This window comes from Spirillospora sp. NPDC047279 (genome assembly GCF_040643285.1).
Classification (GTDB): Bacteria; Actinomycetota; Actinomycetes; order Streptosporangiales; family Streptosporangiaceae; genus Spirillospora.
Genome location: NZ_JBEYUA010000006.1, coordinates 330,860 through 388,530, shown reverse-complemented (window position 1 = coordinate 388,530; position 57,671 = coordinate 330,860). Strand labels below are relative to the sequence as shown.

Annotated in this window: 47 protein-coding genes (2 of these 47 running past the window's edge); 20 read left to right on the top strand and 27 right to left on the bottom strand. The window is 72.4% G+C overall.

Translation table 11 applies throughout. The features are described from left to right. On the bottom strand, positions 1 to 2,513 hold the 5' portion of the coding sequence (locus tag ABZ810_RS17990) for a bifunctional glycosyltransferase family 2 protein/CDP-glycerol:glycerophosphate glycerophosphotransferase (protein ID WP_358404140.1). Its footprint begins 988 nt before the window's first position; only the first 2,513 of its 3,501 coding nucleotides appear in the window; the start codon lies at positions 2,511 to 2,513; its stop codon lies off the left edge, out of view. A 59-nt stretch (positions 2,514 to 2,572) separates the two neighbouring features. Next, the gene (locus tag ABZ810_RS17985) at positions 2,573 to 3,712 is read right to left on the bottom strand and encodes a glycosyltransferase (RefSeq protein ID WP_358404138.1); all 1,140 of its coding nucleotides are present in this window, start codon (positions 3,710 to 3,712) and stop codon (positions 2,573 to 2,575) included. A gap of 266 nt (positions 3,713 to 3,978) precedes the next feature. Here ABZ810_RS17985 and ABZ810_RS17980 point away from each other — a divergent pair, with 266 nt between their 5' ends. From ABZ810_RS17980 to ABZ810_RS17950, 7 genes are read left to right on the top strand one after another with little or no spacing between them, the layout of a single operon-like run. Then, positions 3,979 to 5,037, top strand: coding sequence for a hypothetical protein (locus ABZ810_RS17980; protein WP_358404137.1), 1,059 nt, complete (start codon positions 3,979 to 3,981; stop codon positions 5,035 to 5,037). Next, positions 5,034 to 7,781: a stealth conserved region 3 domain-containing protein gene (locus ABZ810_RS17975; RefSeq protein WP_358404136.1), complete on the top strand. Its 2,748-nt coding sequence runs from the start codon at positions 5,034 to 5,036 to the stop codon at positions 7,779 to 7,781. The genes ABZ810_RS17980 and ABZ810_RS17975 overlap by 4 nt, the downstream gene beginning before the upstream one ends. A gap of 5 nt (positions 7,782 to 7,786) precedes the next feature. After that, positions 7,787 to 9,523: a CDP-glycerol glycerophosphotransferase family protein gene (locus tag ABZ810_RS17970; protein ID WP_358404134.1), complete on the top strand. Its 1,737-nt coding sequence runs from the start codon at positions 7,787 to 7,789 to the stop codon at positions 9,521 to 9,523. Next, positions 9,520 to 11,079 (top strand): glycosyltransferase family 39 protein, encoded by a 1,560-nt coding sequence (locus ABZ810_RS17965; protein WP_358404133.1) that lies wholly within the window; start codon positions 9,520 to 9,522, stop codon positions 11,077 to 11,079. The genes ABZ810_RS17970 and ABZ810_RS17965 overlap by 4 nt, the downstream gene beginning before the upstream one ends. Then, entirely contained in the window at positions 11,076 to 11,585 is a 510-nt protein-coding gene (locus ABZ810_RS17960) for an FAD-dependent oxidoreductase (RefSeq protein ID WP_358404132.1), read from the top strand. Before ABZ810_RS17965 ends, ABZ810_RS17960 begins: the two co-directional genes overlap by 4 nt. A gap of 39 nt (positions 11,586 to 11,624) precedes the next feature. Further along, positions 11,625 to 12,398, top strand: a complete 774-nt coding sequence (locus ABZ810_RS17955) for an SGNH/GDSL hydrolase family protein (RefSeq protein WP_358404130.1) — start codon at positions 11,625 to 11,627, stop codon at positions 12,396 to 12,398. Positions 12,399 to 12,420: 22 nt separating this feature from the next. Next, positions 12,421 to 13,218, top strand: a complete 798-nt coding sequence (locus ABZ810_RS17950) for a class I SAM-dependent methyltransferase (RefSeq protein WP_358404129.1) — start codon at positions 12,421 to 12,423, stop codon at positions 13,216 to 13,218. Positions 13,219 to 13,235: 17 nt separating this feature from the next. Here the strand turns inward: ABZ810_RS17950 and ABZ810_RS17945 are convergent, their stop codons facing one another. Next, positions 13,236 to 13,484 carry a hypothetical protein gene (locus ABZ810_RS17945; protein WP_358404128.1) on the bottom strand — a complete coding sequence of 83 codons (249 nt, stop codon included), beginning with the start codon at positions 13,482 to 13,484 and terminating at the stop codon, positions 13,236 to 13,238. After that, a complete protein-coding gene (locus tag ABZ810_RS17940; RefSeq protein WP_358404127.1) occupies positions 13,481 to 13,714 on the bottom strand; it encodes a DUF6504 family protein in 234 nt (77 codons plus the stop codon). The genes ABZ810_RS17945 and ABZ810_RS17940 overlap by 4 nt, the downstream gene beginning before the upstream one ends. Before the next feature lie 420 nt (positions 13,715 to 14,134). Here ABZ810_RS17940 and ABZ810_RS17935 point away from each other — a divergent pair, with 420 nt between their 5' ends. The 3 genes from ABZ810_RS17935 to ABZ810_RS17925 all read left to right on the top strand — a co-directional run bounded on the left by ABZ810_RS17935 (position 14,135) and on the right by ABZ810_RS17925 (position 16,430). Continuing rightward, positions 14,135 to 15,277 (top strand): helix-turn-helix domain-containing protein, encoded by a 1,143-nt coding sequence (locus ABZ810_RS17935; protein ID WP_358404125.1) that lies wholly within the window; start codon positions 14,135 to 14,137, stop codon positions 15,275 to 15,277. Between the two features lie 118 nt (positions 15,278 to 15,395). Then, positions 15,396 to 16,037 carry a class I SAM-dependent methyltransferase gene (locus tag ABZ810_RS17930; RefSeq protein ID WP_358404124.1) on the top strand — a complete coding sequence of 214 codons (642 nt, stop codon included), beginning with the start codon at positions 15,396 to 15,398 and terminating at the stop codon, positions 16,035 to 16,037. A 21-nt stretch (positions 16,038 to 16,058) separates the two neighbouring features. Next, complete coding sequence (locus ABZ810_RS17925; RefSeq protein WP_358404122.1) at positions 16,059 to 16,430, top strand: BlaI/MecI/CopY family transcriptional regulator; 372 nt, start codon at positions 16,059 to 16,061, stop codon at positions 16,428 to 16,430. A 26-nt stretch (positions 16,431 to 16,456) separates the two neighbouring features. On the opposite strand, the gene ABZ810_RS17920 is transcribed toward ABZ810_RS17925, so the two are convergent. The 3 genes from ABZ810_RS17920 to ABZ810_RS17910 all read right to left on the bottom strand — a co-directional run bounded on the left by ABZ810_RS17920 (position 16,457) and on the right by ABZ810_RS17910 (position 19,392). Further along, complete coding sequence (locus ABZ810_RS17920) at positions 16,457 to 17,275, bottom strand: siderophore-interacting protein (protein WP_358404120.1); 819 nt, start codon at positions 17,273 to 17,275, stop codon at positions 16,457 to 16,459. Between the two features lie 69 nt (positions 17,276 to 17,344). Next, entirely contained in the window at positions 17,345 to 17,926 is a 582-nt protein-coding gene (locus ABZ810_RS17915) for a hypothetical protein (RefSeq protein WP_358404119.1), read from the bottom strand. Positions 17,927 to 18,027: 101 nt separating this feature from the next. Next, positions 18,028 to 19,392, bottom strand: a complete 1,365-nt coding sequence (locus ABZ810_RS17910) for a hypothetical protein (RefSeq protein ID WP_358404407.1) — start codon at positions 19,390 to 19,392, stop codon at positions 18,028 to 18,030. On the opposite strand from ABZ810_RS17910, the gene ABZ810_RS17905 reads away from it, so the two are divergent. Next, positions 19,349 to 19,870 carry a hypothetical protein gene (locus ABZ810_RS17905; RefSeq protein ID WP_358404427.1) on the top strand — a complete coding sequence of 174 codons (522 nt, stop codon included), beginning with the start codon at positions 19,349 to 19,351 and terminating at the stop codon, positions 19,868 to 19,870. The genes ABZ810_RS17910 and ABZ810_RS17905 overlap by 44 nt on opposite strands. Before the next feature lie 162 nt (positions 19,871 to 20,032). Here ABZ810_RS17905 and ABZ810_RS17900 read toward each other — a convergent pair whose 3' ends face one another. The 4 genes from ABZ810_RS17900 to ABZ810_RS17885 form a co-directional block, all read right to left on the bottom strand. Further along, complete coding sequence (locus ABZ810_RS17900) at positions 20,033 to 20,773, bottom strand: DUF6193 family natural product biosynthesis protein (protein WP_358404118.1); 741 nt, start codon at positions 20,771 to 20,773, stop codon at positions 20,033 to 20,035. A 10-nt stretch (positions 20,774 to 20,783) separates the two neighbouring features. Further along, on the bottom strand, positions 20,784 to 21,446 hold the full coding sequence (locus tag ABZ810_RS17895) for a response regulator transcription factor (RefSeq protein ID WP_358404117.1): 663 nt from the start codon (positions 21,444 to 21,446) through the stop codon (positions 20,784 to 20,786). Beyond that, a complete protein-coding gene (locus tag ABZ810_RS17890) occupies positions 21,443 to 22,576 on the bottom strand; it encodes a histidine kinase (RefSeq protein ID WP_358404115.1) in 1,134 nt (377 codons plus the stop codon). The genes ABZ810_RS17895 and ABZ810_RS17890 overlap by 4 nt, the downstream gene beginning before the upstream one ends. A gap of 442 nt (positions 22,577 to 23,018) precedes the next feature. After that, positions 23,019 to 24,224: a hypothetical protein gene (locus ABZ810_RS17885; RefSeq protein WP_358404114.1), complete on the bottom strand. Its 1,206-nt coding sequence runs from the start codon at positions 24,222 to 24,224 to the stop codon at positions 23,019 to 23,021. 416 nt (positions 24,225 to 24,640) lie between these two features. Between ABZ810_RS17885 and ABZ810_RS17880 the strand changes: the two genes are divergently transcribed. Next, positions 24,641 to 25,474, top strand: coding sequence for a short-chain dehydrogenase/reductase (locus ABZ810_RS17880; RefSeq protein WP_358404112.1), 834 nt, complete (start codon positions 24,641 to 24,643; stop codon positions 25,472 to 25,474). Positions 25,475 to 25,732: 258 nt separating this feature from the next. On the opposite strand, the gene ABZ810_RS17875 is transcribed toward ABZ810_RS17880, so the two are convergent. The 4 genes from ABZ810_RS17875 to ABZ810_RS17860 all read right to left on the bottom strand — a co-directional run bounded on the left by ABZ810_RS17875 (position 25,733) and on the right by ABZ810_RS17860 (position 29,855). Continuing rightward, the gene (locus ABZ810_RS17875) at positions 25,733 to 26,317 is read right to left on the bottom strand and encodes a dihydrofolate reductase family protein (RefSeq protein WP_358404110.1); all 585 of its coding nucleotides are present in this window, start codon (positions 26,315 to 26,317) and stop codon (positions 25,733 to 25,735) included. 423 nt (positions 26,318 to 26,740) lie between these two features. Continuing rightward, positions 26,741 to 27,253, bottom strand: coding sequence for a hypothetical protein (locus tag ABZ810_RS17870; protein WP_358404109.1), 513 nt, complete (start codon positions 27,251 to 27,253; stop codon positions 26,741 to 26,743). A gap of 51 nt (positions 27,254 to 27,304) precedes the next feature. Beyond that, positions 27,305 to 27,721 (bottom strand): DUF6069 family protein, encoded by a 417-nt coding sequence (locus ABZ810_RS17865; RefSeq protein ID WP_358404107.1) that lies wholly within the window; start codon positions 27,719 to 27,721, stop codon positions 27,305 to 27,307. A 604-nt stretch (positions 27,722 to 28,325) separates the two neighbouring features. Continuing rightward, positions 28,326 to 29,855 (bottom strand): long-chain fatty acid--CoA ligase, encoded by a 1,530-nt coding sequence (locus ABZ810_RS17860; protein ID WP_358404106.1) that lies wholly within the window; start codon positions 29,853 to 29,855, stop codon positions 28,326 to 28,328. A 410-nt stretch (positions 29,856 to 30,265) separates the two neighbouring features. Here ABZ810_RS17860 and ABZ810_RS17855 point away from each other — a divergent pair, with 410 nt between their 5' ends. From ABZ810_RS17855 to ABZ810_RS17830, 6 genes are all read left to right on the top strand, one after another. Next, positions 30,266 to 31,054 (top strand): AfsR/SARP family transcriptional regulator, encoded by a 789-nt coding sequence (locus ABZ810_RS17855; RefSeq protein ID WP_358404105.1) that lies wholly within the window; start codon positions 30,266 to 30,268, stop codon positions 31,052 to 31,054. A gap of 63 nt (positions 31,055 to 31,117) precedes the next feature. Further along, on the top strand, positions 31,118 to 32,743 hold the full coding sequence (locus tag ABZ810_RS17850) for a PfaD family polyunsaturated fatty acid/polyketide biosynthesis protein (RefSeq protein WP_358404103.1): 1,626 nt from the start codon (positions 31,118 to 31,120) through the stop codon (positions 32,741 to 32,743). A 12-nt stretch (positions 32,744 to 32,755) separates the two neighbouring features. Beyond that, a complete protein-coding gene (locus ABZ810_RS17845) occupies positions 32,756 to 36,313 on the top strand; it encodes a beta-ketoacyl synthase N-terminal-like domain-containing protein (protein WP_358404101.1) in 3,558 nt (1,185 codons plus the stop codon). Between the two features lie 62 nt (positions 36,314 to 36,375). After that, entirely contained in the window at positions 36,376 to 38,709 is a 2,334-nt protein-coding gene (locus ABZ810_RS17840) for an SDR family NAD(P)-dependent oxidoreductase (RefSeq protein WP_358404099.1), read from the top strand. After that, the gene (locus tag ABZ810_RS17835) at positions 38,706 to 41,081 is read left to right on the top strand and encodes a hypothetical protein (RefSeq protein ID WP_358404098.1); all 2,376 of its coding nucleotides are present in this window, start codon (positions 38,706 to 38,708) and stop codon (positions 41,079 to 41,081) included. Before ABZ810_RS17840 ends, ABZ810_RS17835 begins: the two co-directional genes overlap by 4 nt. Continuing rightward, the gene (locus ABZ810_RS17830; protein ID WP_358404096.1) at positions 41,078 to 41,692 is read left to right on the top strand and encodes a GNAT family N-acetyltransferase; all 615 of its coding nucleotides are present in this window, start codon (positions 41,078 to 41,080) and stop codon (positions 41,690 to 41,692) included. The genes ABZ810_RS17835 and ABZ810_RS17830 overlap by 4 nt, the downstream gene beginning before the upstream one ends. 89 nt (positions 41,693 to 41,781) lie before the next feature. On the opposite strand, the gene ABZ810_RS17825 is transcribed toward ABZ810_RS17830, so the two are convergent. The 8 genes from ABZ810_RS17825 to ABZ810_RS17790 form a co-directional block, all read right to left on the bottom strand. Then, a complete protein-coding gene (locus ABZ810_RS17825; RefSeq protein ID WP_358404094.1) occupies positions 41,782 to 43,056 on the bottom strand; it encodes an ABC transporter substrate-binding protein in 1,275 nt (424 codons plus the stop codon). Then, positions 43,053 to 43,631: an ATP/GTP-binding protein gene (locus ABZ810_RS17820; RefSeq protein ID WP_358404093.1), complete on the bottom strand. Its 579-nt coding sequence runs from the start codon at positions 43,629 to 43,631 to the stop codon at positions 43,053 to 43,055. The genes ABZ810_RS17825 and ABZ810_RS17820 overlap by 4 nt, the downstream gene beginning before the upstream one ends. Continuing rightward, positions 43,612 to 43,980, bottom strand: a complete 369-nt coding sequence (locus ABZ810_RS17815) for a DUF742 domain-containing protein (RefSeq protein WP_358404091.1) — start codon at positions 43,978 to 43,980, stop codon at positions 43,612 to 43,614. Before ABZ810_RS17815 ends, ABZ810_RS17820 begins: the two co-directional genes overlap by 20 nt. Next, positions 43,980 to 44,390 carry a roadblock/LC7 domain-containing protein gene (locus ABZ810_RS17810; protein ID WP_358404089.1) on the bottom strand — a complete coding sequence of 137 codons (411 nt, stop codon included), beginning with the start codon at positions 44,388 to 44,390 and terminating at the stop codon, positions 43,980 to 43,982. The genes ABZ810_RS17815 and ABZ810_RS17810 overlap by 1 nt, the downstream gene beginning before the upstream one ends. Before the next feature lie 17 nt (positions 44,391 to 44,407). After that, a complete protein-coding gene (locus tag ABZ810_RS17805) occupies positions 44,408 to 46,789 on the bottom strand; it encodes a nitrate- and nitrite sensing domain-containing protein (protein ID WP_358404087.1) in 2,382 nt (793 codons plus the stop codon). A 220-nt stretch (positions 46,790 to 47,009) separates the two neighbouring features. Beyond that, positions 47,010 to 47,165 (bottom strand): hypothetical protein, encoded by a 156-nt coding sequence (locus tag ABZ810_RS17800; protein WP_358404085.1) that lies wholly within the window; start codon positions 47,163 to 47,165, stop codon positions 47,010 to 47,012. A 371-nt stretch (positions 47,166 to 47,536) separates the two neighbouring features. Continuing rightward, entirely contained in the window at positions 47,537 to 48,247 is a 711-nt protein-coding gene (locus ABZ810_RS17795; protein WP_358404084.1) for a VOC family protein, read from the bottom strand. 144 nt (positions 48,248 to 48,391) lie between these two features. After that, positions 48,392 to 50,566: a hypothetical protein gene (locus ABZ810_RS17790; RefSeq protein ID WP_358404083.1), complete on the bottom strand. Its 2,175-nt coding sequence runs from the start codon at positions 50,564 to 50,566 to the stop codon at positions 48,392 to 48,394. 878 nt (positions 50,567 to 51,444) lie between these two features. Here ABZ810_RS17790 and ABZ810_RS17785 point away from each other — a divergent pair. Continuing rightward, positions 51,445 to 53,607: an NB-ARC domain-containing protein gene (locus ABZ810_RS17785; protein WP_358404081.1), complete on the top strand. Its 2,163-nt coding sequence runs from the start codon at positions 51,445 to 51,447 to the stop codon at positions 53,605 to 53,607. 369 nt (positions 53,608 to 53,976) lie between these two features. Here the strand turns inward: ABZ810_RS17785 and ABZ810_RS17780 are convergent, their stop codons facing one another. From ABZ810_RS17780 to ABZ810_RS17765, 4 genes are all read right to left on the bottom strand, one after another. After that, complete coding sequence (locus ABZ810_RS17780) at positions 53,977 to 54,678, bottom strand: DUF998 domain-containing protein (RefSeq protein WP_358404079.1); 702 nt, start codon at positions 54,676 to 54,678, stop codon at positions 53,977 to 53,979. A 101-nt stretch (positions 54,679 to 54,779) separates the two neighbouring features. Beyond that, a complete protein-coding gene (locus ABZ810_RS17775; RefSeq protein WP_358404078.1) occupies positions 54,780 to 55,598 on the bottom strand; it encodes an SRPBCC domain-containing protein in 819 nt (272 codons plus the stop codon). Positions 55,599 to 55,652: 54 nt separating this feature from the next. Then, positions 55,653 to 55,781, bottom strand: a complete 129-nt coding sequence (locus ABZ810_RS17770) for a hypothetical protein (RefSeq protein ID WP_358404076.1) — start codon at positions 55,779 to 55,781, stop codon at positions 55,653 to 55,655. A gap of 303 nt (positions 55,782 to 56,084) precedes the next feature. Further along, a complete protein-coding gene (locus ABZ810_RS17765) occupies positions 56,085 to 57,068 on the bottom strand; it encodes a LysR family transcriptional regulator (protein ID WP_358404075.1) in 984 nt (327 codons plus the stop codon). A gap of 95 nt (positions 57,069 to 57,163) precedes the next feature. Here ABZ810_RS17765 and ABZ810_RS17760 point away from each other — a divergent pair, with 95 nt between their 5' ends. Then, positions 57,164 to 57,671, top strand: the 5' portion of a protein-coding gene (locus tag ABZ810_RS17760) for an MFS transporter (RefSeq protein ID WP_358404074.1). 680 nt of this gene lie beyond the right edge of the window; only the first 508 of its 1,188 coding nucleotides appear in the window; it begins with the start codon at positions 57,164 to 57,166; its stop codon lies beyond the right edge, outside the window.

The window sequence follows — 57,671 nt, the reverse complement described above, 5'->3', positions numbered from 1 at the left end:
TGGCCGGTGTCGCGGCGCCGGAACTCCTCGTACAGGGCCTTGGGGTTGCAGGAGTACTGCCAGCCGAAGTAGCTCTCGAAGACGATCAGGTCGCGCAGCGGGGCGCGCAGGAACGCGGGATAGTCGCGCTCGCGGAGCATGCGCTGGGCGTAGGCGCCGCGCTCGTCGTCGGGGCGGGCGATGCGGGCGCTGATGTGCAGGCCGTCGCCCTGGTTGGGCCACAGCCGGTAGTGGTGCCCGGAGACCTCGTGGGCGCCGGGCAGAACGGCCAGGCAGCGCCGGGTCGCGGTGAGCTCGGCCGGCCCCGCGACGGTCAGGTCCCACTTCCCGGCCGCGAGCGGCAACGTCCCGGCGAGCGTGGTGACCGCGGCCGGGTCGAACCCGGCGGTGAAACGGTCACCGTCCCACACGAGCGGGAACGCGTGCTGGACGCCGGTGCGGCGGCGGCGCAGCACCAGTTCGGCCGGGCGGGCGCCGGGGGCGCCGGCGTAGTGGCCGCCGACGGCGAGCCGGCCGTCGCCGGTCCACTCGACGGTGTCGGCGACGAGCTGGGACGGAGCGTGGCCGACGGTCAGGTTGCCGTAGCGGGTGCGCGTCAGCTGGTACGCGGCGCCCGCGACGGTCGCGGCCGACTCGGCGAACCCGGCGGGCACGGTCAGGCGCACCTTCTTGCCGTCCCGGACGAGCCACAGGTCCCAGTGGGACATCGCGGGCGGCGTGCCGAGCCGGTCCAGCGGCAGCCGCAGGGTGAACGGGACGTGGCCGCCGTCGGCGGAGCCGTACTCGACGGGCGCGGGGACGGCGGTGCCGCGTTCCCGGCTGGTGGCGGACGCGGTGGCGTCCCCCGGCGCGGTGCCCTCCAGCCGTCCGGTGATCTCGAGCGTGTCCCCGTCCCAGCGGTGGCCGGTGGCCAGCGCCTTCACCCTGCGGACGCGCAGGGCGACGCCGCCGTCGGCCGGCACGACCTGGGCGCGCGCCTGGTCCGGCAGGTCGTGGTAGATCGCCCAGGCCGCGGCGGGCCCGCACTTGGCGACCGTGCCGCGCAGCGTGCGCCGGTGGCGCCCGGAGCCGCTCCGGACGGCGACCCGCAGCCGCCAGTCGGCCGACCTCCAGCCGGGCACGCCCTTGAGGCGCGCGAGGTCGACGTCGGTCACGAACCCGCAACCGTCGTAGCAGGCGGCGGGCTGGCCGGTGTCGGGCGTGACGTCGGGCCGGGCCACCCGCTGGACCCGGAGCCGGATCCGGCGGCGCGTCCTGGTGTGCTGGAGCCACACCTCGACGCGGTCCTTCAACGTCATGTCCACGCCCGGCACGTAGGCCCGGCCCGCCAGGCGCAGCACGCCCGGCCGCCCGTCCGGCTCCCAGACGATCTCGTCCACCTGCGCCCGCACCCGCATCTGCGCGGTGACGTCGTAGACGTCCTCCGGGACGGCGCGGCGCCGGTCGCCGCGGAACGGCAGCCCCGCGTACCAGCGGCGGCGCAGCAGTCCGCGGGCCTCGATCCGGCCCGCGGGCAGCCCGGTCCGCTCGTACTCGCGGACGGCGACGAGGTCGTCGGCCCGGCCCTCCCCGGCCAGGTGGTACTTCAGGCGCTTGATCGCGGAGAGCTCGGTGAGCAGGACGGGGTCCACCTCGTTCAGGTAGTCGCCGACCAGCGTGCACAACGTGTGCCGGTAGGCGTCGTCGGCCTCCTCGATCACGTTGATGAAGAGCATCAGGTCGTTGTCGAGGCAGGTCAGGTCGTACCGGTTCTTGAGCCGGGGCGCGGACCCGGCCAGGAACCGGGAGACCGACCGCACCGAGGAGATCCGGTCGCGCAGATTGGCGATCTCGGTCCGGCGCTGCGTGATCGACAGGTCGCCGTTGTCGCGCTGCCGGTAGTGGTAGATGGTGTCGGCCAGCACGTCGACGTTCTCCGCCAGGACGTGCGCGGGGATCGTCACCGCGGCGTCCTCGTACGCGCCGGGCGGGAAGGTGAAGCCGTGCGCGTCGTAGAACGAGCGCCGGTAGACCTTGTTCCACGCGGTCCGGTCGTGCAGGAGCTCGGTGTCGCGGCCGATGTGGGTGCGCTTCCGGGTGGCGGCGAACGCGTCGCCGTAGAACCTGGCCTTGGTGCGGCGGTCGGAGTTGAAGATGTCGACGCCGCCGGTGACCAGGTCGGACCCGGTCTCCTCCAGCGTTCCGACCATGCGCTCGTACGCGTGCGCCGGGAGCCGGTCGTCGCTGTCGGCGAACGCCAGGTACTCGCCGGTGGCGTGCCGGACCCCGGTGTTGCGCGCCGGCCCGAGGCCCTGGTTGTCCTGCCGGACGAGCCGGAAGCGCGGGTCGCGGGCGGCGAACGACTTGGCGATGACCTCGCTGCCGTCGGGCGAGCCGTCGTCGACCATGATGACCTCCAGGTCGGTCATGGTCTGCCGTTCCAGCGAGTCCAGGCACTCCTCGAAGTAGTCCTCGACGTTGTAGAACGGCACCACGATGCTCAGCTTGGGTGTGCCGTCCGGCTTGGTCGTCATGGCTGCGCCGCCTTCTTCCGCGTCGTCGTTCGGAGATGTCGTGTCGGTGCGGGGAACGGTCATCGGTCCATGAGGGCGAAGAGCTCCTCCCAGCGGTCCGCGACGATGTCCGGGGCGAAGCGCTGGACCGAGTCGCGCGCGGCGCGGCCCATCTTGTGGCGCAGCTCGGGGTCGTCGATGAGCCGCCGCAGCCCGGCCGCGAACGCGGTGGTGTTGCCGGCGGGCACGACCAGCCCGTCCACGCCGTCGGTGATGAGCTCGCCGATCCCGGGCGCGCAGTCGAACGCCACGCACGGCACGCCGTGCGCCATGGCCTCGAGGATCGCCATCGGGAACCCCTCCTCGCGGGAGGTCAGCGCGAAGATCGATCCGGCCCGCAGCGCGCCGCCGACGTCGGTGGTCGGTCCGGGCCACTCCACCTGTCCGGTGAGGCCGAGCGTTTCGGTCTGCCGCTCCAGCCGCCGCCGTTCGCGGCCGCCGCACTTGTCGGAGCCGTGGACGCGCAGGGTCCAGTCCGGGCGGTGCGGGGCGACCTCGGCCCACGCGTCCAGCAGCAGGTCCTGGCCCTTGTCGTAGTCGAGCCGTCCCAGCCGGACCACGACCGGCTCCTCCAGGTCGGCGTACCGTTCGGGGACGACGTGCAGCGCGTTCGGGATGAAGTCGGCGTTGCCCAGGCCGTCGCGGGCGAACGCGTCGGCGTCGGCGAGCGTCAGCGCCAGGAACCGGTCGGCGCCGGCGAAGTGCCGCATGACGCGGTCGTACCGTCCGGCCACCCGGCACGCCGCGTACGACTCGTGGACCATGCCGACCACCCTCATGCCGGGCGGCGCGGCCCGCTGCACCCACTCCATCGCCCAGACCTCGGCGACGACCGCGATCGCCCCCGGCCGCGCCGCGCCCAGCAGCGCGCCGAGCTCGCCGGCGGCGCGCAGTCTGCCGGCGCGCAGCCGGCGCGCCCGCGGGCTCAGCCGGTCGCGCCCCCGCAGGTCCCACTGCCCGCGCGGGAACTCCGGGTGCAGCACCGTGGTCCGGTACGGAAAGTCGCGGCCGTGGTCGTGCGTGTGCTTCGGATGCATGACCCCGACCACGTGGACGCGGTGGCCGCGCCGCGTGAAGAGCCGGGCCATGAAGTGCACCCAGGTCTGCACGCCGCCCATGACCTCGAAGTTGTTGCAGACCAAGAAGAGATCCCGGCCCATCGCCAAACCGCCTCCCGAAACGCCGGTCGTTGTTGTGTTGATGGGCCTTCGCTGACCTGCGCTAACTCCGGCGGCGGAAACCAAGGACAGTCTTTGCGGAATCTCGAATCGACAAGCCGCCCATTCCGCGTACATTCGGCGATTCGCCGGGCGGCACGTTCCGCAAAGACCCGGCAAACGGCGGTGTCACGGCGGCGGCGCCCGCGCGGCGGCGCCGTACGCTCCGCACGATCGCCGACCTTGGGGGAGGGGCATTGGTGCGCCGCGTGGCACGGATCGCCGTCGGCGCGGGCCGCAGGACGGCACGGTCGTCCGGGCGCGCGGTGCGCGCGTGGCGTGCGCGCGGCACGCGGTTCCGTGCGCGGGGTACGCGGTTCGCGATGCGGACGCTGGTGCGCGCGGTCCCGGTGGCCGCCGCCGACGAGATCCGGGTGCTGGACGGCGTGACGCTGAACGTGCGGGTGCGGCTGCCCGGCCCGCCGGAGTCGTCGCCGCTCTCGGAGCCGGTGCGTCTCGTCCTGGTGTGCGGTGACCGTGAGCAGGTGGTCGACCTGCGGCGCGAGTCGGCGACGACCGCGGCCGGCGTGGTCGCGCTGCCCGGCCTGCCCCGCCCGCCGGCCGTCTCCGGGACGTGGACGCTCCACGTGCGCACCGGCCGGGACGGCCGGACGCGTCCGCTGTACGGGCTGCCGACCCCGCCTCCGCCGGGCGCGGCCGCCGCGACGCGCTGCCCGGAGACGGGCGCGGACCACACGCTCAAGGTCACGCCGCGCGGCCGGCTCGTGCTGGCCGTCACCGCCGCCCGGCCGTGCGCGTACGTCACCCGGGTCGCCAACGGCTGGCACGGCGTCACCGTGTCGGGCCGCCTGAACTTCACGCCCGCGCCCATGCCGGCGGAGGCGGTCGTGGAATGGGCCCGCCCTGACGGGCGGGTCAGGACTCCGGTGGTGATCGACGACGCCGGATGTTTCGCCGCCACCGTCCCGATCGGCGGTACGCCCGCGCCGGAGTCCGCACCGGAGTCCGCACCGGAGTCCGCACCGGAGTCCGCACCGGAGTCCGCGCCGGGGGAGGGGAACGCCCCGGCGGCGGCGTCCGGGACCGGCGCGGTGCGCGGGCGGCTCGCGCTGCTCCTGACGGGCTCCGAGCCCGCCGGGGAGCCGGTGCCGATCCTCCGCCCGCCCGCCCGCCGGACCACCCGTTCCCGCAGGCCGCCGCGGTGGCCGATGGCCGGTGACGACGGCCGCCTGTACGAGGTGACCGCCGACTACACCGGCCGCGGCCACCTGAGGCTCTCCCGCTCTCCGTTCGAGGACGCGACGTGAAGATCACCTATTTCCTGGACGGCGCGGGCGGCGAAGCCGAGGCCGTGGACAGGGCGGCCGTCGAAGACGCCGCCCACCTGGCCGGCGCGCACGACGTCACGTTCCTGGCGCTGCACGGCCCGGTGCCGTCCTGGGCCCCGGACACGCCCTTCCTGATCGACCGGTCGGGGGACGTCCCGCGCCCGCGGCGCCGCACCTCCCTGGACGGGACCACGCTGGAGCGGCTCGCCGCGGACGGCACGCTGGCGGACGTCGAGACCGAGGCCGCGCTCGCCGCGTTCGACGGCGACGTCCTCGTCACGTCCGGCACCGGGGTGCTCGGCCCGGCGGCCCGGCACCGGCCCGCCCGCGCCCTGCTCGTGCACCGGACCGACCTGGCCCCCGAACGGTGGGAGGCGCGGCACGACCCGATCCTGGCGGCGGCGCCGCGGCTGGACGGCCTGATCACCGGGACCCGGCACGCCGCCGAGTGGTTCACCGCGTCGCTGGAGGAGGCCGCGCCGCCGGTCGCGGCCGTCCCGTGGACGCCGCCGCCCGGGCCCCGGCCGCGCGCCTCGCTCGCCGCCCGGACGGTCGTCCTGGCCGGGCGGCTCACGAACGACTGCGGGGCCGGCGACGCGATCCGCGCGTTCGCCACCATCGCCGGGCGGTTCCCCGGCTGGAGGTTGCGGATCGCCGGCGACGGGCCCGCCGCGAAGTCCCTCGACCGGCTCATCGACGCCCTCGACCTGCACCACCAGGTCCAGATCACCGGGGACGCGCTCTCGGCGTCCTCGACGGCCGAGGAGCTGGCCGCGGCGAGCATCCGGCTCGTGCTCGGACCCGACGCCGGGGCGGGGCGCGCGTACACCGAGGCGTTCGCCGCCGGGGTGCCGGTGATCGCCCGCGCGTGCCCCGGCGCCGAGGAGTTCGTCACCGACGGCGTCAACGGCCACCTGCTGATCGACGAGGGCGCCGCCGCGCTGGCCGCGCGCCTCGCCTCGCTCATGGACGACGAGCAGGCCCGGCTGAAGCTCGGCACCGCCGCGCTCGACCGCGTTCCGGTGCGCGACGCCGGATTCTTCGGCGAACTGCTGGCCGGCCGGGCCGGTGCCGCCGCACGCCGAGCCGACCGCGCCGCCGCCCACGCGGCCCGGACGGTCAAGGGCTTCGTCCCGGTGGCCACCGCGCAGCGCAAGGCGGCGGCCGTGCGCCGGACGGTCCAGGCCCGCGACGTCCAGGTCCGCGACGACCTGGGGCCGCACGACGCCGCCCGCCTCAACCTGGAGACCGTCGCCGGCGTCCTGCGGGAGGCCGGGATCCCGTTCTGGGTGCTGCGCGACCACGGGCAGCGGCACCGCGTCGCCGTCCGCGCCGCGCACCGGACGGACACGATCGAGGCCCTCGCGCGTTCCCTCGCGGACGAGCCGGTCCACGCGCACGCGATCAAGCCCGCCAAGGGCGGTCCCGCGTCGGGCCTCGTGCGAGACACCGCGGCATGGCCCGCGCCCGGCGGGCTGCGGATCTTCCGGTATCTCGCGACCTCGACGCGCACCCTGGAGTACGGGCCCGACCAGGGTTGCGACCTGGAGTTCTGGGGCGAGGCGGGCAACGGGGCGCTCACTCCGCTCCGGGCCACACTGATCGGGGACACCGTCCCCGCCGGCGCCCTCGACGAGGACGAGCTCACGGTCGGCGGGCACCGGTACCCGACGCTGCGCGCGTTCACCCGGACCCCGCCGGACGAGATCACCTTCCCGATCGACGCCGTCTTCACGTGGGTCGACGGCGACGACCCGGACTGGCGCGCGCGCCGCGACGAGACGCTCACCGCCGCCGGGCTGACGCCGTCGCGCGCCGACGGCGGCGACAGCCGGTACAGCAGCCGGGACGAGCTCCGCTACTCGCTGCGGTCGCTGGCGGCGCACGCCCCCTGGATCCGGCACGTCTGGATCGTCACCGACCGGCAGGCGCCCGCGTGGCTGGAGCCCGGACCCGGCGTGACCGTCGTCGACCACCGCGACCTGTTCTCCGACCCGGACGCCGAGCTGCCCACGTTCAACTCGCACGCCATCGAGACGCGGCTCCACCACATCGACGGCCTCGCCGAGCACTTCCTCTACCTGAACGACGACTTCTTCATCGGCCGGCCGCTCCCGGCGACCAGGTTCTTCGACGCCGGCGGCCTCACCCGGTGCTTCCCGTCCTCGACGACGATCCCGCCGGGGCCGCGCACCGACCGCGACCCGACCTGGATCGCCGCGGCCAAGAACAACCGGGCCCTGATCGAGGAGGAGTTCGGGCGGACCCCGGTGCGCGCGTTCAAGCACGCCCCCTACGCCCTGCGCCGCAGCGTGCTGGACGAGATCGAAGGGCGGTGGCCGGAGGCGCTGGCCGCCACCGCGCGCAGCCGGATCCGGTCGGTGCGGGACGTCTCGCTCGTCTCGTCGCTCTACCACCACTACGCGCTGTGCACGGCGCGGGCCGTGACCGGCGACCTGTCGGTGGACACCGTCCCGCTCAGCCACGGCACCGGCATGCCGACGCTCACCAGGCTGCTCGCCCTCCGCGACCGGGACTGCTTCTGCCTGAACGACATGGCGTCGGGTGACCTCGGCGAGGCCGAGAAGTGGCGGGCCGCGACCGGCTTCATGGAGAGCTACTTCCCGGTGCGCGGCCCGCACGAGGTGGTCAAATCTTCGGAAATCAACGCCAGTGGCGGTGGTGTCCCCGTGCGCCCGACCGGCGGGTCCGCCCCACGCTAGGAGACGTGGCCGAGCTCACGAATCCCGCAGCGCACCCCGACCCGTCGCCCGATGCCGTGCCCGACCCGATGCCCGACCCGATGCCCGACCCAGTGCCCGATCCGATGCCCGACCCGGCGCCCTGCTCCGTGCCCGACGTGTCGGTCGTGGTCGTGGGGGAGGGCGAGGACGCGAGCGCGGTCCGGCGGACGCTGGACTCGATCGCCGGCCAGACCCTCGGGGCCGTCGAGGCCGTCCCTCCGCCCGCGTCGCCCGGTCGTCCGGCGGGCACGTACGTGATGTTCGTCGAGGCGGGCCGGGTCCTGGAGCCGTTCGCGTGCCTCACGCTGTTCGCCGCGGCGGAACGGGAGAAGGCGCAGCTGGTGTCGGCCTGCGCGGCGGCACCCTCCAGGAAGTGCCGCTCCGGCCTGCACGAACGCACCGCCGTCCATCGCGGGGCGGCCGAACGGCCCGCCGCCGAGGCCGCGGCGGCGTGCACGCCCGCCGTGCGCCTCTACCGGCGCGAGTTCCTGACCTCCATCGACGCGTGGCCCGTGGACGCGGCGTCCGCGGCGCGCGCATACGAGGCGGCCGGCATCCTCGTCGAGCTGCCCCACCGGGTGCTGCGCCCGGCCCCGGCCTCGCGGCGTCGGCGCCCGCTGCGGCGGTTGCGGAAGGCCGCGGGCGGTCCCCGGCTGAAGCGCGCGGTCTACCGGCGGGTGCTCACCCGCCTGCCCGTCCGCAAGGGCTCCATCGTCTTCGAGAGCAGGGGCGGCCGGTACGCGGGCAGCCCGCGCGCGCTCTACGAGCACCTGCGCGCCACCGGCCACCGGGGCCGGATGACCTGGGTGCACGCGGGCGGCGGGGAGGAGTTCCCCGGCGGCGTCCGTCTCGTCCGCCGCTCCTCGTGGGCGTACTACCGGGCGCTGGCCAGGGCCGAGTTCTGGATCGACGACGACCGGTTCCCCGCGCACCTCGCCAAACGTCCGCAGACCACCTACGTCCACCTGCTGGCGGCGCCGCCGCTGGAGTTCACCGGCCTCGACGAGCCCGGCACCAAGCTGGGGTCGCGGGCGGCCCGGCGGCGGCTGCGGCGCAGCGTGGACCGCTACGACCACATCGTGGTCGGCTCCGACTACGACGCGGCCGTCGTCCGGCGGGCGCTGCGCCCGCGGGCCGAGCTGCTGCCGCTGGGACGGCCCCGCAACGACGGCCTGGTCCGCGGCGGTGACCCGGCGCGGCTGGAGCGGCTCCGTGCCGAGCTCGGTCTCGGACGTCCGGGCACGACCGTCCTGTACGCGCCCGCCGCCGAGCCCGCCCCGGGCCTCGACCTGGACCTGCTGGCGCGGCGCCTCGGTCCGGACTTCACCCTCCTGGCGCGCTGCCCGTCGGGCGGGGCGGCGGTCGACGCGTCGGCGGTGCGCGACGAGACCTCGCTGCTCCTGCTGGCCGACGTCCTGGTGACGGATCACGCGCCCGCGATGTTCGACTTCGCGCTGCTGGACCGCCCGATGGTCTTCCACCTGCCCGGCGTGGCCGAACGGCTGCGGCGCAGCGGCAGCTACTTCGACCTGGTGGACGAGGCGCCGGGGCCGCGGACGCTGGACGCCGACGCCCTCGTGGAGGCGATCCGCGGGCACGTCACGTCCAGGGAGGTCTACCGCGAGGCCCGCCAGGAGTTCGCGCGGCGGCACGGGCAGTACGAGAAGGGCGAGGCGGCCGCGGCGATCGCGGAACGGTTCTTCGGGCGGGCGGGCCGGTGAGCACCGCGGCCCTCCCGGCCGCCCGCCCCGGCGGCCGGCACGCCGCGCCCGCCCGGCGCCCCCGCCGGGACCTGGCCGTCGTCGGCGTCGTCCCCGCCCTGACGGCGCTGCTCCTCGGGGCCTGGGCGACCGGGCGGCCCTCGTACTGGACCGACGAGCTCGTCACCGTCGACGTCGCGCGGCGTTCGGTCGCGCAGATCTGGCAGCTGCTGGGGAACGTCGACGCCGTGCACGGGCTCTACTACCTGCTCATGCACCCGCTGGTCGGCCTCGCAGGCACGGCGCCCGGCGTGGTGCGGCTCCCGTCGGTCCTGGCCACGGCGGTGGCGGCCGGGGCGCTCGGCTGCCTCGGCAGGTACCTGGCGGGGAACGCCGCCGGGCTCCTGGCCGGGACCGCCTACGCGCTCACGCCGGTGGCGAGCCAGTACGCGCTGGAGGCCCGCTCGTACGCGCTGGTCGCCGCCACCGCCGTGCTCGCCACGTTCGCCCTCGCCGCCGCGCTCCGCACCGGGCGGGCGGTCTGGTTCGCCGCGTACGGCGTGCTCCTCGCGCTGACGGGGGCGCTGCACCTGTTCGCGGTGCTGCTCGTGACGGCGCACGCGGTGACCGTCCTGCTGTCGGTGCTGCTGCGCCACCTCTCGCTGCGGCAGGCGCTGGCCTGGCTCGCCGCGGTGACCGCCGCCCTCCTCGCGCTCGCCCCGCTCGCGCTCGTCGCGGCGGGCGAACGCGGCGCGGTGGAGTGGATCCGCCCGCCGGACGCCGGGCATCTGTGGGCGTCGGTCGTCGGGGTCACCGGAAGCGTCGCCGCGACCCTGCTCACCGCCGTCCTGTGCGCCGCCGGAGTGGTGGCGCACCGCCTGCGCTCCCTGGTCCTGGTGGCGGTGCCGTGGGCCGTCGTCCCGCCGCTCGCGCTGCTGGCGCTGTCGCGGGCCGAGCCGCTGTTCGTCGCCCGCTACGTGCTGTTCTGCGTTCCGGCCGTCGCCCTCCTGGTCGCCGCCGGGCTCACCGCGCGTCCCCGCGCGCTCACCGCCATGGCGGGCGCCGCGCTGCTGCTGGCGACCCTCGCCGCGCAGCCGGCGCTCCGCCGCCCCGACAGCAAGTGGCACGACTTCACGCCGGTCGTCGCCGCGCTGTGCGAGCGGGCCGAGCCGGGTGACCGCTACCTGGTGGCGCCGGCGAACGCGCGCCTGCTCGCCGCCGCGTACCCCCGGGTGTTCACCGGGCTCGTGGACGTCGCGCAGCAGGTCCCGGGCGCGCGGGGCGGCACCCTCGCCGGCACCGAGACGGGCCGCCGCGAGCTGGCGCGCAGGCTGCGGTCCGCCGACCGTGTCTGGCTCATCCGGCGCCTGAACGGCAACGCCAGGGTGCGCGACGCGACGCGGCGCCGGATCGCGCTGCTCGCCGAGGCGGGACTGACCCGCGAGGCGGGCCGCTGGAAGGGCGAGCGCACCAGGCTCACGCTCTACGTCCGCGGACCGAGCCTTTCCGGCGTCCTGCCGGCGTCGTCGCGTCCCGATGTCACAAAAGCCGGGGGTGGCGCGTCCTTGCCGGTATGACGCAGACAAGGATCGTGATCATCGGGGCCGGGTACGCGGGACTGAGCGCCGCCAAGCGGCTGGCGGGGCACGCCGCGGTCACCGTGGTCAACCCGCGGGACGAGTTCGTCGAGCGCATCCGGCTGCACCAGCTGGTCGCCGGCGGGGACGACGCGACCCTGCCGCTCACGTCGCTGCTGGTGCCCGGCACCGCGTTCGTCCAGGCCACCGCCGAGACGATCGACGCCGCGGGCAGGCGGGTGGCGCTGAGCACGGGCGAGGAGATCGGGTACGACCACCTGATCTACGCGGCCGGCAGCCGGAGCGCGGAGGACGCCGTCCCGGGAGCGCGCGAGCACGCGGTGACCGTCGGCGACCTCGACGGCGCGCGGGCGGCGCGGCGGCGGTCAAGGAGCAGGTCTGCCGGGCGACGGTCGGCTACGGCCTCAACCCGCGCCGGCGCTGGGTCCGGCTCGGCTGGTCGCTCTGACGGAGACCCGTTGTCGGGACGAGGGGAGTGGTCGTAACATCTACATTAGTCAAATATGTGACTAATGGAGGGCGCGGTGAGCTATCTCCGGTATGTCGCCATCGGCGACAGCCAGACCGAGGGCCTGAACGACGGCGACGAGACCTCCGGCTACCGCGGCTGGGCCGACCGGCTGGCCGACATGCTCGCCGAGGTCGAGCCCTCCGTCACGTACGCCAACCTGGCCGTCCGCGGCAAGCTCGCCGCCCACGTGCGCGCCGAGCAGCTGGCCCCGGCGGTCGCGCTCAAGCCCGACCTCGTCACCGTCATGGCGGGCATGAACGACATGATCCGGCCGGGCTTCGACCTGGAGGCCGTGGCGGGCGACCTCGACGCGATGTACGCGGCGCTGCGCGAGACCGGGGCCGAGGTCGTCACGTTCACCTTCCCCGACGTCTCCCTCGTCTCGCCGCTCTTCCGCCGCTTCCGGCCCCGCGTCCTGGCCCTGAACGCCCGCGTCCAGGACTCCGCCGGACGGCACGGGGCGCTGGTCATCGACACCTTCCCGCACCCGGCGGTCTGCGACCCCCGGCTGTGGAGTCCCGACCGCGTGCACGGCGCGCCGCTGGGGCACGCGCGCATGGCGGCCGCGGTGGCGTACACCCTGGGCCTGCCCGGCAGCGACATGTCGTGGACGGATCCCGTCCTGCCGGTGCTCCCGCCCGTGACGGCACTGCGCCGCGCCCGGCAGGAGGCCGCGTGGGCCGGGGCGTTCCTCGGGCCGTGGGCCGTCCGCCGCCTGCGCGGCCGCTCGTCCGGCGACGGCCGCGCGGCCAAACGCCCGGACCTGCTCCCCGTCCGCCCGTCCTGACCGGCTACCCTCCTTGCTCGCCATGGATTTCGATGCCTTCGAACGTGCGAACTGGGAGGGGCGGGCCGAGGCGTACGAGCGCGGCTTCGCCCGCCTGACCGCCCACACCGTCGAACCGCTGCTCAACAGCGCGGGCGTGGGACCCCGGACCCGGCTTTTGGACATCGGGTGCGGCCCGGGGCCGGTCACGGCCGCCGCCCTGGCGCTGGGCGCCCAGGTGACCGCGGTCGACGCCGACCTGGACATGGTCGAGCTCGTCGCCCGCAGGCACCCGCACGCCCAGGTGCGGGTCGCCGCCCTCCCCGAGCTCCCGTTCCCCGACGAGGCGTTCGACGCGGTGATCGGCAACTTCGTCGTCAACCACACCGGCGACCCGGCCGCGGCGGCCGCCGAGCTGTACCGCGTCCTGCGTCCGGGCGGGACGATCGCGCTCACCTGCTGGGACTACCCCGCGCACAAGGCGAGCGGAGTCTTCGGCGAGGCGCTGCGCGCGGCGGGCGTCACCCCGCCCGCCGACGTCCCGGCCGAGATCCCCTTCAGCGCCCACGCCGGGCGCCGAGCGTTCGGCCGCCTCCTGGCCGACGCCGGCTTCGAGGGCGCCGCGGCCGACTCGCTGGCCTGGGCGCACCGGGTCGACCCCGACGTGTGGTGGGAGGACGTCCTCGCCGGCACGGCGATGACCGGCGCGTCGATCTCCCGCCAGGACCCCGGCGTCCAGGCCGAGATCAAGGCCGAGTACGACCGGCTGGTGGCCGGGTACGCCGACGGCGCCGAGGTCGCGCTGCCCGCCCGCGCCCTCCTGGCCCACGCCACCCGCTGACGTTCACCCGCTGACGTTCACCCGCGCGCGGGATGCCCGCCGCCGACGTGCGGCGGCAGATAGCAGATGCTCACCCGCTCGCGCTGCTCGGCGCAGGCCCGGCACTCGAACGTGCGATGCCCGCGATGCCACCCCAGGGCGGGCGGGCAGTCGCACGGCGACCAGCCCACCAGCACGCGCCCGGCGCCCAGCTCGTGACCGTACGGGCACAGGAACGGGACGTGACGCGCGATCGTCCCCGCCTCCATGCCGCCGGGACCGGTCACAACCACAGGTGGCGCAGCCGCCAGCCGGACGGGTCCTCGGCGATCTCCGCGATCCCGTGCCGGTCCCCGTCGACGGCGATGCCGACCCGGTAGAGCCGGACCTCGCCGGGAACCTGCCAGACCTCGCGCACCGACCGGACGTGGAGCGTCCTGCCCCGCCAGGTCAGCACCTTCGGTGCTCCGGACTGACTGTGACCCGTCACCGCGACCGGTTCGTTGTAAAGCTGCACCCCGCAACCCTAGTCGAACATATGATCGAACCCCAACCCCGCCCCCCCACATCGCTGGTCGCGCCTTGTGGCGTCCGCGACATGGAGCTGCTGGAAGAAACGGACGCGGTCAGATGCCGGGGGTTTTGAGGGTGGTGTCTCCTTTTCGGGCTGCCGCGGGGTGGCCGTGCCAGGGGTGGTCCAAGTGTTCTGTCACGTGCACCACTCGCCTCGTGTGGCCGTCGAAATCAACAGACGTCAGCGTGTTTTCGGGTGTGGGCGGATCGTGTCCGGCCCTGCCGCGGGCCTATACCTTGCCAGAGGACACGGGGAGTGTTGGAGATCATCCTGGGCGGGGTTGTGCGGACGCACAAGGGCGGCCGCGGTTCCGGGGGCCGTACGGGCGTGTCCGGGGGGTTCGGCGCGTGGCACCATTGGGCGATGTTCCAGTTCGCGCAGCGCATGCTCGCGCGGTTGCCCGAGCTGTCGCGGGTCGCGGTCGACCGGTGCGCCGCGGAGGTGCCGTTCTACCGCGCGCTGCCGCGTGAACGGCTCGACGGCGAGGTGAGCGGGGCGTTCACCGCCTCGATCCGGCTGATGGCGATCACGCTCCGGGAGGACCGCGCGCCCAACGCCGCCGAGGTCACCGAGATCATCGACTGGTCGGCGCGGCGCGCCGCCGACGGCCTGCCGCTGGACGCGGCGCTCTCTGCCTACCTCGCCGGGTCGGCGGCCTGCTGGGAGGTCCTCGCCGCCGACGCCGACCCCGCCGAGCTGCGGTGTTACGGGACGCACGCCCTGCGCTACCTGGCCGCCGTCCTGCCCGCCGTGGCGCTGGCGCACCTGCACGAGCAGCAGCAGATCGAGGGGCAGCGCCGCGACATGCGGCACAACCTGGTCTCCGCCCTCCTGGCGGGACGGCCCGCCGCCGAGCCGGCCAAGCAGTCCGGCGTGACGCTGGCGCCCGCGTACCACGTCCTGCTGCTCACCCTGGAGCCCGGCCCGTCCGGCCCGCGCGAGACCATCCGCCGCGTCCAGGCCGCCCTCGACGCGCACCGGCAGACCGACGTCCTGGCCGCGCTCACGGTGGACGGCGGGATCATCCTGCTGCCGGCCGAGCCGGGTCCGGACGACCTGTTCGATCTGGTGGCCGGCGTCGCCGACGCCACCGCGCGGCCCGTCACCGCCGCCGTCGCGACCGCGTCCGAGCACGCGGCCGTGCCCGCGGCTCTCGACGAGGCCAGGCAGGTCGCCGACCTCGTCGGCCGCCTGGACCGGCCGCCGGGCCTCTACCGCCTCGACGACGTGCTGCTCGAATACCAGCTGGCCCGGCCGGGACGGGCGCTGAGCGGTCTCGCGGGCAAGCTCGGCCCGCTGGACGCCCGCCCCGACCTGCTGGACACCGTCCACGCGTTCGTCCGGCACGGCCACAACCGCAGCCGCGCCTCCGCCGAGCTGCGCATCCACCGCAACACCCTCGACTACCGGCTCGCCCGGATCGCCAAGCTGACCGGCCTCGACCTCACCCGGCCCGAAGGGCTCCGCCTGCTGGACGCCGCCGTGACCGCCCGCGCCCTCACCTGAGCCCGCCGGCCGCGTTCACCCTCGGCGCGCCGACCGGCCGTCCTTGCCAGGCCGGTGACCGGTAATTACGATCAGCGCGTGTCGATTACTACGTTCACGTAGTAGAGGAGGCGCGCGGATGGGCGACCTGTCGGGCCTGCAGAACCCGAAGTTCGCGCGCGCGTACGAGCGGGCGAGCGCGGCGGCCGAGGCGCGCGGCACGGGGCGGTACCGTGACCGGCTGCTGGCCGGGCTCCGCGGCCGGGTCATCGAGATCGGCGCGGGGAACGGGCTGAACTTCCCCCGGTTCCCGGCGCACGTCACCGAGGTCGTCGGCGTGGAACCGGAGGACCGGCTCCGCCGCCTCGCCGAACGGGCGGCGGCGAAGGCCGCGGTGCCCGTCCGGGTCGTCGCGGCCGATGCCGACGACCTGCCGTTCGAAGCGGGGGAGTTCGACGCCGCCGTGGTCTCCCTGGTGCTCTGCTCGATGCCGGACCCCGTGGTGACGCTCGGCGAGCTGCGGCGCGTCCTCAAGCCCGGCGGGGAGGTGCGCTTCTTCGAGCACGTGCGGTCGCGCAGCCGCCCGGCCGGGCTCGTCCAGGACCTGATCACGCCGCTGTGGTCGCGGATCGCCGGCGGATGCCGGCCCAACCGCGACACCGCCGCGTCACTCGAACGGGCCGGGCTGATCATCGAGGAGATCGACCGGTTCTCCTACCGGCCGGCCCGGAGCATGCCTTCACAGCCGCACATTCTCGGACGAGCCCGGTCTCCGCGCTGACGCCTCGCTATCGTCGGACGGGTGAACGCGGGGATGTCTCTGGGGAGCCTCGAGGCCCGGATCATGGGCCTGCTCTGGGCCGCGGGCGGGCCGCGCACGGTTCGGGAGACGCACGCCGAGCTGAACGTCGACCGCGACCCGCCGCTGGCGTACACCACGGTGCTCACCGTGATGAGCCGGCTGGCGGAGAAGGGCGCCCTCGTCCGGGCGGAGCAGGCGAAACGCGGGCGAGGGCACCTCTACGAGCCGGCCGCCGCCGACGAGGCCGCGCTGGCCGTCCACTGCGTCCTGCGCGCGTACGGGCACGCCGCGGTCGGCCACTTCGTCGCCCAGGCGAAGTCCGACCCCGCCCTCCACGAACGGCTCCGGGCCCTCCTCGACGAGAACGGCTGACCCCGCACGTTCGGGCGTCGGGACGGTCAGTGCTTGGCGGCCTTCCAGTAGCCGCAGAACATGACGTCGTCCTTGGGCACGCCGGAGGTGACCCAGTGGCGGCGCAGCCCGGTGGGCAGGGCCGACTCGCCGACGACCCAGCCGTAGAAGCGCCCGTCGGGGCGCGGGAGCCCGGTCGCCGTTCGCAGCGCCAGCGCGCCGGGCGCGTCGCCGTCGCGGACCAGCCACTCGACCGTGACGCCCTCCGGCGCGGTGAGCTCCTGGCGGTCGGCCTCGTCCGGCACCTCGACGAGGGCGTGACCGCGCGCGTCCTCCGGCAGGGAACGCAGGATCCCCGCGACCGCGGGCAGGCCGCTCTCGTCGGTGACCAGCCGGAACTCGCGGATCGAGGAGTCGGGGTTGAACCCGATGCCCTCGTCCAGGAGCGCGACCGGGTCGCCGGGCGAGCAGGCCTGCGCCCACGTGGCCGCTGGCCCGGCGCTCCCGTCCTCGGGCGAGCCGTGCAGGACGAAGTCGACGTCCAGCTCCCGCTCCGCGGGCCGCAGCGCGCGGACGGAGTAGTTGCGGAGCACCGGCCGCTCGGTCTTGGCGACCGTGAGGAACTTCAGGTACGACATCGTGGTGAGCCTGGCCGGCACGCGGCTCAGCGAGTCGTCGCCGCCGACCGGCAGGAACAGCCGGAACCACTGGTCGAAGCCCATCGGGGTGAAGCGCCCCAGGTCCTCGCCGCCGAGGGTGACGCGCGCGAAGTGCGGCGAGATCCGTTCGCTCCGGACGACCCGGAGGGTGACGAGCTCGGCGCCGGCCGGCTTGACCGCGGTCTTCGACATGTTCTGGCGCGCCATGAGATTCCTCTCGAACGGGAGCGCCAGCCTAGCGAACTTAGGTATGCCTTGCCTAACTTCTAGGATCGCTCACTTCAGCACGTACGGGCGCAGGCCGACGCGCAGCCGTTCGGGGTCGGGCTCCTGCGCGATGATGCCGCCGGAGTCGGCCTTGTAGCGCGCCGGGCACGACGCGGCGCCAGGCATGTCGAACGAGCCGACCGGACGGGCGGTCTTCGCCTGGTACACGCGGACGGCGTACGAGGTCTTCAGCAGCGTCACCTTCACGGCCCCGGCCCCGAGGTCGGACGTGTCGCTCAGCGAATAGGTGAGGCTGGAGGGGAGATGGGAGTACAGGCATTGCCGTTCGTTCGTCCCGTACGCCGTGTTCTGGTACACGCAGGCGACCAGCTGCGCCTTGGGCGGCGCGTCGTCGGCCCCCGGACGCCACGCTCGGGGGAGTTCCACCCGCTGAACGGCGGAATCGGCCGGCACCACGTCCACCGGGTGCGGCCCCTGCCCCTCGTAGGGCGCCGAGGTCTCCTCGTACAGCGTGCCCGCCCGCGCCGTCCCGTTCCGCTGGGCCGGGCAGAACCCGGACTTGGGCTCGGGCAGGTCCGGCGGGTCGTCGAGCATGGCCGCCAGCTGGACACCTCCCAGAATGGCGGCCACGCCGATCCCCAATCCGACAAAGGACCACCGGTCAGACCTGCGCATGCCCGCCATTGTCGGTGTGGCGGGCGGCCGCCCGCCACACCGGGCTCACCGCGAGCTCACTCGCCGGGGTCGCGGCGGGAGGCGGAGCGCCGGAGGATCAGGCCGGCCACCAGCAGCGCGACGGCGCCGAGGGTGAGCGTGGTGACCGCGGCGCCCGTGGACGGCAGGCCGTTCCCGTCGGCCGTCGTCGAGCTCGGCCCGGACCCCGCGCCGCCGCCGCCCGGCGTGCCGCCACCGTTGTCACTACCGCCGCCGCCGCCATCGCCGCCGCCATCGCCATCGCCGCCGTCGGTCGGGCTGGGCGTGGGCGTGGGCGTGTCGGTCGGGCTCGGGGGCGGGCTGGGGGTGTCGTCCTCGACGACGGTCTCCACGCACGAGCTGTCGTCCGCGTGGTTGGTCTCCTCGCTGGTCGTCGTCTCGGAGGCGCAGTTCCTGAGGACGGTCCCGTCCGCGACGTCGTCGTGGACGTGCACGGTGATGCTCAGCCGCCTGATGTCGCGGGGCCGCATCGTGCCGAGGTCGCACACCACCTCGGTCCCGTTGTCGGTGCACTCGTCGGGCAGCTGGACGATGTCCACGTTCGGGTTGTCGGGGTCCCGGATGACGACGTTCTCGGCGATGTCCCCGCCGGTGTCGGTGACGATGATCGTGTAGGTGATGGTGCCGTCCGGGTTCACCGTCGCCGGGCCCAGCTTCAGGACCGTGACGTTGGTGTCGGCGCCGTCGGGGCCGGGCTCGACGTCGGTGGTCGCGCACGACTCGTTGTTGCCGGTGTTGTTCTCCCGGCTGCCGGTGTAGACGGTCGCGCAGTTGATGATGTCGCCCGTCACGCCCTCGTTGGCCCGGACCACGATCGTGAGGGTCACGCTGTCGCCCGGCCCCAGCGTGCCGAGCGGGCACGTGATCGTCAGGCCACTGGCGGGGCACTCGTCGGGCAGCGAGACGATCGTGTCCAGGTTCCCGTTGGTCGGGTCCTCCACGGTGACGTCCACCGCGTCGGACGGTCCGTCGTTGGTGACCACGACCGTGTAGGTGATCGTTCCGTTCGGCCCGACCGCGGCCGGGGCCGACTTCTCGATGCGCACGTCGGTCAGCGTCCGCGTCTGGCTGATCAGCTGGGTGGACGCGTCGGCCACCCCGGGTGTCGTGGAGGACGCCGTCACGCGGTTGGTGACGTTGGTGCCGTCGGACACGTCCGGGTTCACCGTGACCGGGATCTCGTAGGTCAGCGTCTCGCCCGGGCCCAGCGCCGTCCCGGTCCCGCCGCAGGTCACGACCTGCCCGCTCGCCGAACACCCGGCGGGCAGCGCGCCCGCCGTGACGTTGGGGTCCAGGGTGTCGGTCACGGTGACGTCCTCGGCGGCCTCGTCCCCGCCGTTGGTCACCGTCACCGTGTACACCGACTCCGCACCGATGATCATCGGGTCGGGCGACACCGACTTGCTCACCTGCAACTGCGCCGCCCGTGCCGCGACCCTGCGTCCCGTCCGCGCCTTGGCCGCACCCTCCGCTTCAGCCGACGTCGAGCGCGAAGGCGAAGGTGACGATGAACGCGAAGGCGAAGGTGACGATGAAGGCGAAGGTGACGACGAAGATGAACGCGAGGGTGAGGCTGAGGGTGAACGCGAGGGCCGGGCCGCCCGCGTGGGCGTCGCCGAGACCGGCGGCGTCGCCGTCGCCGAGACCGATGGCGCTGCCGTCGCTGACGGAGGTGGCGCCGCCGCAGACCTGGCGGAGACGGCCGGTGCCGCGGTGGACTCCGCCGGCACGGAGCGCGCCCCCTCGTCGTCGGTGGCGGTGAACGTCCAGCCCGTCCCCGCGATCACGACCGCCGCCGCGGCGGCCAGCGCTCCCGCCGTTGTGTGCACCCTGCCCATCGACCCGCCCCCGAACGCATGACACCCTTTCGGCCGTCATGCTGGTGGCGGGCGTGGAGGCGTGCCGCGACGAACACGCCCCTCAGGCGATCCCGGGGCGACCTATTTACACTGCGGGTACCCGGGCATGAGGAGAGCGGCGAACGGCACGGCGCCGACCGCGACGTCCCCTGCGGAACGGGGGTCAGCTTCCGTGACTGGCCTGGTCGTCCAGGTCGAAGTGGACCGGGATGCGGTCGACCGCGATGGAGACCGCTTCGGCGGGGGTGGTGACGCGGGACAGGACCGAGCCGCCCCACCATTCCTTGACGGTGTAGTCGCCGCCGCCGCGGGGCGACTCCAGCGAGACGAAGCTCGGAGTGGAGAACGGCAGGTTCGGGTCGGCGGCGAACCCCAGCGACCAGTGGCTGGCGTACGGGTAGAGCCTGCGCAGCCGCGGCTCGGCGTAGGCGGCCTCGATGAGCGCCTGGTACTCGGGCCAGCGGGTGTCGCGGGCGTCCTTCAGCATCCACCGCCACTCCGCGGCGATGACGTCGGCGGGGTCGTCGTCGGGCACCTCGTCCCGCCCGGTCAGGATCTCGAACGGGACGGCCCGTTCGATCTCGCCGAGGCCGCTTCCCTCGGCCCAGCCGTGGATCACCGCGGGTATCTCGCACAGGTCGTCGGTGCGCCCCTGGACCAGCGGCCCGTTGTTCGCCGAGCCCCAGACCGACCATCGGCGCTCGTGCCGCCAGGCGGTGACGATCAGGGGTTCGCGGTGCGGCGCCGTGCTGGGCGCGGTGGCGTGCCGCAGCGGATCGGAGGGCGTCGCGATCAGGCCGAGGTCCAGCCCCTGGTCGGCCGCCGCGGCCTGGAGCGCGGCGGCGAGGCTGCCCAGGGCGACCACGTCCGGGTAAAGGACCGCGGGGTCCGGTTCTTGCCTCATGCGGCTCCGATCAGTGGTTGCGGGGGGACACCAGGCCGGATTCGTACGCGAGGACGACGAGCTGCGCGCGGTCGCGGGCCTGGAGCTTGGCCATCGCCCGGTTGATGTGGGTCTTCGCGGTCACCGGGCTGATCACCATGCGCTCGGCGATCTGGTCGTTGGACAGGCCCTGCGCGGCCAGGACGACGGCCTCGCGTTCGCGGTTGGTCAGCTCCTTCAGCTCGGTGCCGGCCCCCGTGTAGACCGGTTGCGCGACGTACCGGCTGATCAGCATCCGGGTGATCGACGGCGCCAGCAGCGCGTCGCCGCGCGCGGCGACCCGCACGGAGTGGAGCAGGTCGTCCGGCTCGATGTCCTTGACCAGGAATCCGGCGGCGCCGGCGCGCAGCGCGTTGAAGACGTACTCGTCGAAGCCGTAGTTGGTCAGGATGACGACGTGCACCCCTGCCAGCGCCGGGTCCGCGGCGACGCGCCGGGTCGTCTCGATCCCGTCCATGACCGGCATCTGGATGTCGACGAGCGCGATGTCGGGCAGGTGCTCGCGGATGAGCGCCAGGCCCTCCTGGCCGTCGCCGGCCTCCGCCACCACCTCGATGTCGTCCTCGGCGTCGAGCAGCGCCCGGAAGCCGCCCCGCAGCAGCGGCTGGTCGTCGCACAGCAGGACCCGGATCACGACGGCCCGCCCACGGGGAACTCGGCCTCGACGCGGAAGCCGCCCTCGCTGCGCGGTTCGGCGCGCAGCCGGCCGCCGAGCGCGGTGACCCGCTCGCGCATGCCGAGCAGCCCGATCCCCGGCACCGGCGCGGTGCCCGGCGTGGCCTTGCCGTCGTCGTCGACCCGTACCGCCAGGGTGTCAGGGCGGTAGTCGATCCGGATCGTCGCCGTCGCGGCGGCGGCGTGGCGGGCGGTGTTGGTCAGCGACTCCTGAACGACCCGGTACGCGGTCTGGTCGACCGCCGTCGGCAGGGCGTGCCGGTGCCCCTCGATCGTCAGCGTCGTCTTCAGGCCGATCCCGCGGACACGTTCGACGAGGTCCTGAACGTGGTCGAGCCCGTACGACGGCGTGCGGGCGTCGTCGCGCAGCGTCTCCAGGGTCGACCGCAGCTCCCGGGTCGCCTCACGCCCGGCCTCCTGGATCGCCAGCAGGGCCTCGGGCACCTCTTCGCCGCGCTTGCGGGCCAGGTGGACGGCGACCCCCGCCTGCACCTTGATGATCGAGATCTGGTGGGTGAGCGAATCGTGCAGTTCGCGAGCGATGTGCAGGCGCTCCTCGATCGCGCGCAGCCGGGCGGTCTCCTCGCGCGTACGCTCGGCCTCGTCCGCCCGCCGCTCGGCCTGCCGCAGCGCCTCGCCCGCCGCACCGGCGGCGATCAGCCAGGCCAGCTCGAGGGCGCCGCGGGCCTGCGCGAACGCGTCGCTCGCGGACCCGTCCGCCGGGGAGATCATGGCCGCGACCGGGAGGGCGGCCAGCAGGGCCACGCTCGCCACCACCGTGACGAGGCGATGCCCGGCGCGCACGGCGGCGTACACCGCGAACAGGTACGCCACGGCCGGGACGCCGAACCCGATCGCCTGGTAACCCAGCGCGCACATGCCGGTGACGGCCAGCACGGGCACCGGCGCCCGGTGCGCCGCGACCAGCGCCAGGCCGCTCGTCAGCATGAGCGCGTAGCCGAGAACGTCCAGGTCGGACGGCGTGGGGTGGTCGCCCGACAGCGCGGTGACCACCAGCATCGCGGCCACGCAGACCGCGATCACCCACCCGCTGATCCTGGCGCGTACGCCGGACAGCCCAGTGCTCATAGGCGCACCGTAGCGGGATCTGGTCTCGTGCGACTCCTGCTCGCGAACGAGCGTTCTTCTACCGCGCGCGCAGTAGATCCGCCGCGTGTGCGGCTTTCGACGCATGGTCCGGGCACGCCCCCGGGCGAGCCGGACGGAATCGCCCCCGGCCGGACGGATGCACTTGGCTCACGAGAGTGCCGGGAAGACGACTGAAGAGATTCGGCCCGCGACTCCAGGGGTCACCTGGAGTCAGGCGAACCGCTCCTCGACGTGACGCACGCCGTCGTGCTCCACAACCCGCCGAGGGAGTTCCGCGAGGACCCCGGTGACCCGGTCGTGGGCACGGTCGTGGGCACGGGCGCCGCCGCCGCGCGCCGACATCGCGGGCGCGCTGGACCTCTCCTGTAGCCCTGCCCGCCCCGGGCCGGCAGGGCTACAGGGAGGCGTCGCCGCCGGGCGTTCAGCAGGCCGGCGCGATCGGGTCGTCCGAGCCGGTGTAGGTGTAGGCGTCGGAGATGTAGTGGCCGGAGCCGATGCGGTTCCAGACGTCGGTGGTGCCGTAGGTGCCGGTCACCGACTGCCCGCGCACGGAGCACTCGATGATCACGTTGGCGCGGTTGGCGGCCAGCCCCTTGATGGCCGCGGACGTGCTCGCCGCCGCCCGCACGTTCAGCGTCCCGCCGCCGGTGCCGACGACGCCCTTGGCGCCCGTCCCGGTCCACAGGTAGGTGACGTTCACCCACGCGTTGTTCGTCAGCTTGAGCCCGTCCCAGAACGTGCCGTCCGCCAGGTCGATGCCCGCCGGGTTGGCGACGGTGCGGCCGAACTCGTCCTTCCCGCCGTTGTAACCGTCCTGGTAGGCGGCCTGCGCCTCCGGCTTGCCCCGGGGCAGGTCGGTCCACATCTGCCGGGCCGCGTTCCAGTAGTCGTCGCGGGTGTTCCACGGGCCGACGTCCCAGACCGGCGCGTACTCGCACAGGCTGCCGTCGGTCTTGCACACGCGCACCGAGTACGTCCCGGTGTTGATGGGAGACAGGCCCCGCCGCGACGGCAGCGCCACGAAATGATCCCGGTCGGTGATGACGTGCCCGTTGGCGGTCGTCCCGCCGACCAGCCCCTCACGCGTGGCGTACACCCGGTACGTCAGCGGCGCCGCGGCGATCCTGGACGAGGGCCCGCCGACCCGGTCGGCGGTGAGCCGCACCGACCGGACGCTCGGCGCCGCCTTCCCGGTGAGCGTGATCCGCGCCTGCACGCGGGTGACGGCCTGCGGCAGCACCGACCCGGCGGGCAGCCACTCGCTCCAGGCCGTACCGCCCAGATGGCCGCGGACCTCGACGGCGACGCCGCCGGTCCGCCCGGCGACCTCGGCGCGCACACGGTTGACGGGTTCGGAGAAGTCCTTGGGAGCGGCCACCAGCTGGCCGGAGGCCTCCGCCCCCTCCAGCGAGGCGGGCCCGGCCTGCGCGGAGCGCAGCCGGAGCGCGGTGCCGTCGTTGACGACATTGACGTCGTCGGCGTCGACGCTGAGATCGACGGTCCAGCCGGTGTCGGCGGCGGTGGTGTCCGCGTGGGCGGAGGATGCCGCGAACGCGGCGAGTGCGGTGGCGGTGGCGGGAACGGCAAGCAGCCGTCCGACGGTACGCGTACGGATCAGCGGGAGCATGGGAGGAGCGTGATCCCGACGCCCCACCCGTGCAACTGGAAGATTCCACGAAGACCCTCGTCACTTTTCGCCCACAACCGAACCGCCGCCAGATCCGGCCGCCCGCAAGCCGACTACGGACGCGACCCTTCGCAGGTTCGCGATCGCCGCGGCGGCCGCGCGGCGACGGCGTGAGCTGCTGCGACCGCGCTGGGAGCCGAGAGGGCCGACGTTCTGGGGCGGTCGCGGACCTACGGAGGTGACGGCAGGGGACAGGGTTCGGGAAGGGCGGCACGGTGGACGGCGAGACTCCTCGATCAGACGGGCGGGACGAGGCCCGGTCATTCCGCGGCGGGGGACTGCGGGATGGATCGGCGCGGATACTCGGTTCAATCACCGATTGAATCAATGATTGAAACGTCTCTAGAATGCCGCGCATGAGGACACGGCAGAGCCCCCTGAACGATCGTGTCGCAGTGCTGACCGGTGCGGCCGGAGGCATCGGTGCGGAGACCGCGCTCCGCCTCGTGGACAAGGGCGTCCGGGTGGCGCTCCTGGACCGTGACGCCGACCGCCTGCGCCCCCTTGCGGCGAAGCTCGGCGAACGCGCGGCGGCGTTCCCGGTGGACGTCACCGACGCGGACGCCTTGGAGCGGGTCACCAACGACGTCGCCGAACGTTTCGGCCGGATCGACATCGTCATCGCGAACGCGGGCATCAGCGGCCCGCTGGCCACCGTGGCCGCGATCAAACCGGCCGACTTCGAGCAGGTGGTCGCGGTCAACCTGCTCGGCGTCTGGCACACCGTCCGGGCCACCCTGCCGCACGTCACCGCACGCCGCGGCTACGTCATGCTGACCTCGTCCATCGCGGCGGCCCTTCCGTGTCCCACCGTCGCTGCGTACGCCGCCAGCAAGGCCGGAGTGGAGGCGTTCGGACGCGCGTTGCGGATCGAACTGGCCCACACCGGCACCGCCGTAGGCATCGCCTACTTCGGAGCGGTCGACACCGGCCTGGTCCGGGGTTTGATGACCCGTCCATCTCTGGCCGACGGCCTCCAGAAGATGCCCAAGGTGATCGGCGCACCGATCTCGGTCTCCCGCGCCGGGGCCGCGATGGTGAACGGAGTGGAACGGCGGTCGAGGTCCGTCTACGCCCCCTGGTGGGTGCCCGGCCTGCTGGCCGTGCGCTCGCAGTTCGCCGCCGCGGACCCGTTCGCGAGCCGCTTCCCTCCACTCGCCCGCCTGATCGAAGACGTCGACCACGCCTGACCCGACCTCGAGAGCGGACAACGCCGACCGGCTCGACACAGATCCGCGCGCCGACCCCATGTTCGGCTCACCGTGCGCCAAGTTCAGCGGGCCGTCTCGTCGGAGAGAAGCCGCTCAGCCGGACCGCGACGACGACGGGCAGGGCATTGCTCTGTCCATCCGCTCAGGGTGGTGCCGCCACACGGTGGACGGGGTGAGGCGCTCGTTTCGCGGCTTGCGCGTCAGTCGCGCTCGTGAGGGTGGGGCGCGCGGACGGGCTCAGCCATGCAGCGTGGGCCGGTAGATGAGCTCCTGGGTGTGGCCGTCGAGCGTCCGGTGTTCGATCAGTTCGAGATCGAAGTCGGCCGCGCCTTTGAAGATCGGCTCCGCGCCGGTCCGGCCGGTGAGGACAGGGAAGATCGTCACCTGGACGCGGTCGACCAGGCCGGCGGCCATCAGGGCCCGGTTCAGCGACAGGCTGCCGTGCGAGCGCAACGGCACCGGCGACTCCTGCTTGAGCCGGGCGACGATGTCGACCGGGTCACCGCTCGCGACGGTCGCGTCCGGCCAGTCGAGCGGGCCTTGCAGCGTGGTCGACACCACCGTTGCCGGCAGGTTCCTCATCCGGGTGACCCAGGGATCGCGAACCTCGGACTCCTCGGTGCTGGAGGCCAGCATCTGCGCGAACGCCCGGTACGTGTTGGCCCCGTAGACCATCCGCTGCTCCTCGCCGTACAGGGCGAAGCGGCGATCGAGCAGCTCGGGGCCTTGCTTGCCCCAGTAGCCGCCCCAGTCGCCGGGGCTGTTGTAGGAGCCGTAGCCGTCGAGGCTGGAGAAGATGTCGAACGTGTAGGTAGCGGTCATGGTGCTCTCCTAGAAAGTTGTTGGTCTGGCGTCCGGATGCAGGTTGGGAAGCCGCGGCGTTGGTCGTCGTTCGGTTCGGGCGGACCATCGCGCGGTCGGCTCGAATGCGCACCGCCGACGCTCTCGGCTGCCGGGCGGTAGTGACCCGCGCTGATCCCGCGACCTCGGCAAAGGTATTCGCGCAGGATGGAGCAGGTCACGGGACCGGCCGGGTAGGGCGGTGGTTCGGCGTCGGTTGGGCTTGTCGCGACTGCGACTGCGACTGCGACTGCGAGTGGACGTTGGGTGGGCTGTTGCGGCTGGGAAAGTTCGTTCGGTGTTGTTGGTCGGAGGGGTGATCGCTTTGTCGGAGGTGGCGAGGGCGTCGGGGGTGCGGGCGAGGCGTGGGGAGCAGGTCCGCGTGGGCGGTGTGGCCGTCGGGCGTCAAGACCTGGGTGTTGGTGCGGCGAGCTCGGCCAGGTGGTGCAGCGAGTTGATGAGGTGCTCGGGGCCGAACGGCGGGAACTGGAGGTACTCCCGGATGGACTGCGGCACCGCCGACCAGTCGTAGGTGAGCGTGACCTCGGACTTGGACGGACCGAGCGGCGTCAGGTCGTACCGCCAGATCCAGCCGCCGAACTCCAGCCGACCGTCGGGCTCCTCCGTCCCCGTCAGCCAGCCGATGGCGTGCGGCGGAGCGAACACCTGGACCTTGTTGGCCACCTTGTAGTCACCGGCCGGATGGTCGGGATGATGCATGTCCATCCGGAAGATCTGCCCCGCCCTGGTCAGCGGCGCGCGGTCCGCGGCTTCCTGAACCCAGCCGGTGCCGTCGATCGCGGAGTGGGCCGTCGGGTCCGCCAGCACCGCGAACACTCGCGCGGCGGGCAGGGCGAAGGTCAGGGTGGCGCTCACGTTCTCCTGGTCCACGGTCTGCACGGTCTTGGTCGCGTTCAAGGTGAGCTCCCTGGAGAGGTCAGGCGGGCAGAGGATCAGGCGGGCAGAGGTTCAGGCGGAGAGCCTGCGGGCGATGGTCGGGATCACGATCGCGGCGGCGACCAGGTGCGTCAGCATCAGCAGCGTCTTCGTGGGCGCGGAGGCGTCCGCCAGCAGGTCCGGTACCAGCGACGCCGCGGTGAGCACGACCGTGGTACGGACGAACGCCGTGCGCGGACGGCGGACGGTGCGGGCCAGGATCAGGGCGAGTGCCAGACCCACCAGGGAGAAGATGGCGGTCAACACGGCGAACCCGGACGGCGGGATCGGCTTGCCGCCGACAAGGAGGCTGATCCCGGCGAAGTCACCCGCCGTGGCGGTGGCAGCGGTCGCCGCGGAGGCGACGGCCACAGCGACCAGGCCGCCGGCGATCAGCGGCTTCGCGGGAGCGGGAGCGGTGGTGACGGAGGTTGTTGCGGCGACGGACATCGTGGGCCTCCAGTGAGCGGAGACCGGCCCGTTGCCGGCCTCTCACCTTGGCTACGAACCGGCGCGGCGCCACTCGACACCGGCCGCGAAAAATTCTGAAGACTTGCACACGCCCGACCGCCTTGAAGCGATCACTGACGCCACGAGCTCTGCTGAACGAGTCTGACCTGCGCGTTCACGCCGGGTCGCGCCGCCACGCGTGTTAACGCCGGGTCGGCCTGCCTCGCGCGTTCGCTGGAGGCCGGGCTGCCACGCGCGTTGATTTCAGCACGCGCAGCTCCGCGCGGGATTGCACCCGATGCGACTCACCAGGTGTCTCCGGGAGCCAGGCCCGAAGCCGTCGGCCCACCACGGTCCACGGCGTTGTCGACTGAGCACTGTCTCCTCGTGCACGTACGCGGAAACCAGGTTTTCGGCATGCCCAACTACATAGGCGAGGTCGATGGGAGTGGTGAGTGGGGGAGACGGCCTGCTTCCCGCACACATACGGGAAGCAGGCTGGGGTGGTTTGGCCTGGGCGGGGCTGACTGCCGGGTGGGGGGCTTCTTTGGGACGTGGGGGTCGGAGCTGGGGGTGTCCCTCGATGCGTTCGAAGGGGGGTGGGTTAACGGAGTTCGCGTTTGAGGATCTTGCCGGTGGCGGTCATGGGGAGGGCTTCGCGGAACTCGATGAGGCGGGGGTACTTGTAGGCGGCGAAGGTGTCCTTGCCCCAGGCGAGCAGGTCGTCTTCGGTGAGCGTGGCGTCGGGGGTGCGGATGACGTAGGCCTTGACCTCTTCGCCGTGCGAGTCGTGGGGGACGCCGACGACGGCGGCCAGGGAGATCTGGGGGTGGGTCATGAGGGTGTCCTCGATCTCGCGCGGGTAGACGTTGAAGCCTCCCCGGATGATGAGGTCCTTGGCGCGGTCGACGATGAAGTAGTCGCCGTCGCCGTCGCGGGTCGCCAGGTCTCCGGTGCGGAGCCAGCCGTCGCGGACGGCCTCGGCGGTGGCCTCGGGGCGTTTGTAGTAGCCCTTCATGACGTTGTGGCCGCGGATGGCGATCTCGCCGGGGCCTTCGCCGTCGACGGTGTTCCACTTGTCGTCGATGAGCCTCATCTCGACGCCCCAGATCGGCCGGCCGATCGAGCCGGGCTTGCCGGGGCGGCCGGGCTGGTTGAAGCTGGCGACCGGGGCGGTCTCGGAGAGCCCGTAGCCCTCGTGGATCGGGAGGCCGAACGTGGCCTCGAAGTCCTTGAGGAGCTCGACCGGCGCGGCCGAGCCGCCGGCGACCGCCGACCGCAGGGAGCGGGGCACCTCGTCGCCGTCGGCGTGGATCTTGGTCAGCATCGCCCAGTACATCGTCGGGACGCCGGCGAACATCGTGACGTTCTCGCGGCGCATGAGCTCGAGCGCGGGGGCGGGCTCGAAGCGCGGCAGGAGGACGAGGGTCGCCCTGCGGCGGAAGCCCGCGTTGAGCATCGTGGTCTGCCCGAAGGAGTGGAAGAGCGGCAGCGTGACCAGATAGACGTCCTGCTCCGCGCGCGGGAACATCTCGTCGGAGACCATGGCGTTGAGCAGCATGTTCTGGTGGGTCAGCTCCGCGCCCTTGGGGCGGCCGGTCGTTCCGCTGGTGTAGAGGATGACGGCGGTGTCGTCGCCCGAGGTGCCGACGGTCGAGAACTCCGGGGACATGCCCTCCAGCGCCGCCCACAGGGTCTCGCCGTACTCCGACTCCATCGCCCGCGGTGTCGCGGGGAGCACGATGAAGTGCTCGGTGGAGGCCTCGTCGAAGCCCGCCCTGCCCCGCTCGCCCAGCGGCAGCTGGGGGGTGCCCTCGAAGCAGAACAGCGCCTTGGCGTCGCTGTCGTCGAGGTGGTAGGTGATCTCGCCGGCCTGGAAGAGGACGTTGAGCGGCACGACCGTCGCGCCGGCCTTGAGGATGCCGTAGTAGACGAACGGGAAGTAGGGCACGTTGGGGCACGCCAGGGCCACCTTGTCGCCCTTGCCGATGCCGCGCGAGACCAGGAGGTTGGCGATCTGGCAGGCCACCGCGTCGACCGTCGAGTACGGGTAGCGGGTCTCGCCGAGGACGAGCGCCGCCTGGTCGGGTGCTTCGCGGGCGCTGTCCTCCAGCACGGTCGCCAGGTTGAGCATGGGGCCTCCTCGTGAGAATTATTGCCGCGGACAATGCTAGGGAAAGCCTCATCCCCGAAGGCCTGTCCTTTTGGCCACATCATCAGTTCTTCCGGTGGCCATAATTGCGGCGCCCGAGCCAGAAGAGGCGTGCCGGATAGAAGCATGAAAGGTAAAATGCCGCTTTCGTTTAATGTGCGAAGTCCCGTGTCGGTTAGCGGAGATGCGGGGAATGGTCGGACATCGGGGGTGTGGCTTCGGTGTCCGGTCTGACCTGTGCTTTCGCTGGGCTCTGGCTATTCACTCTGATGGTGCGCGATAGGGGCGACATTGGTGTCCACCTTCAGGATCTGGATCGTAAGTGCATATATGATCTTGCCGTCCCGATGTGATGTCCCGATCGAACCCCACCTTCTGCTTTGGGAGATTTCTTGCTCCACATACGCCTGCTCGGACCTGTCGAGATCATTGGTGGGCAGGGCCGGAGCGACAAACTGAGCGCGATCCTGCGCAGGCTGTTCGCCGTGCTGGTGTTGCGGGCGGGTGACGGGGTCAGGACCGAGGAGCTGGTCGAGGAGCTCTGGACGCAGGAGCCGCCGGCCCGGGTCGAGAACGCGCTGCACGCGCACGTGGCCCGGCTGCGCAAGTACCTGGACGCCTGGGAGCCGGAGGGGCCGGGGCGCGACAGGCTCACGGCCACCCCCGGCGGATATGCCCTCGCGGTCGTTCCGGACGAGGTCGACGTCCTGCGGTTCAAGGAGCTGCGCCGGCAGGCGTACGACCCGTCGCGCGATCCGGCGGAGGCGATCGCGCTGCTGGAGCGCGGGCTGCGCCTGTGGCGGGGGCCGGCGTTGCTCGACGCGGCCGAAGGGCCGATCTGCGCAGCCTCGGCCTCGGTGCTGATGGACCTCCGGCTGCTCGCCGTCACCCACCTGTACGAGCTCAGGCTGGGACGCGGCGAGCACGCGACGCTCATCCCGGATCTGCAGGAGCTGGCCACGGCCCATCCGCTGGAGGAGGCGCTCCAGGATCTCCTCATGCTGGCCCTGTACCGCAGCGGCAGGCAGGCCCAGGCGCTGGCGGTCTACGACCGGCTCCGGCACCGGCTGGCCGAACGGCTCGGCATCGTGCCGGGGCCGGGCATCCAGAGCAGGGTTCAGGCGATCCTCGCGCAGTCCACCGAGTTTCACGACCCTGATCAGCGTTTCGTCAGACGATGATCAGACTCATTTCAGCGACCTGATGACAACCTCACTCGTGACTTCCACAAGTGAGGAGTGAGGTTGGGCACGGACGTACTCGCGCGACCACTGGCCGGGACGGCGGTCTGGGTGCCGGACGGCAGGCCTGCGGCGTTCCGCGGGGACCAGATCACCGCGCACGCCGCCCGGATCCGGGAGCCGCTCCACCTGGTGGCCTCGAGCACCGGCCACGGGGTCGGGGTCGGGATCGGCGGGACCGTCACCGGCGGCTCCGCGGACGGCCACCGGCTGCTCGGGCTGCTGCCCGCGCTGTATCCCGAATGGCTGGGCGACCGGTCCTTCAACGAGGCGCACGGTGCCCGGTTCCCCTACGTCGCGGGCGAGATGGCGGGCGGCATCGCCACGACGGCCATGGTCATCGCGATGGCGCGCGCGGACATGCTCGGCTTCTTCGGTGCCGGTGGACTGCCCGTGGAACGGGTGGAGCGGGCCGTCGCCGAGCTGAAGGCGGCCCTGCCCGGCCGGGCCAACTGGGGAGTGAACCTCATCCACTCCCCGTCGGAGCCGGCCACCGAGGACGCCGTCGCCGCGCTCCTGCTGGAGGCAGGGGTGCCCGCCGTGTCCGCCTCGGCGTTCATGGAGCTCACGCCCGCGGTCGTACGGCTGGCCGCGCACGGGCTGACCCGGGACGCCGGCGGCAGGGTGCGGCGCAGGACCCGGATCTTCGCCAAGGTGTCCAGGCCCGAGGTGGCCGAGCAGTTCATGCGGCCCGCTCCGGCGCATCTGGTCCGTGCCCTCGTCGAACGTGGTCACCTCACGCACGCGGAGGCCGAGCTCGCCGCGTCGGTGCCGGTGGCCGAGGACATCACGGTCGAGGCCGACAGCGGCGGGCACACCGACAACCGCGCGCTCACCGTCGTGATGCCGATCATGCTCGCGCTCCGCGCCAGGCTGACCGGGGAGCACCGGTACGACCGGCCGATCCGGATCGGCGCGGCGGGCGGGCTCGGGACGCCGGGGGCGGTCGCCGCCGCCTTCGCGCTGGGCGCCGCGTACGTGGTCACCGGCTCGGTCAACCAGGCGAGCGTCGAGTCCGGCATGTCCGAGGACGGCAAGGCCATGCTGAGCGGTGCGGGCATGGCCGACGTGGTGATGGCCCCGGCGGCCGACATGTTCGAGCTCGGGGTGAAGCTGCAGGTGCTGCGCCGGGGCACCATGTTCGCCTTCAGGGCGGCTCAGCTGCACCAGGTCTACACCGCCCACGGCTCCTGGGACGAGGTGCCCGAACAGACCCGGGCCAAGATCGAACGCACCCAGCTGAAGGCGTCGTACGCCGACGTCTGGGCCGGGACCAGGGCGTTCTGGCTGGAGCGTGACCCCGAGCAGGTCGCCCGGGCCGAACGGGACCCGCGGCACCAGATGGCGCTGGTGTTCCGCTGGTACCTCGGGATGTCCAGCCGCTGGGCGGTGGAGAACGACGGCACCCGCCGCACGGACTACCAGATCTGGTGCGGCCCGGCGATGGGGGCGTTCAACGACTGGGCCGGCGGCAGCTTCCTGGCGGAACCCGCCGGACGGTCGGTCGTGCAGATCGCCCGCAACCTGCTCGAGGGCGCCGCGGTGATCACGCGTGCCCAGCAGCTGCGCAGCCATGGCGTCGAGGTCCCCGACGCCGCGTTCGCGTTCGACCCCCGCCCCCTGGACTGAGGAGACGGCGTCATGAGCACGAAACCCGAACCGCGGCCGGTCGCCGTCGTCAGCCTCGGCGCGATCCTGCCCGGGGCCACCGACGTGGACGCGTGCTGGCGGATGATCCTCGCCGGTACCGACCAGATCCGCGAGGTGCCCGCCGACCGCTGGCTGGTGGACGACTACTACGACCCCGATCCGCGGGCTCCCGACCGGACGTACGCCAAGCGCGGCGGATTCCTGCCGCGGGTCGACTTCGACGCGCTGCGGTACGGGATCCCGCCGAGCACGATGCAGGCCACCGACTCGGCGCAGCTGCTCGCCCTGGTGGTCGCCGACCAGGTGCTGCGGGACGCGGGCGGGACCGGCGCGCTGGACCGGGACCGGACCAGCGTGATCATCGGGTCGACCGGCTACCTGCCGCTGGCCGCGCACATGGCGGCACGGACCGCGCGCCCGCACTGGCTGGCGGGGCTTCGCGCGGCGGGCGTGCCGGAGGAACGGGCGCAGGAGATCTGCCAGAACATCTCCGACACGTTCGTGCCGTGGCAGGAGGCGACCTTCCCCGGGCTGCTGCCGAACGTCGCCGCGGGCAGGATCGCCAACCGGTTCGACCTGCACGGGACCAACCACACCACCGACGCCGCGTGCGCGAGCTCGCTGGCCGCCCTGTCGACCGCGGTGGACGAGCTGTCGGTCGGCCGGGCGGACCTGGTGCTGGCGGGCGGCATCGACACGGTCAACGACGAACTGCTGTACCTGTGCTTCAGCAAGACCCCGGCGCTGTCCCGCACCGGTGACTGCCGGCCCTTCTCCGATGCCGCCGACGGGACCATCCTGGGCGAGGGCATCGTGATGTTCGCGTTGAAGCGGCTGGCCGACGCCGAACGGGACGGCGACCGGATCTACTCGGTGATCACGGGGCTCGGCACGTCCTCGGACGGCCGGAGCAACGCCATCTACGCGCCGCTCCCCGAAGGCCAGCAGCGGGCCCTGCGCCGGGCCTACGAGTTCGCCGGGTACGGGCCGGAGACCGTCGGGCTGGTCGAGGCGCACGGCACCGGCACCAGGGCGGGCGACAAGGCCGAGTTCTCCGCGCTGCGTTCGGTGTTCTCCGCCGCCGCCGCCTCCGCCGCCTCCGCCGACGGCCAGGACCTCCCGAGGGAGGACGACCCCCCGCACCCCCCGGACCGGCTTCGCCGGAATCAATGGTGCGCCCTCGGTTCGGTCAAGTCGCAGATCGGCCATGCCAAGGGCGCGGCGGGAGCGGCCGGGCTGCTGAAGGCGGTCCTCGCGCTGCACCACGGAGTGCTGCCCGGGACGATCAAGGTGGACCGGCCCAATTCCGAGCTCGCCGTCGAGACCAGCCCGTTCTACGTCAACACTGAGACGCGGCCCTGGATCCAGGGCTCCGCCCACCCGCGCCGCGCCGCGGTGTCGAGCTTCGGGTTCGGCGGCAGCAACTACCACCTGACCGTCGAGGAGTACGCGGGCGGGAAGGGACGGCGCCCGTACCGGATCAGGACCTCGCCCGCCGAGCTGGTGCTCCTGAGCGCCGCGTCGGAGGCCGGGCTGCGCGACCGGATGCGGGAGGCCGCCGAGGCGGACGACCTGGTGGCGCTGGCCCGGGCGAGCCAGGAGGGCTTCGATCCGGCCGCCGCGCACCGCCTGGCCGTGGTGGCCGGCGATCTGGAGACCCTGCGCGAACGGCTCGGTGCCCTGAACGGCCCTGGCGTGCACTACGCCACCGGCGACCCGGTCCAGGGCAAGGTCGCCTTCCTGTTCCCCGGCCAGGGCGCGCAGTACCCCGGCATGGGGGCGTCGGTCGCGGTCGAGCTGCCCGCCGCGCGCCGCGTCTGGGACGAGCTCGGCACGCTGGAGTTCGACGGCGACCCGCTGCACCGGGTGGTGTTCCCGCCGCCCGCGTTCACGCCCGAGGAACGAGCCGCCCAGCAGGACCGGGTGACCGCCACCGAGTGGGCGCAGCCCGCGCTCGCCGCGCACAGCCTGTCGCTGTACGAGGTGCTCGCCGAGCTCGGGCTCACCCCCGACTGCGTGGCCGGCCACAGCTTCGGCGAGCTGGTCGCCCTCCAGGTCGCCGGGGCCTACGACACCGGCACCCTGATGCGGATCGCGCGCCGCCGGGGCGAGCTGATGCGGGACGCCGCCGAACGTCCGGGCGGGATGCTCGCGGTCGCCCTCTCCCGTTCGGAGACCGAGAACGAGCTGGCCGGGAGCGGAGTGCCGGAGGTGTGGATCGCCAACAGCAACGCGCCGAAGCAGACGATCCTGTCCGGCTCGATCGACGGGCTGGAGGCGATGGCCGCCCACCTCGCCCGCCGCCAGGTGCGGACCACCAGGCTGCGCGCCGCGGCCGCGTTCCACAGCCCGCTGGTCTCCTCGGCCTGCGAGCCGTTCGCCGGGTTCCTCGGCACGGCCGAGATCGGCGCGCCCGTGCTCGACATCTACGCGAACGCGGACGCGAGCCTCTACCCGGTCCATCCCGCCGATCCGCACGAGATCCGTGCCCGGATCAGTGGCCACCTGGCCTCGCCCGTGTTGTTCGCCGAGCAGATCGAGGCCATGTACGCGGCGGGCGTCCGGACCTTCGTCGAGGTCGGCGCCTCCGGACCGCTGACCGGCCTGGTCCAGCGGGTCCTGGCGGGCCGCCCCCATCTGGCGGTCTCGCTCGACCGGGCCGGGCAGAACGGGATGAACGCCCTCTACCAGGGGCTCGGCAGGCTGGCCGTGCACGGTTTCGGCCTCGACTGGGCGGCGCACTGGCTGCCGTACGGGCCGGTGCGGCCCGTCGCGCCGGCGCCGAAGTTGTCCGTCAAGATCGACGGCGGCAACCACGACAGGCCCTATCCGCTGGCCGTGGAGGCACCGCCGCCCGAGCCGGCCCGCATCATCACACCGGACCCCGGCCCCGCACCGTGGGAACCGGTCCCGGACCTGGAAGCCACCGAAGGAGAACCGATGACCGCCCGGGACGAGATCCTGCGCCGCGCCAGCGAGGCGCACGCCGATTTCCAGCGCCTGATGACGGATGCCCACCTGGCCTACCTTCACTTCTCCCAGCAAGCGCTGGTCGACGAGAACGAGAGGGGGCTCGCGCCGCTCGTACCGGCCCAGCGGAAGCCCGCCGCGGCGGTGCTCGCTCCGGCGGTCGCCGCCCCGGCGCAGGCCGTCCCCGCACCGGCTCCGGCGGCATCGACCGCCCCGGCCCCTGCCCCGGTGACCGTCCCGACCCCGGCTCCGCCGGCGGCTCCGACCGTTCCGGCCCCGGCACCTCCGCGAACGCCCGCCCCGCCCGCCCAGGACGGTCCCGATCTGGCGGCCGCGCTGATGGAGGTGGTGGCCGACCGGACGGGCTACCCGGTGGAGATGCTGGACGCGGACATGGAGCTGGAGGCCGACCTGGGGATCGACTCGATCAAGCGGGTCGAGATCTTCTCCGGGCTGAAGGGGAAGCTGGGCGATCTGGACGCCCCCGCGGCCGAGCTGGGCTCGTTGCGGACCCTGCAGCAGATCGTCGACCGGCTCCAGACGGCGGTGGTGCCGGGAAAATCCCTGGCGGCTTCCTAGCGGCGCGATCTGAACCCGCCGCGGAGACCCCGCTCGTCGGCCGCGTCCTCCGGCAGGAGGTGGTGGCGGTCCCGGCGCCGCCCACCGGGCTGACCATGTACGGCCTGAGGGACACCCGGCTGTTCGTCGTGGACGAGGGGACCGGGCTGGCAGCCCCGCTCGCCGAGTGCCTGCGGGCGCAGGGCGTGCCGGCCACGCCCAGCGCCTCCTGCGACGAGGTTCCCGACGACGCCGGGGGCGTCGTGCTGCTCGGCGGGATGGCGCCGGTCGCAGGACCGGACGACGGGTTCCGGCACCAGCGCACCGCGTTCCGGCTCGCTCGGCGGCTCGCGCACACGCTGGGAACGGCCGGCGGCCTGTTCGTCACCGTCCAGGACACCGGCGGGGACTTCGGGCTGGCCGGTGCGGGGGAGCGGGCCTGGGTCGGCGGGTTCGCGGCCTTGGCCAGGACCGCCGCCAAGGAATGGCCGCGGGCCGCGGTCAAGGCCATCGACTGTGCCAGGGCGGGCCGCGCCCTCGTCGAACTGGCCGAGGCCATCACGGCCGAACTGTTGTGGGGCGGCCCGCTGCTCGACGTCGGCCTGCGCGCCGACGGCACCCGAGTGACCCCGCGCCCCAGACCCGCCGAGCCAACGCCCGCCGAGCCAACGCCCGCCGAGCCAACGCTCGCTGGATTGCCGGGCGCCGGACCGGCGCCCGCTGGGCCGGTGCCTGCCGGACCGGCGTCCGCCGAGCTGACATCCGCCGAGCCCATGCGTGGCGGCCGGGAGAGGATCGGGCCGGATTCGGTGATGGTCGTGACGGGCGGAGGGCGGGGCGTCACCGCTGCGGCCCTGACCGAACTGGCCCGGCACCGCCGTCCCCGGCTCGTCCTGCTCGGCAGGACCGAACTGGCCGACGAACCGGCGGGCCTGCCCGATGACGCCGATGAGCAGACCCTCACCCGGGAACTGGCCCGGCCCGCGGGCGGGTCCCCGGCGCCGGCGAAACTGGCCGCGCGGGTACGCCAGATCATGGCGGTCCGCGAGATCCGCGCCACGCTCGCGGCGCTCGCGGCGGCGGGGTCGCCCGCACGCTACCTGTCCGTGGACGCCACCGACGCCGAGGCACTGCACCTTGCCCTGGACGAGGTACGGGCCGGCTGGGGGCCGATCACCGCCGTGGTGCACGCCGCCGGACGGCTCGCCGACCGGTACCTGGCGGAGAAGACCGACGCCCAGTTCGACGGCGTCTTCGACACCAAGGCCGTGGGCCTGTCCACGCTGCTCGAAGCGACCTCCGAGGACCCGCTGACCACCCTGTGCGTCTTCTCCTCCGTCGCGGGGACGTTCGGCAACCAGGGCCAGTGCGACTACGCGATGGCCAACGAGGTCCTCGCCCAGGTGGCGTCGGCGGAGGCGGCGCGCCGTCCCGGCTGCCACGTCAGCTCGATCGCCTGGGGGCCCTGGGACGGCGGCATGGTCACGCCGGCGCTGGCCGCCCACTTCACCCGCGCGGGCGTACCGCTGCTGCCGCCGGACGCCGGCGCGGAGGCCTTCGTCGCGGAACTCGGCTCCGGCCGGGGCTCCAGGGTGGTGATCACCGCCGCCGACGGTTCGGCCCGTCCCGCCGAGGCGCTCGGCCGTCCGGACGAGCCGATCCGGGCTCAGGTGACGGTGAACGCGCGGAGCCATCCGCATCTGGCCGACCATGTGATCGCGGGTACCCCGGTCCTGCCGATGGCGCAGGCGCTGGAGTGGCTCACCGCTGCGGCGCGCTCCTGGCACCCCGACGCCGGCCGGGTGGCGCTCCGCGACGTCCGGGTGCTGCGCGGCGCGCCGCTGCCGGACCTCGCCAGGGAGGGGCACCGCTTCACCCTGTCGGGATCCAGGGGCGGGCTCGTCGCGGAACTGCACGGCGAGGGGAGACACCCCCACTACCGTGCGCTGATCGAGCCCGACCCCGGGCCGCTGGAGCCGCTGCGCCCGCCGGAGGACCTCGAACCCTCGGCGAGAGACGAGGTCTACGACGGCGGGACCCTCTTCCACGGGCCGCTGTTCCAGGCGCTGGCGAAGATCGAGGGCGTTTCGGCGACCGGGGCCCGCGGCTCCGTCACCGGACTCGGCGACCTGGACTGGCGGGACGGCGACTGGCAGACCGATCCCGCCGCGATCGACGGCGCGTTGCAGCTCGCGGTCGTGTGGGCCGAGGGCCTGCTCGGCGGCGCGACCCTGCCGATGGCGCTGGGGGAGTTCCGGGCCCATCGCACCGGCTCGGCCGGCGGCCGGCTCGGCTGTACGGTCCGTGCCGTGCCGGCGCGGGGGGACCACGCCCAGTGCCATGTCGCGCTGACCACCGTCGCCGGCGAACCGTTCGCGGAGCTCCGCGACCTGGAGCTCGTGCTGAGGCCCTCATGAGGCTTCGGATCTACTCCGGCGCCGACCGGGCCGCGGTGCTGGCGGCTTTGGAGGCGCGCCGGGAGTCCGACACCGGCCCGGCCCGCCTGGTGATCGTCGACCCCGCCGATGCCGAACGGGCGGCGGGCTGGCTGCGGAACGGAGGGCCACGACCGCGAGGGGTGGCCTTCCGGGAGGCGCCGATCAGCGGCGAGGTCGCCTTCGTCTACACCAACGGGGCGGCCTCCTACGACGGCATGGGACGGGAACTCGCCGCGGCACTGCCCGGCCTCACCAGTACGGTCCTGGGCGACGGAGGAGAGCCCGGCGTGCTGGGCAGGCTCCTGGACTGCGCCCGGCTCGGCTCGCTGCACACCGCGATCGCGCAGACGTTGTTCGGGCTGCGGCCCGGCGCCGCGATCGGCTACTCGTTCGGTGAGACCGTCGCGCTGATCGCCTTGGGGGTCTGGCGGGATCCCCGGCGGCTGATGGCCGGGCTGTGCGGGGGAAGCCTGTACACGACCGACATGGCCGGGGAGTTCCGTGCGCTCCGTGCGGCCTGGCGTGATGCCGGGACCGAGGGCGACCGGTGGGCCAGTTTCCTGATCCGCGCGGACCGTGGCGAGCTCGAGGCGGCCGTCGCCGCCGAGCCCGCCGTCCATCTGCTGGTGGTCAGCGCCCCGGGCCTGTTCGTGATCGGGGGAGAGGCCGCGGCGGCCGTCCGGGTCGGCGAGGTCTTCGGCGAGTACGCGCTGCCGCTCGACTACGAGCTCGCCGCACACGTGCCGGAGCTCGCCGGGATCGCCGACCGGGTACGGCGGGGCTTCACCGGTCCCGTGCGCCCGGCGACGGGCACGCGCTTCTACAGCGGGGTGACCGCACGTTCCTACGAGGTGTCCGCGGAGCGGGTCGCCGAGGCGATGACCGGCCTGCACCTGCACCCGATCGACTTTCCCGCGCTGATCGAACGGGCCTACGCGGACGGGGTACGGACCTTCGTCGAGATGGGCCCCCGCCGCCAGTGCACCACGTTCATCGACCGGATCCTGGACGGCCGTGACCATGTCGCGGTGGCGATGGACGAGCCGGGGCGCGGCGTCCACCGGCTCTGGCGCACGGTCGCGGAACTGGCCGCCGCCGGTGTCGGCGTCGACGCCGACGCGGTGGCCCGGGCACTGTCACGGCAGGTGATGGTGCCACCGCCCGCGCTGCCTCCGGTGCTGCCCCGACCGGGCGCGGTGCCGGAGCGGCCGGAGCCGGCGCTGGACCGGGCGGGGCCGGTGCTGGACCGGGCGGGGCTGGACGAGCTGGCCGAGGGCCGGGTGTCGGCGGCCTTCGGCCCCGGGTTCTCCCACCTGGACGGCCTGCGCCACCGGATCCGGCTGCCCCGAGGGCCCATGCTCATGCTCGACCGGGTGACCGGGGTGCACGCGGTCCCGATGTCCCGAGGCCATGGAACGATCCACTCCGAGACCGACGTCCGGCCGGACAGCTGGTTCCTCGACCCCGGCGGGCGCATGCCCGCGGGGCTCATGGCCGAGACCGTGCAGATCGCCCTGCCGCTGCTCAGCTGGCTGGGATTCGATCCCGGCACGGGCGACCGGTCGGCGAGGCTGCTCGACGCGGAGGTCGTCTTCCACGGCCCGCGACCGCGCGCGGGGGAGACCCTGCGGCACGAGACCCGGATCGGCGAGCACTTCGAGCACGACGGCGCGGTCCTGGTCTCGTTCAGCGGCGAGTCCCATGTCGGCGACGAGCTGCGGATGAGCGTGCGGAACGGCCGCGCGGGCGTCTTCGCGCGCACCGGGGGCACCGCGGGCGGCGGCCTCGTCTGGGAGCCGGGGCCCGGCGGCAGCCCCGGCGCCGGACCCGGGGACGCGCCCGGCGTCCCCCGGGCGTTCGGCGAGGCGGACATCACGGCGTTCGACCTGCCGATTCCGCGGGACGGGCCACTGCGCCTGCTGCGGGAGGTGCCCGAATTCGATCCGCGGCGCGGGTACCTGCGCGCCGCCCTCCCGATCTCGCCCGACGACTGGTACTTCGACGCGCACTTCCTCGACGACCCCTGCATGCCCGGCAGCCTGATGTGGCAGTTCGGCATCCAGGCGATGTCGTTCTACCTCGCCGCGCTCGGCCACACCGCGGGGCGGGAGGACTGGGAGTTCGACATCGTGCCCGAACAGCCGATGAGGGCCAGGTTCCGGGGCGAGGCGACTCCGGCCAGCCGCCTGCTGGAGTGCGAGCTCTTCGTCGTGGAGGTCACCGGCGACCCGTGCCCCACCGTGCGCGGAGACCTCCTGATCTCCATCAACGGCGTGAAATCGGGGCTCTGCCAGGGCGCCGCCGTCCGCCTGGTCCCGACGCCGGCATTCCACAGTACGGAGGCACGATGACCGATCCGCGGCAAGCGGCGCTCAGCCAGACGATCCCCGCGATGCGGGTTCCCATGGACGGCGCCGTGACCGATCCGCGGCGGGCGGCGCTCGGCCGGATCTCCGCCACGCGGATCCCGGTGGACGGAGCCGTGGTGGACGTCAGGCCCACCGTCCCCGCCGACCGCGACGAGATCTGTGAGCTGCACCTGCGCTGCTCGGCCACCACGCGGTACCACCGCTACCACTCCGGCCTCAGGCAGCCGACCGCGTCCATGCTCCACCACATGACGGACCGCGGGAAAGGTGTCTATCTGGCCGTGCACGAACCCGAAGGTCCGCTGGTGGGCCTGTGCGGGCTGGCGTTCACCGAGGAGCCGTGCACCGTCGAGCTGGGGCTGCTGGTGGCCGACGACTGGCAGGGACGCGGCATCGGCCGCGCCGTCTGCGTGCTGCTGCTGAGGTCGGCCCGGTCGGCGGGTTTCGAGCGCGTCACGGCCCACCTGGTCGCCGAGAACCGCCGGGCGGTCGCGTTCGTGTCCCGGCTGCGCGCCACGGCCACCGACCGCAGCGACCCGCGCGTGATCAGCATGGTCTTCGCGCTGAACGCCTACGACGAGGAACTGGTCTGACGCGCCGCGGCCTGCCACGAGCGAATCGTGGCAGGCCGCGAACGTCCACGGATCCCGGACCTCGCGGTCCCTCGCGGGCTAAGGCGCGATCAGGTGGCGTAGCAGGGTTTGTCGAAGGAGAACTTCTTGGAGGTGGAGCCTTCGAAGAAGTCGGTGTCGGACCGGATGCCGGAGTACTGGGTCGGGTCGGCGTGGCCGATCGTGCTCTGCCGGGGGCCGCGCCGCGGGCCGGGGTCGCCGGGCGGCAACATGCCCTCGTAGTCGACGGGCTTCAGATGGCGGACGGCCTCGAGGAGGCTCTGCCGGGACAGCTCTCCGCTCGCGGCGGCCTGCTCCAGGGCTGCCTTGAGCGGATAGGAGAGGATCCAGCCGCTGACGTAGGTGTCGCTGGGCGCCACCTGCTTGAGCGCCTTGCGCATCGCCGCGTGGCCCGGGGAGTCCGTCGCGAACTCGCGGGCGACCGTGGCCTGCCAGTACTGCTTCTGGAAGGCCGGGCCCGCCGCCGTCTGCAGCAGCTTGGGAGACCAGCCGGGGTTGCTCCCGATGTACCGGCCGCGATAGCCGCCCTTGCTCGCGGCGCCGACGATGGCCGCGGTGTCCGGCGGCCCGACCGAGAGCATCACCAGGCTCGGCCGCTTCTCGATGATCTTCTTGATCGCGTCGGAGGACGGTGTCAGCCCGGGCATGACCGTGATGTCCTCGAACGCCAGGCCGTGCGCCTGCGCGGCCCTCCTCGCGCCGCCGGCGGCGTCGGCGCCGTAGTCGCCCGGGTAGTGGACGGCGAGCACGCTGTCGACCTCGAAGCCCTTCTTGGGGAACGCCGCGACCGCGTAGTCGATGCCGTTCATGGCCTCGATGCAGTAGCTCGCCGCCGTCTCCAGGACGTTCTCGGCGAACACCCACTCCGAGGTGAAGCTCACCGGCACCGTCACGATGGACTCGCGCTTGAGCTCCGGCAGGGCCTCGACGGTCGGCTTGGAGCCGAACATCTGGGCGTAGGCGAACACCTTGTCCTTGCTCGCGCGCAGGGCGCCGGCGTTCTTGGCCGGGTCGTACCCGTTGTCGAGCACGTTGGAGGTGGCGTCGATGTCGTAACCGCCGATGCCGCCCTGGAGGTTGACCCGGTGCCAGAACGCGCGCTGGGCCTCCGTGCCGATCGCGGCGGTCGCCTTGAACGCGGTGCTGCTCTGGTCGGTGAGGAAGCCGAGGTAGATGCACCCGTTGTCCTTGTTGACCGCGTTCGGGCAGGCCTTCTCGGTGATCCCGGGCGTCCCCTCCCGCACCGAGACCTGGTCCCCCGCGGAACAGGAGGAGAGGGGGAGGCCCAGCGTCAGCGCGAGGGCCAGGGCACTGGTCGTTCTCATGCCGTCCGTTCCTTCTCTTTGATGACGTGCTCGACGAGGGAGACCAGGGTCCGTTTCGCCGACTCGCGTTCGCGGGCGTCGCAGACCAGGACCGGCACGTGCGGCTCCAGGGCGAGGGCGTTCTTCACCTTCGCCGGCTCGTAGGTCCGCGCGCCGTCGAACTGGTTGACCGCCACGAGGAAGGGCAGCCCGCGCTGTTCGAAGTAGTCGACCGCGGCGAAGCAGTCGGAGAGCCGCCGGGTGTCGGCGAGGACCACCGCGCCGAGCGCGCCGGTCGCCAGCTCGTCCCACATGAACCAGAAGCGGTTCTGCCCCGGCGTGCCGAACAGGTAGATGCTGAGCCCCTCCCGCAGGGTGATCCGGCCGAAGTCCATGGCCACCGTCGTGGTGGTCTTCTGCGGCACCAGGCCGGTGTCGTCCACGCCCTCGCTCCGCGCGGTCATGGCCGACTCGGTGCGGAGGGTGCGGATCTCGCTGATCGCGCCGACCAGGGTGGTCTTGCCGACACCGAAGCCCCCCGCGATCATGATCTTGATGGCGACCGGATCCGGTCGATCAGAGCTCATTGAGTCCATCGATGACTTCCTTCAGCAGTCGGTCGTCCGGCAGCTGGGAGCCGGCCGCCGGCCGGCGCGATCGGATCAGGTGGTGCCCCAGCAGGTCCCCGAGCAGCACCCGGACCACGTCGACCGGCAGATCCAGGTCGGCGGCGACCTCCGCCACCGAGAGGGACCGGGCGCAGATCTGCCGGATCCTCAGGTGTTCGGGCCCGAGATCCATGGTGGGCAGGACCGGATCGTCGGTGGTCTCGATCAGGCTGACCAGGTCGAAGGCGTCCTCGGCGTCGCTGCGGGTGCGGCCCCCGGTCAGCGTGTACGGGCGCACGATCGGGCCCGGGTCCTCATCGAGGAACGGCTCGGGCATCAGGGGCCGTCCGGCGCCCGGTTGCCGACCGACAGGTGCTGCCCGACCCGGCTGACCAGCAGTGCCATCTCGTAGGCGATGACCCCCACATCGGCGTCGCCATGGGCGAGCAGCGCCAGGCACGCGCCCTGCCCGGCCTCGGTGATGAACAGGAAGCCGTGGTCCATCTCCACGATCGTCTGGCGGACGCCCCCGCCGTGGAACTGCTCCGCGGTCCCGCGGGCCAAGCTCTGGAATCCGGCGGCCACCGCGGACAGATGCTCGGCGTCCTCCCGGCTGATGCCGCACGACGAGGCGATGCGCAGCCCGTCCCCGGACAACACCACGAGATGCCGTGCGGAGACGACCCGGTCGAGTACCGAGTCGAGCAGCCAGTTGAGCTCGCGGTTGCTGGTGGTCTTACCGGTCATCCTCGGCCTCCTCAATGTCACTTCCCTGACCGTCGTTCCTCGTCGGCCGCCTGCCGTCCGCGTTGCCAGCCGTCCTGCATCGCCGAGAACCTGCTGCGGAGCTGTTCCGCCGGGCGTTCCGCCGGCGCGGGCACCGGTACGGATTCCTGGGCCGGCGGGCGGTCCCGCAGCCGGGGATCCAGGCTCTGCTGCCGGGTGCGCTGGGGGAGGTCGTCCTCCTCGGCCCCCGGGTGGTCGTCCGGCACGTCGAACTGGATCCGGTGCGGCTCGCCGCCCTGCTCCACCGATCCGTTGCCCTGCTCCAGCGAGATGAGCTGCCGGTGCGACTCGGCCGCCGGCGGAAGGGCGGGCTCCGGCACGTGCACGACGGGCGCCTGCGCGCTCCCGCCGGTCTCGGCGAGCATAGTGTCGGGGAGCAGCACGATCGCCGTCGTTCCGCCGTAGGGGGAGGCCCGCAGGAGCACCCGGATGTCGTGCTTGGCGGCCAGCCGCGCGACGACGAACAGGCCGAGCCTGGCGCTGTCGAACAGGTCGAAGTCGGGCGCCTCGTAGAGGGTCTGGTTGAGCATCGCCATCTTGTCGGGGTCCAGGCCGAGCCCGCGGTCCTCCACCTCGACGGCCACGCCGTGCGCGACCGTCTGGGCGGTCACGGTGACCTGGGTGCCGGGCGGCGAGTACATGACGGCGTTCTCGATCAGCTCGGCCATCAGGTGGATCACGTCCGCGGCGGTGGTGCCGGCCAGCGCGTGGGTCTCGGGCATCGGCTGGACCTTGACCCGCTGGTACTGCTCGATCTCCGAGACCGCGGCCCGGACCGCGTCGACGATCGGGACGGGGGCGTTCCAGGTGCGCCCGGCGGACCGTCCGGCCAGGATGACCAGGCCCTCGGCGTGCCGGCGCATCCGGGTGACGAGGTGGTCGATGGTGAACAGCTCGGCCAGCTCGTCGGGGCTCTTGGCCTTGCGCTCCATGCCGTCGAGCAGCTTGAGCACCCGCTGCAGCAGCACCTGGTTGCGGCGGGCCAGGTTGACGAACACCTCGCCGAGCCCGCGGCGGGTGGCGGCCTCGGCGACGGTCGCCCGCACCACGGCGCGCCTGGCCTCGGCGAAGGCCTCGTAGACCTGGGAGATCTCGTGGAGCTCGAACCTGTTGGGAGGAGAGTCGGCGTCGGGGTCGACCTGCTCGCCCTTGTGGATGCGCCCGGCCAGGCTCGGCAGCTCCTTGGTGGCGAAGTTCTCCACCGTCCGGACCATCTCGCGGTTCTCCACGACCAGGCGGCGGCCCAGCCGGACCCCGACGATCGAGGAGATGATCACCGCGACGAGCCCGATGCCGCCGGCCAGGCCGAGCCGGATCAGCACCCCGCGGGCATGGTCGGCGGCCCGGTCGGAGATGCCCCGGCGGGTCTGGTCCTCGAACTCGACCATGGCGTTGATGGCGGCCTCGGACTTGGCGTGCCAGGCGCCGAGGTCGACCGGCTGCCGCTCCATCGTCTGGGCCCTGAACTCGCCGATGGAGTCGACGGCCTTCGCGGCGGTGTCGGACTTGGCCCGCCAGTCGCCCAGGTCGCCCGGGTCCCGGCCGAGGGTCTGGTCCCTGAAGTCGCGGAGGGCCTTCATGGCGGCCTCGGACCTGGTGTACCAGGAACCGAGGTCGACCGACTCCCAAGCGATCACCTGGTCTTCGAGACCGGCCAGCTCGCGGTACGCCGGGCTGCCGACGAGCGCGGCCAGCCGTTCGCGGTCGGCGGGGCGCAGCGCCTCGGCGAGCTCGGCGTAGCGGAGCCGGTGGGCGCCGACCCGCCGGGCGAACTCGGACTGCTCGGCCGGGGTCGGCCGGTTGCGCGCCACCGCACCGGTGATCAGCGCGTCCTCGTAGCTGATGTGCTCGCGCGCCGTCTGGAAGCCGATGAGGGTCCTGGTGTCGCGGCCGATGTCGGGCTCGCCGGGGTAGGCCGCGTCGTAGATCGCTCCGGCCGCCTCGATGAGCTCGGTGTAGGCCTTGAGCACCTCGCTGCTCGGCACCCGCTTGCCGTCCACGTTCTTGCGCGTCGGCGGCAGGTCGCCGAGCTTCGTGACGAGCGTGCGCATGCGCTCGCGGGTCTCCGCCGTGGTGGCCCGGTCCAGGTCGCCGCTCCCGGCGGCTTCGGCGAACCGGTCGCGCGCCTGGTTCGTCCGCAGGCGCTGGGCGTCGAAGCCGACCCGGCCGGTGAACGGGTCGTCGGCGAGGAACGCCAGCGACATGCGGCGCTCGTTCTGCAGTTCGGCGATGAGCGACTCCGTCGGCCGCACGACCTTGCTGTCGAACGTGTTCGCGTTGACCAGCCGCATACTGTCGCCGATCGCGAAGATGACGACGAACACCCACAGCAGCAGCAGAGCCGTCAATGGCAGGACCAACAGGGACACAATCATTCGCTTCGCTGACCGTGTACGGCCTACTGAGCCCATTTCACCACCCTCGAGAAATTTGGCCCGACGGCATGAACCGAACCGGTGTTCGGGCGTCGTGGCCTGTTCTCGGGACTATAGGCAGATGGGCGTCGAGAGAGGCAACCCTTAACGAGGAATTGGTCTGAAGCATTGGCTGCCGACGCTCCAGAATGTGTCTCCTACAGTCTCAATGATGCGCTTTTTCCGGAGTCATATTGGTAGTCATGTTGATGGCCTCATCGATAGATTTATGTGTCGACAGCGCCGAAACCAGCAGGTCATGCCCGTGTCGCTCGATCCGCACGGCCGCCGTGGCTGCCGGGTGTGCGATGACGCGTAGCATCGCCCGGTCGTTCCTATTTCATGTTTTGTCGCCATTTGTAGTACTGGTGACTTATTCCCGGCTCGGGTCCCCGGCGGCCTTGCTCATCCGGTTCCGTGCACAAAGGCCTCGAATAAATGGGGCCGATGATGGCTGGAGTGAGCCCTTTTTCGGTAGCGCGCGCTTCGTCTGGAAACGGGCGGGGTCGAAGCCTAACGCCAAAGGCCCTGAATAAGGGAGTGACGGGACGGTCCGCAGCGTTATGCCAAGCCCGCGGCGTCGCCACTCAACCCGCTCTTCGCGGTGAGGCCGCGGCTGCGAGGAGAAATTGATCTTCTGGTCGTCGCCGTCGATCCGCCGGGCCAGGGGGCAGGGCGTCAGGGGGCAGGGCGTCAGGGGGCCAGGTCGGTCTTCAGCTCGGTGGCGGTGGCGAGGTCCTTGGCGAGGGCCTGGCGTTCGGCGGGGGTGAGGTCCATCGACTCGATCTCGGCCAGCAGGGCGGCGGCGGCGTCCCGGTCGCCGGTGCGCATGCGCAGTTCGGCGAGATAGACCAGCGCGGGGAGCCGCTGGGCGGGCGGCGCGTCGGCGTGCCTGGCGAGCCCGTTCTCCAGCACGCGGATCCCTGCGGCCTCGTCGCCGTGCGAGTCCCCCTGGCGTGCGGCCGCGGCGACCACGCGCGCCAGCCTGCCCTCCGCGGGATCGGGCTCGTCGACGTCCTCGGCCCGCCGGGTGATCCGCACCCAGTTGCCGCCGGGATCGACCACCATGAACCCGCCGGCGGTGCCCTGGATGCGGCGCGGCCGTGTCATCCGCGGGATCCCCGAGACGGGAAGCTTCCCGAACGCGCGCCGCAGGCCCGCGGCGAACGCGGCGTGCAGCTCCTCGGTGTCGGGGACTATCACGATCACGTTCCCCATGGACTGCTCGGGATCGAACTCCGGAACGCCGAAGAAGTGCAGCTCGATCCCGCCGCGGCGGACGGACGCGTACGGGTTGGGCCGCTCCTGCCGGTAGGTCATCTCGAAGCCCAGCGCCTCGTAGAACGGCAGCACGTCGTCGAGCTGGCGGCAGGGCAGGCAGGGGATGACGGTCTCCACGGGCATGTGAAACATCGTACAGCGTCCGTAGTTTTGGGGCGTCCCCAACACGCACAGCCGGTGCTCGGCCGGTGGCGTTCGGTCAGGGGATCTTGGGGGTGGCCCGGTCGATGACGTCGCTGTCGTGCCCGACCTTGCCTAAATGGCATCTCAGAAAAGGGGCGGCTTCTCGGCGCCCGGGACGATGGGCACCGATCGACCGCACGCCCGCCCGCGGTGGCCATGGGCCGGGCAGGTCGAGGCGCGCGGCCCGATCACCTTGTTGACGAGCCTGTGGTCGCCGCCGGAACGGTTGAGGGTGAAGGAGTAGGTGAGGGTGACCGTCTGACCGGGCCGAAGGTCGCCGGTCCAGCTCAGTACGGGTCGGCGGTAGGTGATCCGGCCCGAGGTCGCCTTCGCGTCGCGCCGGTAGGAGCCGTCGTCCAGCACGCCCGACAGGTCGTCGCGCACCGTGCTGTGCGCCCGCGTCACGTCCCCCGGATTGGTGATGGTGACGGTGTAGCGGGCGGTCTTCCCCATGCGCGGCCAGGCGGGGCGAAGTCTCTTGACGATCTTCAGTTTCGGCTGGGGCACGACCTGAACGGTCTCGGCGGGCAGCCCGAGACCGTGACCGACCGGGACGAGCCCGCCGGTCAGCTGGGTGGTCGTGGTGACCGCGTCGAACCCGTAGCAGCCCGCTCGGGTCAACCGCCGGGCGGGAGTGCTGACCGTCGTGTCGCCGGACACGGTGATCGGGGTGAAACGGGCGGCGATCGGCAGTCCGGGCGCCCGCCAGTCGATCCCGGCACAGGAGCCGTCGCGCGGGACCAGCGGGCCGTAGAGGGTCGGTGTCACCGTCAGGGACCGGCCGGGCAGCAGGCCGCGGATCGTGATGTGGTCGACGATCGACCCCCGCACCGCGATCTTCCGGGCCGAAACCCGCGTGCTGACCAGGTAGGGCGGCGGAACGACCTTCGGCACGGCGTGGAACGTCTCGGCGGCGTCGCCGGGCGCGACGGTCACCGAGTCGCCGGCGGCGGGGTCCAGGACCACCCCGAAGGAGTAGCAACCGGACCGGTCGATCATCTCCTGCGGGGTCGTCACCGTCGTGTCACCGGACACGTCCACCGGATCGTACTCGCGGCGCACCGGCAGCGCGGCGACGTCGTCCCAGGCCACCGCCGAGCAGCCGCCGCCCACCGTCGGCACCGGCCCGAACAGTGTGGCCGTGAGGGTGCCCCGACCGGTCAGCCCGGAGACGAACAGCGTGTCGGTCACCCCCTGTCCCGTTTCGAGGAACGTCGAGGAGGCACGGCTGGTGACGCGCGGCGGGTCGGTGGCGGTGATGGCGACCTTCTTGCTGGATTTGCCGGTCATATCGGTTGGCTGGGTGATCTCCATCGACTGCACCTTGTGAGCCGGGTCGGGATCCATCCGGGTCCCCGGTCCCGCCGAGACCTGGCCGCTGACCTTGATGACGGCCTCGCCCGCACCGACTGCTCTCAGCCACAACATTCCACCGGCCGGAATCGTCCCCCCGCTGGTGAACGGGGTCGTGCCCGCGGCGTCGGTGAACGCCTCGGCCCCCGTCACGGTGACCGTGACGTTCCCGGTCGCGTTCGCGCCCAGCGTGTACGGGCCGATCAGCTCGCCGGCCCGGCCGCCGTTCGGGCCGTCGATCGTCGGAGTGGGATCGGCGGGCGCGTCGAGGGGACCGGCCGCCAGAGCCCGGTCGACGACCGTCTTCACCGCCTCGTACAGCGCCGGGGTCTGGTAGTTCGGCGGCATGACCACACCGTCGGTGAAGTAGTGGATCGCCATCGCCACAGCGCCGGACCGCTGCGCGTTCACGGTCTTGGCGACCGGCTTGGCGACCAACTGCGCCGGCACCACCGGCTGGTCGGCCGCCGGCCAGTTGTCGGCGATGATCCGTCGCACATAGCCGTCATTGGCGATCCGCCCGTCCGCCGGCTCCGGGTCGTAACCCGTCGTCGAACGCTGCCCCGCCGCCCACTGAACGCAGTACGCCGTCGCGTCGGGCTTGGTGAGATCAGCCGGCGGATACTCCCGGAAGAACTTGTAGCGGCAGGCGTTCGTCCCGCTCGTCGGCGTCAATCCCGACGGATCGTAACCGTAAGCCGGATAACCGCCGGACAGATCCGCCCCAGCGGGATCGATGAAGGGCCTGGGCTGGTTGTAGGGCGAATCCGGCCGCACCCCCACCTCGATGCACCCGTCCGTCCCGTACTGGACCATCGCGAACGGCGCACTCGGCTCGGCCACCACCCCACGCTGCGGCACCGTCACCGGCACGACCGCCAGCAACACCGCAAGAAGCCCGCTCATCACACCATGCCCCTACCCAGCAAGATCACCACTAAGCGATAATTCAGTTACTGACGGTGACTATTCGTCCTGGCTCGGACGGAGAAACGCCGTGCTCTTCCGTTGAGGGAGACTCCTCAACCCTGTGACCGAGCAGGCACCCAGCGGTGGAACAGCCGGTGCGTCGGGTGAGCAGGGATCTGGCGTGCATGGATCACTCGTCCAGCAACCCGCTCAGCTCGTTGACGTCGTTGCCGGTGTCGGCGAGGTCGGACAGCCGGTCCAGGACCGCCTTCAAGCAACACTCCGTCGACTGTGTCCCACCTACCACCAACCCGACCACCACCCCTTCCAGCCCCGACGACACCACAATCCTGACGACGCGGCTCGTTCGCCAGCACCCTGGCCACCTCGCGCGCCCGCACGACCCTCGGCCGTTCGACCTCCCAGCAGGCGTAGCCGGTCACCAGTCACCACCAACATCATCTGCGCCGACCCGCGCATGGCCCACCGCCCCGCCCCCAGCGCCGCGGTCCGCACGGAGGGTAGAAGGAACACCAAGTGCGCCCCCACGTCCACCGGAAGCTCGAACGTCGGCGGTGAACGGCGATGGGGGCTCAGACCGGACAGAACCTCCACTCTGTCGAGGCGTCCTGCTCCCGACCCCCGGCCTCTCTAACACCAGGCCACGATCGGTAGCTCAGGGGGCGCTTTGCGCTCATTCGTGATGGGCGGTGGTGCAGAGTCTGGGGATACGGGCCTGCCTTTGAAGACCGCTGTGGCGACATCGGCGGCGGGCGATCAGGTGGGTCCTGCATGCTGGTGTCTTCGCGCCAGTGCCGGTCCGGTGGATGAGGTGGGTCACGGTGGGCGAGGGGTGGCGGGCGGGGGGTCTGCCCGTGGAGACGTCGAGGCTGGTGGGGCGTGGCGAGGAGTTGGCGGATCTGGAGCGGTTGTTGTGTGGGCGGTCGCGGTTGGTGACGGTGACCGGGGTGGCGGGGGTGGGCAAGACGCGGCTGGCGTTGCGGGCCGCGGTCGAGTCGGCGCCGCGGTTCGCTGATGGGGCGTGGTGGGTGGCGTTGTCGCCGCTGGCCAAGGCGGCTTCGCTGCCGTATGCGATCTTTGAGGTGCTGCCGCTGGCCGATCAGACGACGCGGTCGGTGATCGATGTGGTGGCGGATTATTTGGCAGATCGTGATGTCCTGCTGGTTCTGGATACCTGCGAGCATCTGGCCGAGGCCTGCGCGGTGACCGTTCAAGCTCTGCTGGCGGCCGCGCCGAGGCTGCGGATCCTGGCCACCAGCCGCCGCGCCCTGAACGTCGCGGGTGAGCAGGTGCTGCCCATCGCTCCGCTGCCCGTCCCCGGTGACGCTCCCGCACCCGAGATCGGCATCGCCGCCCTACCTCCGGCCGTGGCCCCCGCAAGGGCCCCGGGCGGCGGCGGTGATGACGCGGTGGCGTTGCTGGCCGAGCGGGCGGCCGTGGCGATGCCGGGCTTCACGGTCACCGGCGACAACCGGGCCGACCTGGTGCGGTTGTGTCAGAGGCTGGATGGTCTTCCGCTGGCGATCGAGCTGGCGGCGGCTCGCCTGGCCACCATGTCGCCGAACGCGCTGACCGCTCGCCTGGAGGAGCGGTTCGAGGTGGGTGACATCGAGCACGAGGGGACCGAGGCCGATCCGCCCTGGCATCGGGCGTTGCGTACCGCGATCGGCTGGAGCCACCAGCTGTGCACCCCTGCCGAGCGGCTGCTGTGGGCTCGCGTGTCGGTGTTCGCCGGGTCGTTCGGCGCCGGTACCGCCTGCCAGGTGTGCGCCGACGGCCTGCTGCCCGCCGACCAGATCCTGGATCTGCTGGATGCCCTGGCCGGCAAGTCCATCCTGACCGTGGTGGCGATGCCGGGCGGCGCGCGGCGGTTCAGGATGCTGGACACCGTCCGCGCGTACGGCGCGTTCTGGCTGCGCAACCTGGGCGAACAAGACCGGTTCCGGCGGCGGCATCTGGACTTCTACCTGACGATGGCCCGCCGCATCGGAGCCGCCTGGCTCGGACCCGACCAGTACGCCTGGTACGACTGGGCGACCGCCGAGCACGCCAACCTGCGTACCGCGCTGGAGTTCACCCTGACCGAGACCAGGCCCGAGACCGGGGACCACGCCGCGCTGGAGCTGGCCGGAGCGCTGTGGTTCTACTGGTGGGGCTGCGGGTTCGCCAAGGAGGGCCAGCACTACCTGGGGCGGGCTCTGGCGCACGACCTCGAACCCGGCCCGGCGCGCACCAAGACCCTTTGGGTCTCCAGCGTCATCTTTCTGAACCAGGGCGCCCCCACCGCTGCTGCGGCCAGGGCCGCCGAGTGCGCCGCAGAGGCCGAGCGGATCGGCGACACCGAAGCGGCGGAGACGGCACAGGCCGCCTCCGCGGTCGCGGTGTTAATGAGCGGAGGAGAGCGGAATCAGACAGTGGCGATTCCAGCCGCCGAGGAGCTGCTCGCCGGCAGACGTGAGGGCGAGCTCACCCTGGCCTCCCTCATAGCCTGGGGCGTCCGTGGCCTCACCTACGTCTTCGCCGGTCGCTTCCAGGACGCCATCACCCTCATGGAGCAGATGCGCGCCGAATGCGACCGACACGGCGAGCGTTGGTACCGCGGGTACGGCGACTTCGTCCGCGCTCAGGCCGAACTGGCGCGCGGACGCCCCGGGGCCGCGCGGTCCTGCGCCCAAGCGGCCCTGGAGGTCAGCCATCGGCTGAACGACGGCACGGGCATGGCCCTGGCGATCGACCTGCTCGCCCAGACCACCGCCGCCACCGGTCAAACCGAACGCGCCGCCCGCCTGCTCGGTTTGTCCCAGCAGCTCTGGACGCGATCTGGCCAGCCCCAGGGCGGCCAGCCCGAACTCGTCGCCGCACGCCAAGCCTGCGAGCAACAAACCCGCGAAGCCCTAGGCGACCACGCCTACCAGACCGCCTACCAGAACGGCCACGACACCGACCCCGACACCACCATCGCCGACATCCTCAGCACCCCACCCACCCCTGAACCCGCCGCACACGACAACACCTGACGGCGACGAGGCGGATAGGCCACGCGACATGGCTCCAGGACACGACCAGGAGTGAAGCGAAAGTACGCGGGACGCCGTCGCAGGTGGTGCTGCTGTACAGCACGGAAGTACAGCAACAGCCGCTCGCCACAACTCACCCGGAGCCACAGCGACACACCCCGCAAGCTGGGCGAAGCCGTGACAGGCCAGGACTGCCGTTAGTTCGGGACGAAGAGGCTCGAACGGCTGCGGAACCGAGACAACATGCCTTCGGCATCCAGGATGCCCAGAGGCCGTGGTTAGCAGCATGATTTCCCTTGCAGCACTGATCAATAGCGAATCTGCTCCGCGAGCCGATCACGCACGGCGAGCACTCCTGAAGGATGAAGCTCATGACTTGGCGGGGGTGGACTGTTCGATCAGGAGTTTGAGGTTCAGGGCGGAGGCCCAAATCCAGATGAGGGCGCCGCCGGCGAGCATCAGGCGGTAGTCGTGGGCGGGGAACGCGGCGAACCCGAGGACGAGGTAGGCGGCCGGGGCGAGCACGCTGTAGACCGCCCAGCCACGCTGGCCATCGCGGGCAAATCGGCGGGCGAACACCAGGCAGGCCACGCTCAGCGCGAGTCCCATTCCGACCGGAGCGAGGTTGTGCAGCGCACCGTGCCAGCTGACCTGGACGGGGCCGCCGTCCGGGCTTCCAGGCGGGTATCCCTCAGCCGGATCGGTGGGGAACAGACCGGCCCAGATCAGGCTCGCGCCGTACATACCGATAAGCCACGTTCCCCACGTGCGGCCGGGTGTCCCCGCCTGGAGAGCGCGGCGCAGACCGGCGGCGGAGGCCACGACGAGCAGTCCGCTGATCAGGAAGTTGATGATCTGGATCCAGCCGTGGTCACCCAGACTCAGCATGCTGAGCGGGTGCCGCCGGGGGTCGAATCCGTCACGGGTCGTTGCCTGACCCACGATCAGTAGGACGAACAGCGGGCCGGCGACTACGCCGCAGGCGAGCAGGGCGCGGGTGGACGCGGCCGGCGCGGCCGGCGCGGCCGGCGCCTGGTTGAGGTGCTGAGAGGTGGGGGTGTGGGAGGGCATGGGTCGACTCCTGCGGTTAATTCCAGGGAAGAGGAGATCGCGCGCTCGGGCCGCTGCCGAAGCGGGTCCGGGCTTGGTGGAGTGATCGGAAGGGTCCGGGGTCAGCGATAAAGGGCCTGGCCGGTTTCCAGCAGGGTCTTCAGGTCACTGAGTGTCTGGGTCCAGCCGCCGCCGGCTTCGGGGATCTGCCCGGCGCCCTGGGCCGCGGTCTGGGGTGTGCCGGTGACGTCGTGAGTGACGGTCAGCACGGAGACTCCGGTGCCGTCGCCTTCGATCTCGTAGGTCAGCCGGGTGAAGTCTTCGCCCAGGTACAGCGCACGCCAGGTCTGTACAAGTCGGCGGGGAGGATCGGCTTCGATGACCTGGCCGTCGACCACAACGTCTGGGGCGCCGTGTTGTTTCATGGTCTCGCTGGCCAGCCCGCGGAAGGCGCCGCCGGGGCGAAGGTCGTATTCGACCGGTGACCGGTAGCCGAACTTCGCCGTCCATTCCGGTGTGGTGATGGCGTCCCAGATCGCCTGCGGGGTGGCTTTGATGTACACCCGGTAGACCTGGAGGATCGCGTCGCCCTCTGCGGCGCCGGTGTCGATCGTTGACGTCATGGTCTGTCGCTCCAGTTCATGTTTGAGTTCGGCGAGTGCCGCCGCGGGTCGCTCGGTGTACTTGCCGATCCACCGGTCGTGGATCAGCCGGATGGGGACCGGGTTGAGGAAGTGCAGCTTCTCCCGGCCCGACCTGCGCGTGATCACCAGCCCCGCGTCCTCCAGCACCCGCAGGTGCTTGGCGACGCCGAACCGGGTCATCGCCAGCTCCGACTCCAGTTCGCCCTGTGTGCGTCCGTCCCGGGCGAACAGCAGGTCGAGCAGGAAACGGCGACTCGGGTCGGCGAGTGCCTTGAAGGCGAGATCATCGTCGGCCACGACGAAAACATATGTGACTAAAAGGTCACATGTCAATCATAGGTGCCCGGCCCCTTAGCGCTGATCGAAGACCGACGGCTGATCCTGGGTGACCAGCCCATCGACCTCCAGGTTCAGCAGGTTCGCGACCTCGTCGAACACCTGCTTCTCCAGGTCGTCGCGCACCTCGTGCAGCCAGTCCATCGCCCGGTAGCAGGCGTCATCGTCGGTTCCGGCCAGGCCGTCGATAAGAGACCCAGCCCGAGATAGGTGTCGCGTTTCAGTTGCTGCGAGAAGCCGCTGGTCACTCACAGTGCACGTGAACCCGGTCTAATGGCCCCGCCGAGGCCCCCAACGGGATCTGCCGCCAAGCTCGCTGAGCCTTGCGGGAACCCTGCCTCCGACGGCGCCGCCGACCGCACCGCCGGTCGGCTGCGCGCTCACACCGGCACCTGCTGCCAGCCTCCACGGTGAGTCTCGACCCACGCTGACGTGCTGGCGCCGGGGCTACGGTCGCGGGGCTGCCAGCAGGTGACGGTCGGCGGGGCACAGCCAGGAACTGTCCGGAACATCGAGCCAGTGCTGGGCCTCGCTGAGCTGGTCGATGGCTTTGTTGAGGGCGTCGAGTGCGGGGTGGCGTAGGCCGGCGCGGTGCGTCATCGTCCACGGGTACAGGGGAGTGGGATGAACCAGCGGCCGGATGACGGCGCCCGGCACCGGTGGCGTTTCCATCATGGTGAGGATGGGCCAGCCGGTGGTTTGCAGATGGTTGGCTGTCTCGTGCGGGCCGGCGGCGGCCATCGCGGCGGCGCCTGGGTGGTGGTCAGGGGCGGCGTCGCCGCCGAACTCCTGGACAAGGTGCATGCCGAGGTCGACCCATTCCGGCGCTTCCGGGTTGCCGGCGCTGGTGTCGATGGTCAGCCCTTGGATCGCAGCGGTCGCGACGGTGGCGTGCCGGGCGAGCGGATGGTCGTCGAGCAGCAACAGCCCGAGCGGTTCGAAACGCACGAGACGCCGGGTCAGGTCGTCCGGCATCGCGGTGGGCACGCCGTTGATCCGGCCGAAAGCGACGTCGAGGCGGCGATTGACCAGCTCGCGCAGGGCGGCGCCGAAGCCGCCGTGGTAGCGCCCTTCGAGTGTGGTGTGCGGGGCCAGCGAGCGGGCCAGGGAGAGGATCAGCATGGGCGTCGAGTGGTCGCGGACCACATCGACGAGTAGTGACCGGTTGGTGGCTTGGACCTGCTCGTGCAGCCGGTCGTGGAGGGCGAGAAACTCGATGGCCCGCGGCAGGAGCCGGTCGCCTTCCGGGGTGAGCGACACCCGGCGGGTGGACCGTTCGAACAGCCGCGCCCCAAGCTGCTCCTCCAGCCGGGCGATGTCGCGGCTGAGCGCCTGCTGAGCCACGAATGTCCGCGCCGCCGCGCGTCCGAAGTGAAGCTCCTCGGCCACGGCAACGAAGTGTCGCAGTAGCCGTGGGCTGAGATCCTGCATGGCGGCGGCGCTTCCGTGATTGACAACGTGTCGGTAGTCAATGGTACCGAACAGGTGTTGGACGCGGGCGTCGTCGCAGCCAGATGCTCTGGCGTATGCGATCAGCACAACTGGTTCTGGCCGCCGCGACGGCGGTCGGCAGCGTGGGGCTGGCGGCGGGTGGCGTCGCCGGTGCGTTGATCGCGGCCGAAATGACCGGAAGCTCGACGTCGGCGGGTGTCCCGCTTGGTGCGGTTGTGGTCGGCTCGGCCGCCGGTGCCGTGCTGATATCGCGGCTGACGAGGTTCGCCGGTCGCAGTGCCGGGCTCGTTGTCGGCTATGCGGTCGGTGCCGCTGGCGCTGCTCTGGTCGTCGCGGCCATGACAACCTCGAACTTCGGGGTGGTAGTGGCGGGTCACGTCGCGATCGGAGTCGCGAACGCGGCCGTGTACCTGACGCGGTACGCCGCGGCCGACGCGGCGCTTGCAGCCGCCCGGGGCCGGGCACTCGGCGTCATTCTCACGGGCGCCGCGGTGGGCGCGGTCGCCGGCCCTAATCTGCTGGGCCCGAGCGGCGACCTCGCCGTCCAGTTGGGCTTGCCGCGGCTGAGCGGGCTGTACGTCG

Coding starts and splice junctions, on each gene's coding strand:
- ABZ810_RS17890 (WP_358404115.1), bottom strand. CDS start 22,576: ATGAGCACTGGGCTGTCCGGCGTACGCGCCAGGATCAGCGGGTGGGTG.
- ABZ810_RS17950 (WP_358404129.1), top strand. CDS start 12,421: ATGGATTTCGATGCCTTCGAACGTGCGAACTGGGAGGGGCGGGCCGAG.
- ABZ810_RS17910 (WP_358404407.1), bottom strand. CDS start 19,392: ATGATCATCGGTGCGGAGTCGGTGTACACGGTGACGGTGACCAACGGC.
- ABZ810_RS17810 (WP_358404089.1), bottom strand. CDS start 44,390: ATGACCGGTAAGACCACCAGCAACCGCGAGCTCAACTGGCTGCTCGAC.
- ABZ810_RS17770 (WP_358404076.1), bottom strand. CDS start 55,781: ATGGACTGGCTGCACGAGGTGCGCGACGACCTGGAGAAGCAGGTGTTC.
- ABZ810_RS17865 (WP_358404107.1), bottom strand. CDS start 27,721: ATGTCCGTCGCCGCAACAACCTCCGTCACCACCGCTCCCGCTCCCGCG.
- ABZ810_RS17930 (WP_358404124.1), top strand. CDS start 15,396: ATGGGCGACCTGTCGGGCCTGCAGAACCCGAAGTTCGCGCGCGCGTAC.
- ABZ810_RS17885 (WP_358404114.1), bottom strand. CDS start 24,224: ATGCTCCCGCTGATCCGTACGCGTACCGTCGGACGGCTGCTTGCCGTT.
- ABZ810_RS17765 (WP_358404075.1), bottom strand. CDS start 57,068: ATGCAGGATCTCAGCCCACGGCTACTGCGACACTTCGTTGCCGTGGCC.
- ABZ810_RS17835 (WP_358404098.1), top strand. CDS start 38,706: ATGAGGCTTCGGATCTACTCCGGCGCCGACCGGGCCGCGGTGCTGGCG.
- ABZ810_RS17815 (WP_358404091.1), bottom strand. CDS start 43,980: ATGCCCGAGCCGTTCCTCGATGAGGACCCGGGCCCGATCGTGCGCCCG.
- ABZ810_RS17845 (WP_358404101.1), top strand. CDS start 32,756: ATGAGCACGAAACCCGAACCGCGGCCGGTCGCCGTCGTCAGCCTCGGC.
- ABZ810_RS17830 (WP_358404096.1), top strand. CDS start 41,078: ATGACCGATCCGCGGCAAGCGGCGCTCAGCCAGACGATCCCCGCGATG.
- ABZ810_RS17960 (WP_358404132.1), top strand. CDS start 11,076: ATGACGCAGACAAGGATCGTGATCATCGGGGCCGGGTACGCGGGACTG.
- ABZ810_RS17790 (WP_358404083.1), bottom strand. CDS start 50,566: ATGAGCGGGCTTCTTGCGGTGTTGCTGGCGGTCGTGCCGGTGACGGTG.
- ABZ810_RS17875 (WP_358404110.1), bottom strand. CDS start 26,317: ATGACCGCTACCTACACGTTCGACATCTTCTCCAGCCTCGACGGCTAC.
- ABZ810_RS17900 (WP_358404118.1), bottom strand. CDS start 20,773: ATGAGGCAAGAACCGGACCCCGCGGTCCTTTACCCGGACGTGGTCGCC.
- ABZ810_RS17920 (WP_358404120.1), bottom strand. CDS start 17,275: ATGGCGCGCCAGAACATGTCGAAGACCGCGGTCAAGCCGGCCGGCGCC.
- ABZ810_RS17795 (WP_358404084.1), bottom strand. CDS start 48,247: ATGCCCGTGGAGACCGTCATCCCCTGCCTGCCCTGCCGCCAGCTCGAC.
- ABZ810_RS17780 (WP_358404079.1), bottom strand. CDS start 54,678: ATGCCCTCCCACACCCCCACCTCTCAGCACCTCAACCAGGCGCCGGCC.
- ABZ810_RS17880 (WP_358404112.1), top strand. CDS start 24,641: ATGAGGACACGGCAGAGCCCCCTGAACGATCGTGTCGCAGTGCTGACC.
- ABZ810_RS17825 (WP_358404094.1), bottom strand. CDS start 43,056: ATGAGAACGACCAGTGCCCTGGCCCTCGCGCTGACGCTGGGCCTCCCC.
- ABZ810_RS17860 (WP_358404106.1), bottom strand. CDS start 29,855: ATGCTCAACCTGGCGACCGTGCTGGAGGACAGCGCCCGCGAAGCACCC.
- ABZ810_RS17935 (WP_358404125.1), top strand. CDS start 14,135: ATGTTCCAGTTCGCGCAGCGCATGCTCGCGCGGTTGCCCGAGCTGTCG.
- ABZ810_RS17985 (WP_358404138.1), bottom strand. CDS start 3,712: ATGGGCCGGGATCTCTTCTTGGTCTGCAACAACTTCGAGGTCATGGGC.
- ABZ810_RS17800 (WP_358404085.1), bottom strand. CDS start 47,165: ATGCTACGCGTCATCGCACACCCGGCAGCCACGGCGGCCGTGCGGATC.
- ABZ810_RS17820 (WP_358404093.1), bottom strand. CDS start 43,631: ATGGACTCAATGAGCTCTGATCGACCGGATCCGGTCGCCATCAAGATC.